Origin of the sequence: Gordonia sp. DT101 (genome assembly GCF_049844895.1) — a bacterium.
Lineage (GTDB): Bacteria > Actinomycetota > Actinomycetes > Mycobacteriales > Mycobacteriaceae > Gordonia.
This window is the reverse complement of the sequence record NZ_JBNCLX010000007.1, coordinates 56553-114223: the sequence shown is the minus strand read 5'-3', so window position 1 is coordinate 114223 and position 57671 is coordinate 56553. Positions and strand designations below refer to the sequence as shown.

General features: G+C 65.7%; 52 protein-coding genes (2 of these 52 cut by a window edge). 22 read left to right on the top strand and 30 right to left on the bottom strand.

Annotation, left to right across the window (positions count from 1 at the left end):
* Positions 1-825, bottom strand: partial view of a 4-hydroxybenzoate 3-monooxygenase gene (locus ACLQ3I_RS21625; RefSeq protein WP_425804657.1) — the 5' portion only. The gene continues 354 nt to the left of window position 1, outside the view; the window shows 825 of its 1179 coding nt (coding positions 1-825); the start codon lies at positions 823-825; its stop codon lies off the left edge, out of view.
* 130 nt (positions 826-955) lie between these two features.
* Here ACLQ3I_RS21625 and ACLQ3I_RS21620 point away from each other — a divergent pair, with 130 nt between their 5' ends.
* Entirely contained in the window at positions 956-1822 is an 867-nt protein-coding gene (locus ACLQ3I_RS21620; protein ID WP_425804655.1) for a ribokinase, read from the top strand.
* Here the strand turns inward: ACLQ3I_RS21620 and ACLQ3I_RS21615 are convergent.
* From ACLQ3I_RS21615 to ACLQ3I_RS21600, 4 genes are all read right to left on the bottom strand, one after another.
* Complete coding sequence (locus ACLQ3I_RS21615) at positions 1819-2319, bottom strand: dihydrofolate reductase family protein (protein WP_425804653.1); 501 nt, start codon at positions 2317-2319, stop codon at positions 1819-1821. The genes ACLQ3I_RS21620 and ACLQ3I_RS21615 overlap by 4 nt on opposite strands.
* Positions 2320-2407: 88 nt before the next feature.
* On the bottom strand, positions 2408-3184 hold the full coding sequence (locus ACLQ3I_RS21610; protein WP_425804651.1) for a crotonase/enoyl-CoA hydratase family protein: 777 nt from the start codon (positions 3182-3184) through the stop codon (positions 2408-2410).
* A 230-nt stretch (positions 3185-3414) separates the two neighbouring features.
* A complete protein-coding gene (locus tag ACLQ3I_RS21605; RefSeq protein ID WP_425804648.1) occupies positions 3415-5433 on the bottom strand; it encodes an OPT family oligopeptide transporter in 2019 nt (672 codons plus the stop codon).
* A gap of 155 nt (positions 5434-5588) precedes the next feature.
* The gene (locus ACLQ3I_RS21600; RefSeq protein WP_425804645.1) at positions 5589-6338 is read right to left on the bottom strand and encodes a DsbA family oxidoreductase; all 750 of its coding nucleotides are present in this window, start codon (positions 6336-6338) and stop codon (positions 5589-5591) included.
* 185 nt (positions 6339-6523) lie between these two features.
* Between ACLQ3I_RS21600 and ACLQ3I_RS21595 the strand changes: the two genes are divergently transcribed.
* Both ACLQ3I_RS21595 and ACLQ3I_RS21590 read left to right on the top strand, forming a co-directional pair.
* The gene (locus tag ACLQ3I_RS21595; RefSeq protein WP_425804678.1) at positions 6524-6955 is read left to right on the top strand and encodes a MarR family winged helix-turn-helix transcriptional regulator; all 432 of its coding nucleotides are present in this window, start codon (positions 6524-6526) and stop codon (positions 6953-6955) included.
* Between the two features lie 156 nt (positions 6956-7111).
* Complete coding sequence (locus tag ACLQ3I_RS21590) at positions 7112-7615, top strand: methylated-DNA--[protein]-cysteine S-methyltransferase (protein ID WP_425792865.1); 504 nt, start codon at positions 7112-7114, stop codon at positions 7613-7615.
* A gap of 8 nt (positions 7616-7623) precedes the next feature.
* Here ACLQ3I_RS21590 and ACLQ3I_RS21585 read toward each other — a convergent pair whose 3' ends face one another.
* A complete protein-coding gene (locus ACLQ3I_RS21585; RefSeq protein WP_425804643.1) occupies positions 7624-8880 on the bottom strand; it encodes an oxygenase MpaB family protein in 1257 nt (418 codons plus the stop codon).
* A 60-nt stretch (positions 8881-8940) separates the two neighbouring features.
* Here ACLQ3I_RS21585 and ACLQ3I_RS21580 point away from each other — a divergent pair, with 60 nt between their 5' ends.
* On the top strand, positions 8941-9810 hold the full coding sequence (locus ACLQ3I_RS21580; RefSeq protein ID WP_425804641.1) for an SDR family NAD(P)-dependent oxidoreductase: 870 nt from the start codon (positions 8941-8943) through the stop codon (positions 9808-9810).
* Between the two features lie 110 nt (positions 9811-9920).
* Here the strand turns inward: ACLQ3I_RS21580 and ACLQ3I_RS21575 are convergent, their stop codons facing one another.
* The 3 genes from ACLQ3I_RS21575 to ACLQ3I_RS21565 form a co-directional block, all read right to left on the bottom strand.
* Positions 9921-11147, bottom strand: coding sequence for a sulfotransferase family protein (locus ACLQ3I_RS21575; protein WP_425804639.1), 1227 nt, complete (start codon positions 11145-11147; stop codon positions 9921-9923).
* Positions 11148-11167: 20 nt separating this feature from the next.
* Positions 11168-12355: a DUF1214 domain-containing protein gene (locus tag ACLQ3I_RS21570; protein ID WP_425804636.1), complete on the bottom strand. Its 1188-nt coding sequence runs from the start codon at positions 12353-12355 to the stop codon at positions 11168-11170.
* A 96-nt stretch (positions 12356-12451) separates the two neighbouring features.
* Complete coding sequence (locus ACLQ3I_RS21565; protein ID WP_425792870.1) at positions 12452-13633, bottom strand: MFS transporter; 1182 nt, start codon at positions 13631-13633, stop codon at positions 12452-12454.
* A 51-nt stretch (positions 13634-13684) separates the two neighbouring features.
* Between ACLQ3I_RS21565 and ACLQ3I_RS21560 the strand changes: the two genes are divergently transcribed.
* Positions 13685-14881 (top strand): ROK family transcriptional regulator, encoded by a 1197-nt coding sequence (locus ACLQ3I_RS21560; protein ID WP_425804634.1) that lies wholly within the window; start codon positions 13685-13687, stop codon positions 14879-14881.
* A 121-nt stretch (positions 14882-15002) separates the two neighbouring features.
* Positions 15003-16226 (top strand): NAD(P)/FAD-dependent oxidoreductase, encoded by a 1224-nt coding sequence (locus tag ACLQ3I_RS21555; protein ID WP_425804631.1) that lies wholly within the window; start codon positions 15003-15005, stop codon positions 16224-16226.
* Positions 16227-16368: 142 nt separating this feature from the next.
* Here ACLQ3I_RS21555 and ACLQ3I_RS21550 read toward each other — a convergent pair whose 3' ends face one another.
* From ACLQ3I_RS21550 to ACLQ3I_RS21535, 4 genes are all read right to left on the bottom strand, one after another.
* A complete protein-coding gene (locus tag ACLQ3I_RS21550; protein ID WP_425804628.1) occupies positions 16369-17625 on the bottom strand; it encodes an MFS transporter in 1257 nt (418 codons plus the stop codon).
* Entirely contained in the window at positions 17622-18263 is a 642-nt protein-coding gene (locus tag ACLQ3I_RS21545) for a GntR family transcriptional regulator (protein ID WP_425792874.1), read from the bottom strand. Before ACLQ3I_RS21545 ends, ACLQ3I_RS21550 begins: the two co-directional genes overlap by 4 nt.
* Before the next feature lie 47 nt (positions 18264-18310).
* Complete coding sequence (locus ACLQ3I_RS21540; RefSeq protein WP_425792875.1) at positions 18311-18787, bottom strand: glutathione peroxidase; 477 nt, start codon at positions 18785-18787, stop codon at positions 18311-18313.
* 545 nt (positions 18788-19332) lie between these two features.
* Positions 19333-19497, bottom strand: coding sequence for a hypothetical protein (locus ACLQ3I_RS21535; RefSeq protein ID WP_425804625.1), 165 nt, complete (start codon positions 19495-19497; stop codon positions 19333-19335).
* Between the two features lie 118 nt (positions 19498-19615).
* On the opposite strand from ACLQ3I_RS21535, the gene ACLQ3I_RS21530 reads away from it, so the two are divergent.
* From ACLQ3I_RS21530 to helR, 6 genes are all read left to right on the top strand, one after another.
* Positions 19616-20473 carry an LLM class flavin-dependent oxidoreductase gene (locus ACLQ3I_RS21530; protein ID WP_425804622.1) on the top strand — a complete coding sequence of 286 codons (858 nt, stop codon included), beginning with the start codon at positions 19616-19618 and terminating at the stop codon, positions 20471-20473.
* Between the two features lie 132 nt (positions 20474-20605).
* Positions 20606-20860, top strand: coding sequence for an acyl carrier protein (locus tag ACLQ3I_RS21525; protein WP_425792878.1), 255 nt, complete (start codon positions 20606-20608; stop codon positions 20858-20860).
* Between the two features lie 321 nt (positions 20861-21181).
* On the top strand, positions 21182-22501 hold the full coding sequence (locus ACLQ3I_RS21520; protein ID WP_425804619.1) for a competence/damage-inducible protein A: 1320 nt from the start codon (positions 21182-21184) through the stop codon (positions 22499-22501).
* 9 nt (positions 22502-22510) lie between these two features.
* Entirely contained in the window at positions 22511-23167 is a 657-nt protein-coding gene (locus ACLQ3I_RS21515; protein WP_425792880.1) for a TetR/AcrR family transcriptional regulator, read from the top strand.
* A gap of 369 nt (positions 23168-23536) precedes the next feature.
* Positions 23537-25120: a GMC family oxidoreductase gene (locus tag ACLQ3I_RS21510; RefSeq protein WP_425792881.1), complete on the top strand. Its 1584-nt coding sequence runs from the start codon at positions 23537-23539 to the stop codon at positions 25118-25120.
* A 253-nt stretch (positions 25121-25373) separates the two neighbouring features.
* Positions 25374-27527 (top strand): RNA polymerase recycling motor ATPase HelR, encoded by a 2154-nt coding sequence (gene helR, locus ACLQ3I_RS21505; protein ID WP_425804616.1) that lies wholly within the window; start codon positions 25374-25376, stop codon positions 27525-27527.
* Between the two features lie 43 nt (positions 27528-27570).
* On the opposite strand, the gene ACLQ3I_RS21500 is transcribed toward helR, so the two are convergent.
* The 6 genes from ACLQ3I_RS21500 to ACLQ3I_RS21475 form a co-directional block, all read right to left on the bottom strand.
* A complete protein-coding gene (locus ACLQ3I_RS21500) occupies positions 27571-29310 on the bottom strand; it encodes a DUF222 domain-containing protein (RefSeq protein WP_425804614.1) in 1740 nt (579 codons plus the stop codon).
* A 116-nt stretch (positions 29311-29426) separates the two neighbouring features.
* On the bottom strand, positions 29427-30599 hold the full coding sequence (locus ACLQ3I_RS21495; protein ID WP_425804611.1) for an alpha/beta hydrolase family protein: 1173 nt from the start codon (positions 30597-30599) through the stop codon (positions 29427-29429).
* A 204-nt stretch (positions 30600-30803) separates the two neighbouring features.
* On the bottom strand, positions 30804-31802 hold the full coding sequence (locus ACLQ3I_RS21490; RefSeq protein WP_425792885.1) for a cyclase family protein: 999 nt from the start codon (positions 31800-31802) through the stop codon (positions 30804-30806).
* Positions 31792-32814: a fumarylacetoacetate hydrolase family protein gene (locus tag ACLQ3I_RS21485; RefSeq protein ID WP_425804608.1), complete on the bottom strand. Its 1023-nt coding sequence runs from the start codon at positions 32812-32814 to the stop codon at positions 31792-31794. Before ACLQ3I_RS21485 ends, ACLQ3I_RS21490 begins: the two co-directional genes overlap by 11 nt.
* A 40-nt stretch (positions 32815-32854) precedes the next feature.
* Positions 32855-33832 carry a VOC family protein gene (locus tag ACLQ3I_RS21480; RefSeq protein WP_425804605.1) on the bottom strand — a complete coding sequence of 326 codons (978 nt, stop codon included), beginning with the start codon at positions 33830-33832 and terminating at the stop codon, positions 32855-32857.
* Positions 33833-33865: 33 nt separating this feature from the next.
* Positions 33866-35077 carry an FAD-dependent oxidoreductase gene (locus ACLQ3I_RS21475; RefSeq protein ID WP_425792888.1) on the bottom strand — a complete coding sequence of 404 codons (1212 nt, stop codon included), beginning with the start codon at positions 35075-35077 and terminating at the stop codon, positions 33866-33868.
* Here ACLQ3I_RS21475 and ACLQ3I_RS21470 point away from each other — a divergent pair.
* The 3 genes from ACLQ3I_RS21470 to ACLQ3I_RS21460 all read left to right on the top strand — a co-directional run bounded on the left by ACLQ3I_RS21470 (position 35076) and on the right by ACLQ3I_RS21460 (position 37629).
* On the top strand, positions 35076-36011 hold the full coding sequence (locus ACLQ3I_RS21470; protein ID WP_425804602.1) for a LysR family transcriptional regulator: 936 nt from the start codon (positions 35076-35078) through the stop codon (positions 36009-36011). The two genes, ACLQ3I_RS21475 and ACLQ3I_RS21470, sit on opposite strands and share 2 nt — an antisense overlap.
* A gap of 104 nt (positions 36012-36115) precedes the next feature.
* The gene (locus tag ACLQ3I_RS21465) at positions 36116-36847 is read left to right on the top strand and encodes an SDR family NAD(P)-dependent oxidoreductase (protein WP_425792890.1); all 732 of its coding nucleotides are present in this window, start codon (positions 36116-36118) and stop codon (positions 36845-36847) included.
* Positions 36844-37629, top strand: a complete 786-nt coding sequence (locus ACLQ3I_RS21460) for an SDR family NAD(P)-dependent oxidoreductase (protein WP_425804599.1) — start codon at positions 36844-36846, stop codon at positions 37627-37629. The genes ACLQ3I_RS21465 and ACLQ3I_RS21460 overlap by 4 nt, the downstream gene beginning before the upstream one ends.
* Positions 37630-37735: 106 nt before the next feature.
* Here the strand turns inward: ACLQ3I_RS21460 and ACLQ3I_RS21455 are convergent, their stop codons facing one another.
* On the bottom strand, positions 37736-38362 hold the full coding sequence (locus ACLQ3I_RS21455) for a transglycosylase SLT domain-containing protein (RefSeq protein ID WP_425792892.1): 627 nt from the start codon (positions 38360-38362) through the stop codon (positions 37736-37738).
* A 544-nt stretch (positions 38363-38906) separates the two neighbouring features.
* The gene (locus ACLQ3I_RS21450; protein WP_425804596.1) at positions 38907-39704 is read right to left on the bottom strand and encodes an IclR family transcriptional regulator; all 798 of its coding nucleotides are present in this window, start codon (positions 39702-39704) and stop codon (positions 38907-38909) included.
* Between the two features lie 144 nt (positions 39705-39848).
* On the opposite strand from ACLQ3I_RS21450, the gene ACLQ3I_RS21445 reads away from it, so the two are divergent.
* From ACLQ3I_RS21445 to ACLQ3I_RS21425, 5 genes are read left to right on the top strand one after another with little or no spacing between them, the layout of a single operon-like run.
* A complete protein-coding gene (locus ACLQ3I_RS21445; RefSeq protein WP_425793457.1) occupies positions 39849-40724 on the top strand; it encodes an isocitrate lyase/PEP mutase family protein in 876 nt (291 codons plus the stop codon).
* Between the two features lie 5 nt (positions 40725-40729).
* Positions 40730-41986, top strand: coding sequence for a 3-isopropylmalate dehydratase large subunit (locus ACLQ3I_RS21440; protein WP_425804593.1), 1257 nt, complete (start codon positions 40730-40732; stop codon positions 41984-41986).
* Positions 41983-42522, top strand: a complete 540-nt coding sequence (locus ACLQ3I_RS21435) for a 3-isopropylmalate dehydratase (RefSeq protein ID WP_425804590.1) — start codon at positions 41983-41985, stop codon at positions 42520-42522. Before ACLQ3I_RS21440 ends, ACLQ3I_RS21435 begins: the two co-directional genes overlap by 4 nt.
* A complete protein-coding gene (locus ACLQ3I_RS21430; RefSeq protein WP_425804587.1) occupies positions 42519-43865 on the top strand; it encodes an MFS transporter in 1347 nt (448 codons plus the stop codon). Before ACLQ3I_RS21435 ends, ACLQ3I_RS21430 begins: the two co-directional genes overlap by 4 nt.
* A 58-nt stretch (positions 43866-43923) precedes the next feature.
* Positions 43924-45600 (top strand): class I adenylate-forming enzyme family protein, encoded by a 1677-nt coding sequence (locus tag ACLQ3I_RS21425; protein WP_425804584.1) that lies wholly within the window; start codon positions 43924-43926, stop codon positions 45598-45600.
* Between the two features lie 296 nt (positions 45601-45896).
* On the opposite strand, the gene ACLQ3I_RS21420 is transcribed toward ACLQ3I_RS21425, so the two are convergent.
* From ACLQ3I_RS21420 to ACLQ3I_RS21410, 3 genes are all read right to left on the bottom strand, one after another.
* Positions 45897-46970, bottom strand: a complete 1074-nt coding sequence (locus ACLQ3I_RS21420) for a quercetin 2,3-dioxygenase (RefSeq protein WP_425804581.1) — start codon at positions 46968-46970, stop codon at positions 45897-45899.
* Positions 46967-47947: an alpha/beta hydrolase fold domain-containing protein gene (locus ACLQ3I_RS21415; protein WP_425792899.1), complete on the bottom strand. Its 981-nt coding sequence runs from the start codon at positions 47945-47947 to the stop codon at positions 46967-46969. The genes ACLQ3I_RS21420 and ACLQ3I_RS21415 overlap by 4 nt, the downstream gene beginning before the upstream one ends.
* Before the next feature lie 109 nt (positions 47948-48056).
* A complete protein-coding gene (locus tag ACLQ3I_RS21410; protein ID WP_425792900.1) occupies positions 48057-48965 on the bottom strand; it encodes a LysR family transcriptional regulator in 909 nt (302 codons plus the stop codon).
* A gap of 143 nt (positions 48966-49108) precedes the next feature.
* Between ACLQ3I_RS21410 and ACLQ3I_RS21405 the strand changes: the two genes are divergently transcribed.
* The gene (locus ACLQ3I_RS21405; RefSeq protein ID WP_425804578.1) at positions 49109-49882 is read left to right on the top strand and encodes a class I SAM-dependent methyltransferase; all 774 of its coding nucleotides are present in this window, start codon (positions 49109-49111) and stop codon (positions 49880-49882) included.
* 16 nt (positions 49883-49898) lie between these two features.
* Here the strand turns inward: ACLQ3I_RS21405 and ACLQ3I_RS21400 are convergent, their stop codons facing one another.
* From ACLQ3I_RS21400 to ACLQ3I_RS21375, 6 genes are all read right to left on the bottom strand, one after another.
* Positions 49899-51236 (bottom strand): DUF1254 domain-containing protein, encoded by a 1338-nt coding sequence (locus ACLQ3I_RS21400; protein WP_425792902.1) that lies wholly within the window; start codon positions 51234-51236, stop codon positions 49899-49901.
* Positions 51236-52795, bottom strand: coding sequence for a class I adenylate-forming enzyme family protein (locus tag ACLQ3I_RS21395; protein ID WP_425804575.1), 1560 nt, complete (start codon positions 52793-52795; stop codon positions 51236-51238). The genes ACLQ3I_RS21400 and ACLQ3I_RS21395 overlap by 1 nt, the downstream gene beginning before the upstream one ends.
* A gap of 66 nt (positions 52796-52861) precedes the next feature.
* Positions 52862-53800 carry a ketopantoate reductase family protein gene (locus ACLQ3I_RS21390; protein ID WP_425804572.1) on the bottom strand — a complete coding sequence of 313 codons (939 nt, stop codon included), beginning with the start codon at positions 53798-53800 and terminating at the stop codon, positions 52862-52864.
* A 4-nt stretch (positions 53801-53804) separates the two neighbouring features.
* Entirely contained in the window at positions 53805-54971 is a 1167-nt protein-coding gene (locus tag ACLQ3I_RS21385) for an enolase C-terminal domain-like protein (RefSeq protein WP_425804569.1), read from the bottom strand.
* 7 nt (positions 54972-54978) lie between these two features.
* Positions 54979-56526, bottom strand: coding sequence for an AMP-binding protein (locus ACLQ3I_RS21380; RefSeq protein ID WP_425804566.1), 1548 nt, complete (start codon positions 56524-56526; stop codon positions 54979-54981).
* A 16-nt stretch (positions 56527-56542) separates the two neighbouring features.
* Positions 56543-57106, bottom strand: a complete 564-nt coding sequence (locus ACLQ3I_RS21375; protein ID WP_425792907.1) for a VOC family protein — start codon at positions 57104-57106, stop codon at positions 56543-56545.
* 87 nt (positions 57107-57193) lie between these two features.
* Here ACLQ3I_RS21375 and ACLQ3I_RS21370 point away from each other — a divergent pair, with 87 nt between their 5' ends.
* On the top strand, positions 57194-57671 hold the 5' portion of the coding sequence (locus ACLQ3I_RS21370) for a TetR/AcrR family transcriptional regulator (protein WP_425804563.1). Its footprint extends 164 nt past the window's final position; the window shows 478 of its 642 coding nt (coding positions 1-478); the start codon lies at positions 57194-57196; the stop codon falls past the right edge of the window.

Genomic DNA, 57671 nt, shown 5'->3' with positions numbered 1-57671 from the left:
TGACTGCACAAAACTCCGGAACGGCAACACTGTTCGCTCGATGACGGGCCCGTCCTTCAACCGGAATCCGTCCGACCCGGCGAGCCGGGTGTGCAATTGCTCCCAGATCCGATCATCGGACCATTCGGCGGGATTCTCGGTGGGATCGCACTGGAAGTACATGCGCTGCACGGTGTCGGTCCGTTGGCTGATCAGCGCGAAGCCCTGGGCCGAGCGGGTGTAGATGAGTTCCGGGGCGCTCGGCGGCGCCTCCACCATCACGCCGAACCACGCGAAGGGGTACTCACGGTAGTACTGATGGGCGTCGGCGACGAGGGACCGACAGATACTGCGCGAACCGTCGGCACCGACGACGAGGTCTGCCGAGATCTCATGCCGTCCGCCGTCGGCGTCGGTGTAGCGGACAGTTGGGGTGTCGAGGACGCCGGTGACCTCGGTGTCGGTGATGCCGTACCGCAGATCGCCGCCGTCCCGCGTGCGTGCGCGATGCAGGTCGACGAACACCTGGGTCTGCGGGTAGAGCCAGCACGACGCGCCGGCCAGCTTCTGGAAGTCGATACGGTGGCTGACCCCGCCGAATCTCAGCGAGATCCCCTCATGCTCGTGTCCCTCGGTGAGGACACGGTCAGAGACACCGGAATCGACGAGCAGTCGGACGCTGTCGCGCTCGAGGATGCCCGCACGGTGCGTGGTCTCGATCTGCTCGACCGTACGATTGTCGACGACCACGCTCTCGATCCCGGCAACGTGCAGCAGATGGGACAGCATCAGCCCCGCCGGGCCACCGCCGACGATGGCCACCTGGGTCGTGGTCGCAGTGCTCATCTGGTCTCCGCTCGTGTGATCTGTTGCGATGCCCAGAACGGTATGAGTTCGCGCTCACAAATGTCGACCCGTGGCTTTCACTGAGTGAAATTGGGTTCAGCCCGGCGACGAGATGGGGATACTCGGTGCCATGGAATCCTCGTCCCCGATCGACGTCGCGGTCGTCGGGACCTTGAACATGGACGTGATCGTGCGGGTCGGTCGAATGCCCCGGTCCGGCGAGACCATCCTGGGCACCTCGCTCTTCGAGCGTCCTGGCGGCAAGGGCGCCAACCAGGCCCTGGCCGCGGCAGAAGTGGCACGCACCGCGCTGATCGGCGCGGTCGGGAACGACGACGCGGCACAACGGCTGGTCGCGAACCAGCATGACGGTGGGGTCGAGATCGGCCATCTCCATCACGTCGACGGCATCAGCGGTCGGGCGATCATCGAGGTGGACGACCGGGGAGACAACCGGATCATTGTCCTGACCGGCACGAACGCGGCGCTCACACCCGGCCATGTGGAGCACGGGCTCGATGAGTTGACGCCGAAGGTCGTTCTCACACAACTCGAATCGCCGCTCGACGTCACCGCCTCCGTAGCGGCCTGGGCCACTGCGAACGACCGTCGGTTCCTCCTGAACCCGAGCCCGGTGTGCCGTCTCGACGAGCACGTCATCGGCGCCGCGGACCCGTTGATCGTCAACGAGGGAGAGGCCGCGTACTACGCCGGCGGCGACCCTGCCGACGATCCCACCGACCTCGCCCGTCGCCTGCTCGTCCACTCCCGATCGGCGGTCATCACTCTGGGCGGCGACGGAGTCATCGTCGCGACTCCCGACGGGATCCGTCGCATCGATGTCGAGCAGGTGCGGGCCGCCGACACCACCGGTGCCGGAGATCTGTTCGCGGGGACCCTGGCCGGACACCTCGCACTGGGCTCGACGGTTGCCGATGCAGCCGCGCTCGCTGCGACTGCGGCGACCGAATTCGTTGCGCAACCGCGCGATATCTAGCGACGCGCGTATCGCAACAGCACGGGCCCGGACTCGAACGGCCGCGTCTCCACCAGCTCGAGATCCAATCGCGCACCTGACGGGAAGAACGGCACTCCGCCGCCGATCGCCACCGGGTACACGACCGGACGGAACTCGTCGATACGGTCGAGCATCGACGCGGCCAGTGTTGCGCCGCCGATCTGTACCTGGCCGTCGCGGTCGGGGATCTCGCTGACGTCGTGTACCAGGTCGGCGCCGTCGACGTGCGCGAGCGTGTTCGAGACGACGAGTCGCGGTGTGTTCTGCCAGGCGTCGGCGTACTCGAGTTCGGCAGGCGACGACTCCGCTGGGGGCTCCAGCCAGTACTGCATCGTCTCCCACAGGTTGCGTCCGTAGACGTCCAGCGCGGACTCCTGTTGGACGCCCACCCAGTACGCGAACACGTCGTCCGCCGGTTCGGACCAGTCGAAGTTGCCGTCGGCGTCGACGACGTAACCGTCGGCCGAGATGTTCATGCCGTAGACAATCACTGCGCTACCTCATCCGGATGTCGTGACGTCGGTTCTCACGATTGTCGCGCGCCGGACACGAAACCGGAAGGGGTCATCGCTTCGACCAGCGCGCCACCCGCTCCTTGTGCTCGCTCGTCTGATGCGCGAGCGGCTGCATCGCCGCCGCCAGATTGAGCACCGTGTCGAGCGAGTTGGTCCGCGACTCGGCGAGTAGGCGTTTGGCCATCCGCAGCGCGTGCGGCGGATTCTTGGCGATCCGCGCCGCCAATTCCCCTGCTGCGTCCATGAGTTCACCGTCGGGCACGACGCGGCTCACCATGCCCCACTCGAGTGCCTTCGCGGCATACACGCGGTCGCCGGTGAACGTCATCTCGGCGGCCCGCTCGTAACCGATGGCCCGCTGCAGGAACCAGGACCCGCCGTCACCGGGGATGAGGCCGACCTGGACGAAACTCTCGGCGAAGAAGGCGGATTCGGCGGCGACCCGCAGGTCACACATCATCGACAGATCACAGCCCGCACCGACCGCAGGGCCGTTGACCGCGGCGATCACCGGCACCTCACAGCGCAGCATCGCCCTCGGAATCCGTTGTATCCCATTGGCATAGCCGAACCGTTGATCCGCACCCCCCAGCCCGAAGAGGCCCTCCTCGTCCGCCATCTCCTGGACATTCCCGCCGGCCGAGAAGATATGGCCCGCACCGGTGAGGATCACCGTACGAACATCGGTGTCGGCGTTCGCCTCATCCACGGCACCCTCGAATGCGGCGACCAGATCCACCCCGGTGATGGCGTTGCCGACGTCGGGAAGGTTGATCGTCCACACCGAGACACCGCCGTCGGTGCTGATGTCCAGAGGTTTGCGCACGGTCGTGCCGCCTTTCGATCGGGGTCGCTCACTGCACCTTACGACGGACGTCTGCCGCCGTCGTCCGAGTTGCCTCCCCTGGTCGCGACGTACCTTTGGACGATGACGAGCACTCGTGACCACACCGGGCCTGCGCGCTCGATCGCCGGCGAATTACGATCAGGACTCGAGATACTCGGTCGGGCGATCGAGGAGTGCGCCGCCACTTAGCGTTCGGCGACAGAGGGCTCCTACCGCGCAGAATCCTCCGCAGCGTCCGTCTCCGACTCCTTCGACGCCCAGATCTGGGTCCACTTGTACAGCCCGGCGACCACCAGGACGAACAGCACGACGCCGAGGATCTCCGAGCCGGTCTCCCACCCGTCACCGATGAACGGCAGGTTGAGCACGGCGTCGTTGCCGCTCGACGCGACGATCGCGGCGAACACCACGTTCCACAGGCTCTCACCGACGATGAGGCCGGTGGCCAGCAGCACGCCCATGCGCTTCTTGCGCTCGACATTTCGGCCGCTCCGCTCGGCCCACTTGTTGTAGGCACGACCGATGAAGGCGCCGATGGGGATGACCAGGGTGACCGACATGGGCAGGTACATTCCCATGCCGACCGCCAGCGGCGGCATCCGCAATCTGGTGGTGGTCTTGCCCAGCACCTCGTCGACCACGATGACCGCCACCCCGATCAACGCACCCACGCCGATCAGCGCCCAATCGAGATCGCCCCCGAACACACCTTCGGCGAGTGACGAGATCAGCCCGGCCTGCGGTGCAGGGAGGGCATCGTCACCCGCTCCCGGCGCCCCGACGAAACCGAACGCCGTCTGCATCAGCTGCAGCACGGGCGGGATGACCACGGAACCGAACACCACGCCGATGACCAGTGCCACCTGCTGCTTCCACGGTGTCGCGCCGACGAGCTGACCGGTCTTGAGGTCCTGCAGATTGTCGTTGGAGATCGTCGCGACGCCGAAGACGATGGCCGAGGTGAAGAGCGTGTAGGCGACCAATGCCGTGGATTGTGAATCGTCGGCCGACCCGAAGGTGACCTTGATCAGGACGGCGGCGACCAGCACCACCACGATCCCGACCCCGGAGATCGGGCTGTTCGACGATCCGATCAACCCGGCCATGTACCCGCAGACGGACGCGACGACGAGGCCGATGACAAAGACGAAGATGATGCTCACGGTGATGATTCCGGCTGCACTGCCGTGCAGCACCGTTCCACTTGCGAAGTCCCAGAGCATGAACCCGATGGGGATCAGGGCGGCCAGGATGACACCGGAGACGATGGTGACCGGGATGTCCTGTTCGGTGAGATCCACCGTCGTGCCGGCACGCCGTGCCCGCGTCGAGACAATCGCATCCTTGATCCCCCGCGCGATCGGCCCGATGATCTTGATCAGCGTCCAGATCGCCGCCACCGCAATAGCACCCGCGCCGATGAACCGCACGTCGTTGGTGAAGGCATCACTCACCACGTCTTCGATGGAACCGGTGGCCGGGACATCGCCCCAGGTCCGGATCGGCAGCAGCACACCGTAGGAGATGATCAGCCCGATCAGCATCGAGATGCCCACCGTGATACCGACCAGATGTCCGACACCGATCAGCGAGAACAGCAGTCCGGCACCGAACATCGTTCCGCCCGAACCGACCCGGATGGTCCCGGTGATCGTCCCGGCGATCAGTTTGGTCTGGGTGAGCAACGAGAAGACCGCGGAGACAACACTTCCCACCACGATCACCCGGAGGCCGCGCCGATTCTCCTCGGCACCCTGCGCGGTGTCACCGACTTTCAGGACCTCGGCCGCGGCTGCTCCCTCCGGATACGGCAGATCCGATCCCGTCACCAGGGCGCGGCGGAGTGGGATCGAATACATCACACCGAGGATGCCGCCGATGAGGCACACCGCCACGGTCGTCCAGTACGGAAAGCCCGTCCACCAACCGATCATGATGAGTCCGGGCAGGACAAAGATGATCGCGGACAGCGTTCCCGCGGCCGACGCGATCGTCTGCACGATGTTGTTCTCGACGACAGAGTGATCGGCGAAGTACCGGAGCAGGCTCATCGAGATGACGGCCGCCGGAATGGCGGTGGCGAACGTCAGCCCCACCTTCAGACCGAGGTAGACGTTGGCCGCGGTGAACACCAAGGTAATCAGACCACCGAGGACGATCCCGCGGATGGTGAGTTCTTTCAGCCCCGCGGACGGGGCCCCCTTCACGACCGAGCCTGGCGTGGACATGACGGCGACCCCTTAACCCGACCGGTTCGGCGTTGTGGACTCACACAACTGTAGGAGGGGGGTCGGTGATTCGCAGGGATTCCGTCCAGCGCCGCACGCGCCGGAATCTCTCGCGGTCCGTATTACCCGATTCGGAACCGGGTCAGACGAGACGCTCAGTGATCAGAGCGAGATCCATCGGCGGCCGAGGCGTCGGTGTCCGGAACCGCACACCCGTCCGGACCGCAGGTATCGGCCGATTCCGCCCCCACCGGGACGAGCTGATCGCCCCAGGCCAGTTGTAATGCCCGGGCGAAGGTTTCGGGCGGCTGCGCGCCCGAGACCGCGTACTTGCCGCCGAAGACGAAGAACGGCACGCCGGTCGCGCCGAGCGAAGCAGCCTCGCTCTGGTCCCGACGGACGGCATCCGCGTAGGCCTCCGGGTCGTCGACGACCGCACGCGCGCCTGCCTCGTCGAGTCCGGCACCGACCGCGATCTCGACCAATCGCTCGTGATCACCGAACAACGGCTCGTCCTCGACGAAATTCGCCTCGTACAGGGCGTCGAGCAATGCCTCCTGCCTTCCGTGGGCGAGGGCGTGATGGAGGAGGCGATGCATGTCGAAGCTGCTGCCGAAATCGCGGCCATTCGTCCGATAGCCCAGCCCGAGGTCGCCGGCCTGCGCGGCGATGCCCTGCTCGTTCGCGGCCGCCTGTTCCACCGATATCCCGTACTTCTGGGCTATGTGTTCGACGACTGGTGCGCTCGTTCCGGCCGCCAGTGTCGGATCGAGCTCGAATGAACGGTGCACCACCGTGACGCCGTCACGCTGCGGAAACTCTCCCAACGCCGCCTCGAAACGTCGCTTCCCCAGGTAGCAGAAGGGACAGTTGATGTCGGTCCAGATGTCAACCGTCACGGTCATGGCAGGCAATCCTCTCCTCCGCGGCTCCTGACCCCGGACACCCTCGCTGCAACACATCGCACGCACGCGATGTTCCGCCGCGCGGATCGGGCAGACCATCGGCAGCCCTTCCATGCATCTCGCTATTCTGTCGAGGCATGTCGGCTTTCGCCGACCGCGCCGAGGGGGAAGGTACGACTGCCACCATGGACCCGGATCCGATCACCGACCTGGAGGCCCAACTCGTCGACATCTGGCGACGTGGTCGTATCCAGATCCGTGACCGGGTGCGCGCGATCCACCCGAAACTGGATCCGACCTGTTATCCGCTCCTGGTCCTCCTCTCTCGCAACGACGCCGTCCCGATGTCGGCTCTGCTGGCGGAGCTGGGGCTGGAGAAATCGACCCTGACACGACAGATCGACTCCGTGGTACGCCTGGGTCTCGCCGAGCGTCATCCCGATCCGGACGATGCGCGGGCACGGGTGGTGGCCATGACGGACAAGGGACACGCCCGCTTCGACGACGTGGCCCTCGCTGCCCTCGCGGAGTGGCGGGCCCAGTTGTCCCGATGGGATCCCGACGACGTCCGACAGCTGGCCGACTTGCTCAGACGTCTCGCCGAGAGCACTACCTGACCACCACGCACGCGGCAGACAGTGCGAGTCACACGTGACCACCGATGTCTCCGACGAGTGCTGATGTCAGTGCCCCGCCGTACCGTGGAACCAGGCGATTAGGCAGTGCGCGATAAGGAGTGCCCGATAAGGCAGTGCGCGATAAGGGAGTGCGCGATGGACACGGTGCGACATTCGGTGATCGACACGTCGCTCGGTGACGCGACCCTCGTCGCCGACGACGACGTCCTGGTCGGCTGCTACCTCGAGATCGCGGACACGTCGGCTTTCGGCGAGCGGGTCACCGCGCACGACGATCCGGTGTTGAGCAGAGCGGTGACCCAGTTCGAGGAGTACCTCGCCGGCGACCGGACCGATTTCGATGTGCCGTTGCACGCCGACGGTGACGAATTCTCTGAACGCGTCTGGGCCCTGCTGCACGACATCCCGTACGGACAGACCACCACCTACGGGGAGCTCGCTGTGCGCCTCGGCGACAAGTTCTTGGCGCAACGCGTCGGCCGGTCCCTCGGGCAGAACCCGATCAGCGTGTTCATCCCATGCCACCGGGTCATCGGCGCCGACGGCTCGCTGACCGGATATGCCGGCGGCCTGGAGCGCAAACGCCGGCTCCTCGAACTGGAAGAGGCACCGGAGGTGCGGGCGAGCCGGTTGTTCTGACCGACTCGTCAGCCGTGTCTGCCGATCGGCAGCGAACCGATCTCTGCTCCGTCATTGCCGAAGTGACGGTAGCGGGCGCGATCGCGGGCGCGCTGTCCGCGCCATTCCAGATATCGACCCCCGATGGGCGTCGGACCGATCAGCCGGTAATTGATCGTGTTCCGGACCCATGCGGTGCCGAATGCCCACGGAAGTCGTTGTGGCAGTGTCAGATCGCGCATGCTCTCGGTCCCGAGGAAACCTTCCAGCATACTGAGGAGACGCTCGCGGGTGTAGCGGGCGGAGATGCGGTGCACGAACCGATAGTGCAACTCGTCCTGCACGTCGACGAGTGCGCGGGCGAGCTGCCCACCGGCGTCGGTCACGTCGGTCTGCGACAGCAGGATCGCGTAGCTGAGTTGATGTTGGTCGCGCTCGTCGTCGAACAACCAGTCGTCGTCCACGCCGATGAGCCATCCCACGTATTTCCAGAGATGCATCAGCGCGCGTGAATCGTCCTTGCTGATCGGCACACCGAGGGCTCGCACACCCATCATCAGCGCGCCGCTGAACAGATTCAGGGTCGATGCGAGGTCGGTCTGGTTGATCGGCAACCCCCACTCGGAGCTGTCCCATCGTCCGTTGCGTTCGAAGGCTTCGTTGACGAGCGCGTGCATCAGCCGAACGTGGACGGTGAGCTTCCACCCGGCACCGCCTCGGACCATCCCATCCCGCTGTCCTACCGCGATCGCCCAGGTCTGGGTTTCGCCGAGGCGACGCCTGGTGGTGCTCCCCGAGAGTCCACCGGTCTCCGCGAGGAGATCGACCGGCCCGCCGAAGCGATATCCACCGATCAACGAGAGCTGGAGGAGAACGTCGTCGGCGTTCTGTCCGAAGCGTCGGAAGACAGTGGCACCGTGTTCGCAGAGGTCGGGATCGACCCAATCCGGCGTGTCTTCGACCAGGGCGAAGAAGGACCGCAGGGCCTCCGGGCTCTGATCTGTGACACCCGACTCGAGTGCGGCCTGGAACTGCGCCATCGTCACGCGTGCCGCATCCTCCTTGGGCAGCCGCATCGCCCGGACCAGCGCGGCTGCGGGTTCGTCACGCATCATCAGGTGCCGGCCGAGGAGTTCGAGGTCGTCCTCGCTCGGCTCCGACAATCGCCAGTAGATCCGCAAGAGGCGTCCCATCCGGCGTCCGCGTGCGTCCGCAGAACGATGCCGCCTCGGCGGTACCAGCGCCGGCGGGGTCTGCGTCGTCGGGGTCTGCGTCGTCGATGACATGAGACTATTCTAACGATTCGTCTCACTCGGGACAATCCATCCGACCACTAGGCTCGGGCCATGGCTGACGACCGACTGACAACTCTGGCCGGGCGACGCGTCGTCGTCACCGGTGCGACCAACGGTTTGGGAATGGCGACCGCACGTGCGCTGGCACGGGCCGGCCTACGTGTGGTGCTGGCCGTGCGCGACGTGGAACTCGGCGAGCAACGGGCCCGCGAGTTCGGAGGTGAGTGCGAGGTGGCCGCCCTCGACCTCGCCGATCTGGCATCGGTGCGCGCGTTCGCCGACGACCTCGATGGACCGATCGACTACCTCATCAACAATGCCGGAGTCTTTCCCCATCAGCACCGGACGACCGCCGACGGCTTCAAGATGGGCATCGGAACCAACTTCCTCGGCCCCTTCGCCCTGACGAATCTCCTGTTGCCGCGCATCGAGCGGCAGATCGTGTCGGTGGCCTCCGACGCGCATCGTGGGGCCACACTCGATCCCGACGATCTCGATCTGTCCAGCGCCAGATGGAGCCCGCCGCGCGCCTATGCGCGGTCGAAGCTGGCGGTCATGCTCTGGGGCCTCGAACTCGATCGACGTCTCCGGGCCGAGCGTTCGCCCGTCACCGCGATGCTCACCACGCCCGGATGGGTCGCATCCAACATCTCCAACAAGCCCGGCCTGGGCGTCGCGCACAAGGTGGTGCAGAGCACGGCGTCCGCCTTCGCCAATGACGTCGACGCCGGTGCACAGACCACCCTGTACTGCCTGACCGAGCCCATCGCACCGGGCAGCTATGTCGGCGTGGATGGTCTCTGGGCGCTTCGAGGAGACCCGGTTCTCTTCGGAAGATCTTCGGCTGCCTGCGATTTCGACGTGGCGGGAAGGCTGTGGGCGAAAGCCGAGGAATTGACCGGGGCGAAGTGGCCACTATGAGTCGCTGAGCCTGCGCCGCGTATCGCTCGGGCCACATGTGTTGTCTGGCAGGTGGTCTCGATACGCGGCTCCTTCGTCGCCGCTACTCGACCAGCGGATAGCCACGCGGATCAGAGATCGAATTCCGCACGGTATCGCGCGTAGACCGCCTCGACCTCGGCGACGGTGAGGCCGAACTCTTCCAGGGTGTAGCTGTGCACGCCGTGCGCGTGCTGACCGTGCCCGGATCGATGCTGCTCCATCCGTGCGTGGATGGCGTCGGTGAGTTCGAAACCGACCGCCGCGTAGATGCGTGCCACCTGGCCCATCGGGTCCTCGACCAAATCGTCGTACCGGACGTCGAGAAACGCGCCCGGTCGCTGCGCGCGCACATCGAGCGCACGGTTCACCATCTCACCGTTGAGTGACAGCCAATGCCGGGCAACTCTTTCGGCGTCCACGTGATCGCTGAACATCGAATGGCCGTGCGCCAGCATGCTCGAGAACGACGCCGTGGTGAGCAGCGGATCGCGATGGGTCTGGACGATGAGCGCGTCGGGGAAGACGTCGAGCAGGGTGTCCAGGTGTTCGAGGTGAGCCGGCGTCTTGAGCACCCACTTCGGCCTCGGGTTCTGGAGGTGCAGGATCTGCAGCAGGATCTTGAGATACTCATACGAGCCGTGCATGTCCTGATTGCGCAGCCATCGTGCGTACGAGGGGACGTCGAGCATCGCCTCGGGCACCTGGGACAGGAGCGAGTACTCCTGCAGCAGAACATCTTCTTCGGGTCCGTCGGCCTCCACGGCGTGGATCGCGAAGAATTTCGGGTTGAGATAGCGCAGGGCCCATTCGGCCACGGTGGTCTGCGCGACGCGCACCGTGGGTCTGCCGGGCTTCTCCCGTTTACGTGGCAGGAGATGGATGACCTCCCACGACCCCACTGCGCGGATCTCCGGATCCGCCGCGATGAGCCGGTGGAGCATCGTGGTACCGCTGCGCTGCAGACCCGCGATCACGATGGGCGGTGCGATGGGCGCGGCGGTGATCTCCGGGTGGGTGCGCACCAGCGCGGCCACCCGCAACCGCGTGGTGAGGAGACCATGCAGTCGGGCACGGATGACCAGAGCACCGAAAGTGCTGAGACGGGCCTCCTCGATGATCGACGCACACAATACGTCGAGCGCTTCCTCGGTCTGGGCATCGGCCACCCAGGCCAGGCCGGTGCTGTCGGCCGCGCGCCGCCGCAAGGTGTCCGCCGACAGATCCGTGCTCTGCACGCCACGCCCGCCGAGCATCTCGCCGATCCGGTTGATCGCACGGATCGGCCTGCGCTGGAAGGGGACGAAGGTTGCGGTCATGGCGTGCCACTGATTCCAGGTCAGTCCAGGAGCGACAGCTCGGAGAGCCTCACCACGCGGGTACGCGGCTGCGGATGCGTGGCCGCGCGGATCCACCGAAAGGTCATGGCACCGCAGTCGTGGCCGGTGGTGTCGATCCAGTTCGGCAGTCCCGGGTCCCGGTGGGAGACCACGATCCGCACCGAACCGTCGGGCCGGTACTTCGCGGTGTGTTTGTTGACGTGGACCGGGTGATACCGATAGTCGAGGGACTCGAGCCAGTGGTTGTCCAGCTGGAAGTTCCAGCCGTCGCATTCCGGGATCTCGCTCTCGATCACCAGCGCCTCGTCTGGGCCCAGCCGCCAATAGCTGTGGTAGTAGATGATATTCGGATCGCCGCCGGCCTTGGTCGAGCGCTCCGGATCGAACATCGGCAGCTCGTTGGTATGCTTCTGAAAGTCCCTGGCCCAGTTGGCAAAGAGCATCGACGCGCCGGCCACCAGGAGACTCGCCTTTGCGAGACCGGCGTCGAGCGATGCGGGCGACAACGGTTCGGGTGTGGCGGCTCCGGAGAGCAACTCGATGTGCAGATCGGCGGGCACCTCGGTGGTGCGATCGGCGAAGGTCTGACGGACGATCAGCAAACCGGTGTCGGGCGTCATCGGTAACCAGTTGCCCTCGTGCCCGGTGGCGCTCAGGATCAGTTCGAATCGTCCGTCCGGGCCGATCTCGAGATCTGCCGCCTCCAGGTAGCCGGTGGTCGGCATCTGGCCGCCCTCACCGTAATTCCCCTCCTGCGTGCCGAAGCCGAGGTAGTCGACCGTGCCCCTGGTCCCGGTGATCCGATAGTCGAGCGTGCCGTCGACGGTGGCGTTCAGGTAGTAGTTGTCGGGGTTGTCCGACCCCATCTTCGCGGTCTCGTGGATCATGCGTCGCAACACCGGCGCGCGCGGATCGGCGTACTCGACGAAGGCCTCGAGCCCGGCGCGGGTGAGCCGGCTCAGGTAGCGATAGCCCTCCGCCTGCGTGAGGGGGTCGGCGGGGGCTCCCGGGAAGACGATGGCCGCGCCGGCCGACTTCAGGGTGTCACAGAATTCATTCCACGACGTGCCGTCGACGACCCGCTGCTCGGCTACACTCTCCAGGGTCCGGCCGCGCATGCGAAGGTAGGCCACCCGGGCCTTCTTGAACTGTCCCAATGCCGCCGTCGCAATCGTTCTGCCGCTCATCGCCCACCTCTCGTCATCCCGGTGATTCCATGATCGGGGAACGACACTGGGGATGTGCGGGATTCGGCGACGCACGTGGCCTGGCGGCCCGAACGACTACCCGGGGAACGCACGCTTTCCGACGAGCGCGACCCCGAGCCCCATCAGGACCAACGTCGCGCCGAACCACGAGAGTGACGATATCCCCCACGTAGACGTGAGCAGCCGTCCACCGACCACCGCGCCCAGGGCGATACCGACATTCGAGGTGGCGTTGATCCAGGCGCCGGCGATCTCCGGGGCGTCGGGCATGGCCCGCACCGCGGCCGACTGGTACATCGAGGGAACGCCTCCGAACACACCGTTCCAGAACGCCACCGCGATCACCACCACGACGAACCACTCCTGCGCGAGCCAGACGCCGAAGATCGCGACGGCGAGCAACGCGAGGACGGTCAACACCGTCGTGCGCGGATGGCGATCGATCGTCCGTCCCATCCCGGCGAGGCCGACGAGGCCGCATACGCCGCACAACAGCAGGATCGGACCCATCGACGACTCGTGGGCGCCGGCCGCCAGGAACACCACCGTGATGTAGGTATAGAGCGTGTACTGACCGACAAAGGTCAACATGTTGGACGAGACCACGATCCCGAGATCTGTTCGCGTTCCGCGCCTCTGGATCCGCCTGCCGGCCGGGGCGCCACTCACTGAAGGCAAGAGACGCGCGACCAGTACCAGCGTGATCGCTGCGACCACGGCGAGCGCGGCGAAGGCATTGCGCCAACCGACCACCGAACCCAGCGCTGTCGAGACCGGGACACCGAGCACGAACCCGGCGGTGGCACCGCCTGACACCAAGGCGAGCCCCCGCCCCACCTGCCCGCTCTCGACCAGCCGCGGCACATAACCGATGCACACGGAGAAGAACAGGGCGTGCGAGAGTCCGCCGACCACACGTCCAGCCGCGACGACTGCGAACGTCGGCGCGACGGCGATCAGAACATTGCTCACCAGGTACGCGCAGACCGTGACCAGGATCAGCGGTTTACGGGGCAGTCGGCGTGTGGCGATGGTCAGCGGCACGGAGAAGACCGCGACCATCGTCGCGTAGACCATCACCAGCAACCCGGTGGTCGACTCGCCGACGTCGAAAGCGTCTCCGATCGCCGGCAGCAGGCCGACCGGCAGCATCTCGGTGGTCACGGCGAGGCATCCGGCCAGGGCCAGCGCCAACAACGCCGGGAGGTTCTGGCGAACCCCCCGCTGCGTCGGGACCGAAGGTGCAGAGATGACCACGCGACGAATATACTCGTGCTCAGAGTTTATCTGAAATGGAAAGATGAACAGGTGACTTCACAGCCGACCGGTTCGACGCCTTCGCGGTGGTTCACCGCCGCCCGGCTGATCGACCTGGTCCGCACCCGTCCCGGCATCACCCGGGCCGCTGCCGCCCAGGAACTGGGGATCGGCAGCGGGGCCGCCACCGAACTGTTGGCGCGGATGCGACGGATGGAACTCCTCGACGAGGCACCGGCCCCTGCCCACGGGCGCGGGCGGCCGACCACCATCCTTCGACCTCATCCGAACGGTCCGCTGGTTGTCGCCGCCGAACTGACCACCACCGGCTGGCGGGTGGCGAGCGCCGACGTCACAGGCATCCCACAGGTGGAGGCGCAGGCTTCACGGCTCCGCCGCGACCCGCAGCGCGTGCTGGCCGAGATGGCGGATGCGATCCGGACGATCCACCAACGCGAGACACGGCGCGTCCGGGCGGTCTCGGTGTCGGTCGCCGGAACAATGCGCGACGACCGGCTCGTGCAGTTCACGCCCCGCGGATGGACCGACATGGATCTGTCCCGCCTCACCGACCCACTGCCGGACGAGGTCGATCTGCCGGTGCTGGTGGGCAACGACGCAACCCTCGCCGGGCTGGCCGAGGCGCGGACCGGTTCGGCGCGCGGGGTCGGGACCGCCCTCCACCTGATCATCACGGTCGGCATCGGCGGCGCCTTGATCGTGGACGGCGTACCGGCGACCGGCGCGCACGGCGGCGCCGGAGAATACGGCCACATCCCGTTCGGGGACCGGTCACAGCTGTGCCCGTGCGGGGCCCACGGCTGCTGGGACCTCACCGTGGACGGTCGGGCGCTCGCTGCCCATCGTGGCGATCCGACACCGAAGAACGCGCTCGCCTATGCCCATCGACTTCTCGACCGATACCGACGCGACGCCGACACCGATTCGCGGACGCAAGACGCCGTGCGCACCGTGGCCGCGTCCCTGGGAAGAGGTATCGCCGGTCTCGTCAATCTCCACGATCCCGACGTGGTCACCTTGGGAGGCCTCGCACTGCCACTGCGCGCAGCAGCGACCGATCAGTTCGACTCTGCCTATCGAGCCGGCCTGATGTCGTACCGAAAAGACTCTCCCCCAATGATATTGGATGGCGCCTACGGGGACGACGGGCCACTGCACGGTGCCGCGCTGTACGGCGTCGACCACATCACGACGGTCGAGGCGCTCGCCGAGTGGCACGGTCGTTGACGTGGTCCGGCCTTCAGATCATCGGGCGAACGGGCCCTACTCCGCGGCCTCCCCGGAGTAGAGTTGCCCCCACGCACGCTGACGCGGACCGATCTCGGACCAGCACAGGGAGGCGACATCAATGCCAACCATCGTGATCATCGGAGGCGGCATGGCCGGAGCCAAGGCAGCCGAGACACTGCGGGAAAAGGACTTCGACGGCAAAGTGGTGCTGTTCGGCGCCGAAGAGCGGCTCCCGTATGAGCGACCGCCATTGTCCAAGGAGTTCCTGGCGGGCAAGAAAACCCTCCACGACTTCACCGTGCACGATGGAGATTGGTATCGGGACAACAGGATCGACCTCCGCCCCGGAACCGACATCGACAAGATCGACGTCGCGGACAAGTCGGTGGGTCTTCCCGACGGCAGCACCCTTTCCTACGACAAACTCTTGCTGGCCACCGGTTCTCGATCACGTCGTCTCGACCTCCCCGGCGCCGACGCCGACGGTGTCCACTATTTGCGGACCATCGACGACGCCCAGCGGTTGAGCGATGCGATCACCCACAAGACCCGGGTCGCCATCGTCGGTGGCGGCTGGATCGGACTCGAGGTCGCGGCGAGCGCCCGCGAACGCGGCGCCGAGGTGACCGTCGCCGAGTTCGCCCCGCAGCCCCTGCTGGGTGCCCTCGGGCCAGAGGTCGCCGAGGTGTTCGCCGAACTACATCGTGAACACGGGGTGGACCTGCGAACCGGTGTCGAGGTCGCGGAGATCATCACCGAGGACGGCGCCGCCAGGGGCCTCCGATTCGCGGTCGGCGACACCGTCGATGCCGACGTGGTACTGATCGCGGCCGGTGCCGTCCCCAATCTCGAACTCGCGGAGGCAGCCGGGCTGGCGACCGCCGACGGCGGCGTGCTCGTCGGCGCCGGCCTCCAGACCAGTGATCCCGACGTGTTCGCGGTCGGCGACATCGCGAACGCCGAGCACCCGCTCCTGCACACGCGGGTGCGTACCGAACACTGGGCCAACGCGCTGAACCAGCCGGCGGTGGCGGTCGCCAACATGCTCGGCGGCAGCGAAGAGTACTCGAATCTCCCGTACTTCTTCACCGACCAGTTCGATCTGGGCATGGAGTACACCGGACTGTCGACCGGCTATGAACAAGTGGTGTTCCGCGGCGACGTCCCGGGACGGGAGTTCGTCGTGTGCTGGCTCGACGGCGACGCCCACGTGCTCGCCGGGATGCAGGTCAACGTCTGGGATCAGCTCGAAGGGATCAAGGAACTCATCACGGCCCGGACCTCAGTGGACACCGAGAAGCTCGCAAACCCGAATGTGGCGCTCGCCGAACTCATCTCGTGACACTCGGAGGCAGCATCCGAGTCCATGCCTTTCGGGTCGAATCGGGCGGGACTCAGCTCACCGCCCCGGCCACCGCGGTCCCGTCCGTCGCCGTGTCCGCACCGGCGGCCCTCGGATTCTCGTTTGCGCCGTGCAGGAATGCTCACCACCGCGAGCCGGTCGCCGGCAGGTGCTTTCGATAGCTGACGAGCACCGCCAGGGTCGAGATGACCAGCAGCACGACGAGTGCCGTCAACAGTTCGATGGTGGTGAACGGCGGCGTCAGTGCGGCGAGGATCGTCGGGACGACGAACCCCAGGTAGGCAACGGCATAGAACACCCCGGTGAGCTTGGCCAGGTCCGCGGCCGGCGCGATCCGCTGGACCTCGAGAAGACCTGAGACGAGGCCGATTCCGAAGCCGGCTCCGAAGACCACGCTGGCCACCGCACCGACGATCAGCTGATCCGTCGCCACCGCCGCCATCATCACCAGCATGCCGACGGTCAGCGTCGCGAGTGAGACCACGATCCCCCGGGCACTGGAGGACGAGTCGATCCGCTTGGCGACCGGCTGGATGAGCGCACCGGAGACCAGCGCGATCACGCTGAGCACCGTCGCGTAGGCGAGTCCCAGTCCACCGGCTGCATCCCCGAGCAGGACCGGAAGGTATCCATAGGCGAGCCCGCATGCCACGAAAAGCCATGGGCCGCAAACGACCACCACACGAAGGAATCGTCGGTGCCGAGCCGACGGCACCGCCATACGGGTCCGCAGAGGCGGGCGGACCGCGTCGGGAACGCTCGTCTCGGGCGCGCGCCGGACGAGCCAGAGGAACGGCAGCGTCACCACCACGTGGATCGCGTAGGGCAACACCTCGGGCCACGGCCCCCACTGCGCGATGCTGCCCGCCACGAGGGCACCCAACGCCGACCCCAGAGTGAAGGCGAGCGACGCGCGGCGCGCACCGGACCCGGCGTCGGCGGTCATGTCGTACGGCGCTCCGGACATCTCCTTGAGCCAGGTGGTCCCGACGGCCATCGCGGTGCCGACCGTCATACCCGAGACCAGACGGCCGAGATAGATTGGGACGGAACCGAGTTCACCGAGGGCGAGGAGCACACTCCCGGCCAGACCGAAACAGACCGCCCAGAACATCGGAATCCGCCGGCCGACATGGTCGGACACCGCACCCGCGATGATCAGCGCCGGTGCGAGCCCGGCCACATAGACACCCAGGAAGCTCGTGACCGTCCCGGCCGAATAGTGCTCGGCCTCCTTGTACAGCAGCAACATCGGACTGAACTGGTTGCCCGCCCACGAACAGACGAACACCGCCCCGAACACAAGAACCCATGGCGGGACCGTGCGGCCGGGCGCGACGTCGACGGCGGCTGAACGTGGCTGCGTTCCCAGGCTCATATCGCACCCTGATAGCGATCGAGATGGGTGTCGAGTGAGTCGGCGAATCGAGCCGCGTCACTGCGCAGGAAGCAATCCGCGAGCTCCCGATGGTCGTCGTAGGACGACATCAGATTCGCGGGGTCGACGCGGAGCAACAGATTGCGCAGGCGCTGCTGGCGACTTCGCAGCTCCTCGTAGAAGTGTTGCGCCACCGGGTTGCCGGAGGCCTCCACCATCAGCGCGTGGAAGTCGTCGTCGGCCGCGACGAATCCGGACACGTCCCCGGCGTCGACGTGGTGGCGCTGCCGTTCCAGGTTCTCCGTGAACAGGCCGGCAAAACGTTCGGCAGGACCACCGGTCGCGAACACCTGGGCTGCCGACGCCGATTCGATGCCCTTGCGCATGGCCAGGACGTCTTCGGCCTCGCGGTGCGTCATCGGCCGGACGATCGCACCCTTGCGCGAGACGAGTTCGATCAGCTGCTCGGCACTGAGCAGGAGGAACGCCTCATGGACGGGGGTCCGGCTGATCCCGAGCTCGGCGCCGATGGCTCCCTCGCTCACCAGCGCACCCCCGGGCAGGTCTCCGCTGATGATCCGAGCCTTGGTGTGGGCATACGCACGCTCGGCGGCGACGGGCCCGGTGGTCGTGGTCATGCGGGCACCTTACCCCTTGCATACAAGCTTGCATGCAAGGGGTGTTCTCAGAGCAGTCCGCCGATCGCCCCACTCAGTTTCTCGGGCTTGGTGGTCGGCGCGAACCGATCGACGACGGTGCCGTCACGGCCGATGAGGAACTTGGTGAAGTTCCAGTTGATCCGCCCACCGAGCAACCCACGCTTCTCCGAACGCAGCCACGCATAGAGCGGATGCGCTTCGGATCCGTTGACGTCGATCTTCGCGAACATCGGGAACGTGACGTCGTAGGTCAGCGAGCAGAAGTTCTTGATCTCGTCCGCATCGCCCGGTTCCTGGTGCGCGAACTGGTCACACGGAAATCCGAGCACTCGCAACCCCTGGTCGGAGTACTTGCGGTGCAGGGCCTCGAGTCCTTGGTACTGCGGTGTGAATCCACACTTCGAGGCGGTGTTGACGACGAGGAGCGGCAGCCCGGCGTATCCGGACAACGGAACCGGGTTGCCGTCGATGTCGTCAGCGGTGAAGTCATAGGCGGTGGTCATGATCTCTCTCCCCGTGGTCGCGCATCGGAAGACGCGGATGCGTCTAGGTGTAGGCGGACCGGCCCAGTATCGCATCGCAGGCCGCGACCCCCTCGGTGATGCCGCGCTGGAAAGCCCTTCCTCGCTCGGCGCCGGTGCCGTTGTCGGCCGGTCGGGCAGCGAATACATGAATGCCACGGCCTCGGTGAGATCGGCAGGCGACAGGTGGACCTCGCCGATCGGCCAACTCCATCCGGCCCCCGACCAGCAGTCGCAGGCGAACTCCAGACGCCGCACATCATCGGCCGGACCGAAGACGGTGGTGGACACCGGCTTCAACCCGACGCTTTCCTGAACACCATGACTCGATTCGTGGACGAAGGTGGTCGCGGCCCGGCTTCGCGATGATATGAGAGCAGCATCCGTCTCGGGATTGACGAACGTGGTCTTGTGACAGTTGTGGAGCCCGAGATTGATCAGTCTCTCGAGTTCGGCATAGACGACGCAGACATCACCGGTGTCGATATTCCACGAGATCCCTGCGCCCGGGTTCTGAACCATCACCGTCACAGCTTCGTCAGCGCCACTGCGCACGACACGTTCTTCGCGGCGGTCTGCTCACTGTGGCACGCAGCGAGATCGGGCTCGACGACGACCGTCCGGAACAGTGCCGCATGGGCGCTCGACTGATAGCCGAGGACAGTCGTGGTGGCGCACAACAGCACTGCCACGACAAGGGCCGAACCGCGTCATCGCTGCCTCGTTCCCGCCGGCGACCCACGCCATGATCGAGCCTGCCGGACGTCTCAACGGTAGTGAGAGCCACGACCGTCGCACTAGAGTCTGAACATGCGATTCGGCATCTGCATCTTGCCCGACCGACCTTGGCGGCACACACGTCCACTATGGCAACGTGCCGAGGAGATGGGTTTCGACCATGCATGGACCTATGACCACCTCGTGTGGGGCGGCCTGCCCGATTCACAATGGTTCTCCTGCATCCCGACGTTGACCGCCGCTGCCGGAGTCACGTCCCGCATCAGCCTCGGCGCCTTTGTGATCTCCCCGAACTTTCGGCATCCCGCGTCCCTGGCGCGTGAGGTGCAGACCGTCGCCGACATCTCCGACGGTCGACTGCTGGTCGGGCTCGGTGCGGGCGGATCACCGGACGACACGATCCTCGGACAACCCGATGTCACGACTCGCCGGCGCGTCGACCGGCTGCAAGAATTCGCCCTCCTGCTCGACCGCATGCTGACCGACGACCATGTGAGCGCGCAGGGCGAGTACTTCGCGGTCCGGGACATGCGACTCGTGGGCGGCTCCGTCCGAGATCGCGTCCCACTTGTCTTGGCCGGTAACGGCCCCCGCTCGGTCCGGTTCGCGGCAGGGCACGCAGACGGATGGGTGACAACCGGCGCAGGCGCGGATGACCTCGACGACTGGTTCGGCGGTGTGGCACGTAATTGCCGGATATTCGAGGAGACCGTGGCCGCTCGGTCCGATGGCAAGGCCGTCGACCGGTATCTCAGCGTGGACTCATCTCCCCGGAACTCATTGGAGAGCGTCGGATTGTTCGACGAAATCATCGGCCGGGCAGACGAACTCGGATTCACCGATGTGATCGTGCACTGGCCGAGAGACACCGACCCGTACCGGGCACGCCTGGAGGTGCTGGAGGCGATCGCCGAGCGGGGCCTCTCCTGACCTGACGCGTGCGCGGCCGGACAACCGGAATCCGTACGGACTCCGACCCGGTTGTGACCTGCCACACAGATCGAGTATCGTCGGCGATAAGTCAAGTGACTCACAATTCCGACGTGCTCAGGGGAGGGCAGCATGGAAGCGGAACTCACGACCAATGAACTCGTCTCGATCCTGGTAAGGCAGGCCGTCGCCGATGTGCTGGGGCTACCACCGACCGCACTCGACGCCGCCACCCCGCTGTCCGAGTACGGCCTCGACTCGATCTCGACCGTCGACCTGACCGTCCAGCTGGAGGAGGTCTTCGACATCCTCATTCCGCATCGGGACACCCGGACGCTCACCACCGTCGACGGCATCATCGACTACATCGAGAAGCTCGGCTGCTGATCCGACCGGACCCGCACAGGGGACACTGACCGTTCTCGAGATCATCGGAAAGCCGGGAACGCCGGCGTCACCGAAATCGCCGAAGAACTGGGCATACGCAAGTCGACGGCGTCGTGGGACAGAGCTGCTCGATTGCATGGAGTCGGACGCCGAGCTGAACCCGCGCACGTGACTGCGGATGGGGCAGCGTCCGTGAGGGATTGGAGCTTTGACGTCGTCTGCTGCGGCCGGGATGAGGCGGCGACCCGGATCCGGCGGCTGAGCATCTGACCCGCGGTGCTGTGGCGGCCCGCCGGCCACCGTCGCAGTAGGCTCGGTCCCGTGAGTGTTCGCGCAGGAATACTGGTGACGGGAACCGAGGTCCTGACGGGCCGCGTGACGGATCTGAACGGACCGTGGGTGTCGACCCGGTTGCTGGCGCTGGGCGTCGACGTCGCACACATCACGGTCTGCGGCGATCGCCCCGACGACCTGGCCGCCCAATTGCGTTTCCTCGCGGACCAAGAGGTCGATCTCATCGTCACCACCGGCGGACTCGGACCGACCGCCGATGATCTCACCGTCGCGACGGTCGCCGACTTCTGCGGACTCGAACTGGCCCTCGACATCGAACTCGAGGCCCACATCGCCGACATCATCCGCCGCTGGCAGCGTCGCCCCGCCGGCGAGGCGACGTCCGGACCCACCCGCGCCGGAATTCGCAAGCAAGCCCTGGTACCCGAAGGCGCACAATCGATCCCGCCGACCGGCACCGCCCCCGGGGTCGCGATCGCCGGCAGCGGCGCCCGGCCGGCGATCCTGGTACTTCCCGGTCCGCCGCGGGAGTTACAGGCGATGTGGCCCGATGCGCTGCAGACGGCACCGGTGACCGCGGCGCTGTCCGCACGAACCGAGTCGCGACAGGAGACGATCCGCGCCTACGGACTGTCCGAAGCCGAGCTCGCCGAGTCCCTGCGGGCCGCCAACGACCAGATCTCCGGATTCGACGGACTCGAGATCACCACCTGCCTGCGTCAGGGCGAGGTCGAGATGGTCACCCGTTTTGCGGCCGATCATGCGCCCGCCTACGCCGAGATGGCAGAGCTGATCAGGAACGCCCACTCACGACAGATCTTCTCGACCGACGGCACGACGATCGACGATCAGGTGGCGACCGCACTCGCCGGCCGCCGGATCGCGACCGCGGAATCCTGCACGGGCGGCATGATCGCGGCACGGCTCACCGATCGGTCCGGGTCGTCGGCGTATGTGGTCGGCGGAGTGGTGTCGTATGCGAACGAGGCAAAGACCGGTCTCCTCGACGTCCCGGCCGCACTGATCGCCGAGCACGGTGCCGTCAGCGAACCGGTCGCCTCGGCGATGGCCGAGGGCGCACTGCGCCGCCTCGACGTCGACACGGCGGTGTCGACGACCGGCGTTGCCGGCCCGGGCGGCGGAACCGAACTCAAGCCGGTCGGCATGGTCTGCTTCGGCGTCGCGATCTCCGGACAACCCACCATGACCGTCACCCGGCGGTTCCCGGGCGATCGTGCGTCGGTCCGTGCGCTCGCCACCACTGCGGCAATGCACCTGATCGCGGACGGTGTGGCCGGGAGTAAGAAGGGCGAGCAGCCCGCGCCCGACGACACCCGCGGAACATGAGGCATCATCATGTTCGTGGTGGCATCGCGGAGTGACCAGACGGCACGGACCCAGGAGCGGTTGCTGGTGACGGCCGAGCGACTGTTCGCGCTGCATGGGATCGCGTCCGTGTCGAGTCGACAGATCAGCAAGGCCGCCGGGCAGGGAAACAACTACGCGGTCGGGCATCACTTCGGTGACAAGACAGGTCTGATCCGAGCCATCCTCGAGACGCACAACGCCCGGATCGACGTGATCCGGGGCGAACGACTCGGCGATCTCGGGGAGGCCGCCGACGTTCGTGACTGGATCGAATGCCTGATCCGCCCCGAGATCGAACACCTCGTCAGTTTGGGCGCCACGTCGTATTACGCACGGTTCTGCGCCCACATGGCGGCCGATCCGCAGACCGGGTCTCTGCTGTACGAGTCCGTCGCCGTGTCGCACCCGCTCACGGAGGTGATGACAGGGTTCTACCGGGTCCTTCCGACGATTCCCAAGCGCGTCATGGATGCGCGGGTGAGCATGTCCCAGAACATGATCATCCACTCGTTGGCCGACATCGAGCGATCGATCGAGGAGTCGCCCACGGAAGCAGCGAGCGTCGCCGACAGGTGGTCTGACCACTGCGATCTCCTGATCGATGGAGCCGTCGGCCTCTGGCTCGCGCCGACGAAGAATCCCTGACGACTCACTCACCGGGCTCGTTCGGGTTGTGAACCGAGTCACAGTATCGGCTCAAAGCCTTTTATATCTCAGTCACATGACTGATCATGTTTCGGGTTGGTCGTCGCTGACTGCCGGTCGCGGAGGGGGGAACATCACCGTGCCGAGCGAGATCAACAGACGATCGGCCGAGACGAATCCGCATGGGGGGCACAAGCGGTCCTGATGCCGAACGCGGCTCGTGGATGGCCGGGATCGCCACGGGGAACGTCGAACAGCCTTTGGCACACCTCAGGCGTGGACCCGTCGCCCGCCACCACACGCGGTGGAACGGCACCTGCAATCTGTCCGCATGACGTCAGATCCTGGCGCGATCAAGGAGTTTCACCGATGACTGTGACCCGACGTTCGTTTCTCACCGGCGCAGCCGTGGCCGGTGCTGCGAGCCTTCTCCCTGCCACGGCCACCGCGGCCCCCGGCGCCGGTCGCGGCGTTCGGCTGACCCGGGAGAATCATCGGGCGATCGTCGTGGGGTCGGGATTCGGTGGCGGGGTCACCGCCCTGCGACTCACCGAGGCGGGTGTTCCGGTCCTGATGCTCGAACGCGGAAAACGATGGCCAACGGGCCCCAACTCGAACACCTTTCCGCTGGCGACCGCCCCGGACAAGCGTTTCCTGTGGCACAAGTCGACCGGCCAGATCCTCGGCACGAAGTTCGAATTCGAGCCCTATCTGGGTCTCGTCGATGCGGTCGTCGGAGACAACATGACGGCGCTGGCCCCGGCAGGCCTCGGCGGTGGATCGCTGGTCTACCAGGGGATGACGCTGCAGCCCGCCGAGCACGTGTTCAACGAGTACCTGCCCGAACAACTCGACTGGCAGACTCTGAACCGGGTGTACTACCCGCGGGTGGCCCGAATGCTGCAGATCGAGACGGCGCCCGACGCCCTGATCCGTAGCAAGAACTATCTCGCCGCACGTGTGTTCGCCCGGAACGCGCGCCGCGCGGGCCTTCCCGTTTCCAAGATCCCGATGCCGATCGATTGGAATTACGCACTCGCCGAGCTCCACGGGAAGATGAAGCCGTCCTACACCAACGGCGCCGGTGCCATGGGGGTGAACAACGGCGGCAAGCACAGCGTGGACGTCACCTACATCAAGGCGGCGGAGGCCACCGGGCTACTGACAATCGAGACGATGCATGAGGTCACCGACGTCGCTCGCGCGGCGAACGGCCACTGGCAGGTCCACGTCGACCGCACGGATCTCACCGGCAAGGTGCTCGAACGGAAGATCCTCACCACCCCGACCCTGGTCATGGCCGCGGGCAGCGTGCACACCACCCGACTGCTCGTGCGAGCTGCCGCCAACGGCGGTATCCCCGATCTGCCCGACGCCGTCGGACGCGGATGGGGCACGAATGCCGACCGGATCTACGTGTGGAACAGCCCTACTGACGCCTTCGGTACCGAGCAGGGCGGGCCGGTGGTTTACGGCTCGCTGAACTGGAAGAACGCGAGCACGGCACACACGGTCATCCAGGCAGCCATCCCGCCGATGCCCATCGACGCACACAGCACCATGATGGTCGGCTACGGCGTCAGCCGGGATCGCGGACATTTCGCCTTCGACTCGGGGCGCGGCGATGCCTTCCTGAAGTGGCCGAAGAACGGCGATTCCAAAATCCACCTCAACAGCATCGAACCCACCGCCAAACGCATCGCCGGGCCGACCGGACGACTCATCGATACCAACGCCGTGGTCAACAGCACGTGGCACAGCCTGGGCGGTGCGTGCATGGGATCTGTCTGCGATCTCGACGGCCGGGTGCACGGCCAGCGTGGCCTGTACGTCATCGACGGCGCGCTGCTGCCCGGTACCGCGGCCGCCTGCAACCCGTCGATGACCATCGCGGCGCTCGCCGAGCGCGCCCTCGACAACATCGTCGCCAAGGACGTCGGGACGACCATCTGATCGGGATCGGGCGAAAGGGGAAGGGCGGGAATCACACCTCCGCCCCTTCCAACTTATAGCGCGGCCCCGGGCTTGCCGCAAGGGCGGGGGTGCCGGGCACAATGGTTACCTCCCCACCGCCGGGGAGATGGACCACCGCCGCAGCGGGAGCAGCCGTCACCGTTGACGGCGTCGAGATGTGCACGCGCATAGGGCAATCGCCACCCGACACTTCCCCGACCGGCGGCCTCACCGACCTCCGGAGTCGCCACACATGCCGCCCAGCACCACCAGTGCGTTCGACCTGACCCGTCACCCTGCCAAAGCCAACCCGACGCTCATCGCCGACGACGAGCGGCACTTCGCCGCGATGGCCCGCAGCCTGGAGCAATCCATCGCCGACCTGTCCGCGCGCCTCGACGTCCTGCGTCGGGCACCCGGAGGTCACGGGCGCCAGGCGTTGGACCGCGACCTCGAGGTGCACCAACTCGGCAAGCGGTTGCGGACACTGCGTCGTTACAGCCTGGACCTCTGCCTCGGCCGGGTGATCATCGATGGTGACGAGCCCCAGTACATCGGCCGGATCGGCCTGACCGACGCGACCGGCCGTCAACTGCTCATCGACTGGCGCACGCCCGCCGCGGCACCGTTCTTCGCCGCGACCCACGCCGACCCGATGGATGTGGTGAGCCGGCGGCGATACCGGTGGGCGCACGGCCGGATCAGCGACTACTGGGACGAGGTGTTCTCCACCGACGGTCTCGACGGTCATGTCGTCCTCGACGACGACTCGGCATTCATCGCAGGTCTCGGCGCGAGCCGGTCACCGCGGATGCGTGACGTCCTCGGCACGATCGCCGCAGACCAGGACGCCATCATCCGCGCGAGTTCACGTGGTGCACTCGTCGTCGACGGCGGCCCAGGGACCGGGAAGACCGTCGTCGCGCTGCACCGTGCGGCCTACCTCCTCTACGCGGATCCGCGTTTCGCCGGCAACCGGGGAGGCGTGCTCGTGGTCGGACCCCACGAGCCCTATCTCGCCTATGTCGCGGATGTGCTCCCTGGCCTCGGCGAGGAGAGTGTGCAGACCTGCACCCTGCGTGATCTGTTACCCGAGGGTATGTCGGCGTCGGACGAGACGGATCGTGAGGTTGCCCGCCTCAAGGCGTCGGTGGATATGATCGCGGCGATCGAACCTGCTGTCCGGTTCTACGAGGAACCACCCACCGATCCCCTTCTGGTCGAGACGCCGTGGTCAGAGGTTTGGGTCACCACTGCCGACTGGGCGGAGGCGTTCGGGGCTCCTGAGCCGGGCACCCCGCACAACGAGGCCCGCGACGAGGTGTGGGAGTCGCTGGTCTCGATCATCCTCGACAAGCACAGCGGCGGCGGCGTGCCGGCAGCCCGACTGCGTAAGTCGTTGGCGCAGAACGATGAGCTGGTCACCGCCTTCAACCGCTCCTGGCCGATGCTCGAAGCGACCGATCTCGTCGGCGACCTGTGGTCGGTTCCGGCTTACCTGCGCATGTGTGCTCCCCACTTGTCTCCCGGCGAGGTTCGGACGCTGCAGCGCGGGATTCCGCACGCGTGGACGGTGTCGGATCTGCCTCTCCTGGACACTGCGCGCATGCGTCTGGGGGACGCGACAGCTTCGGTCCGTCGACGGCGGCGTGAGTCGGTGCTGGCCGCGGAGCGGGAGCGGATGGATCAGGTGGTGACCGATCTTCTCGACGCCCACGCCCATGACGACGGCGAGGGGGTGATGCCGATGCTGCGCGGCGCGGACATGCGCAACAGCCTCGTGGATGACACCGCCTCTCCGACAATGGATACGGATGCACTCGCCGGCCCGTTCGCCCATCTCATCGTCGACGAGGCGCAGGAGCTGACCGACGCGGAATGGCAGATGCTGCTGTCCCGCTGCCCTTCTCGAAGTCTCACCGTGGTCGGTGACCGCGCCCAGGCGCGGCACGGGTTCACCGAGAGCTGGCAGGAGCGGCTCGAACGGATCGGGGTCCGCGAGGTCACCATGGCATCCCTGTCGGTGAACTATCGGACACCGGAGGAGGTCATGGCCGTGGCCGAACCGGCCATCCGCGCGGAGCTCCCCGACGCGAATGTGCCCACGTCCATCCGTCGCAGCGGCATCCCCGTCGTCGAAGGCCCCGCGGCCGAGCGCGACGCGATTCTCGATCGATGGCTGGCCGCACACGACGAGGGAACCGTCTGTGTCATCGGCGATCCCACGTTCGTCGAGCGTCCGCGGGTGCGGTCCCTCACACCCGAACATACGAAGGGGCTCGAGTTCGACCTGGTCGTCATCATCGATCCAGAGGGGTTCGGGAGCGGCATCGAAGGTGCGGTCGATCGCTACGTCGCAATGACGCGGGCCACGCAGGAGTTGGTGATCCTGCGTGGCACGTCATGAACGACCGGACGCGCGATGCTGGCCACGTGAACCAGGTCGACAGCTACTGAACCAGGTCGAGGTCGTCGGGTGTGAGGATTTCGACTGTGATTCCGTCGTGTACGAGTCGGGTGAAGCGCATGGGTCCGGCGTATCGGTAGTGGGGTGGGGCCACTTCTTTTGGGCGCGTGGGGGTGTCACCTGAGAGTCCGTGGTTTCGCAGGTGGTGTCGGAGGGTGTCGGCGATGCGGTTGCGCCGGTTGATGCGTGGTGGGTTGGGTGGTCCGGTGCCGTTGGTGTTGCGGGTCCAGGCGGGGCGGCCGGCGTCGGGTCCGTCGGCGACGATGTGGGTGGTGAATTGTCCGGGTTTGTGTCCGACCATGCGGTTGTGGGTGGGACAGGCGGCGGCGAGGGCGTCGATGTCGGTGCGGCCGCCTTCGGCCCAGTCTTGTTCGGCGTGGTGGATGTCGGTGTGGCTGAACGGCATGTCGCAGTCGGGGTGGGTGCAGTGGGCGCCGTCGCGGGCGAAGAGCGCGAATCGTTGGGCTTGGTTGGCGAATCGTTTCGCGGTGCCCAGGTGCAGGATTTCGCGGGTGTGGTCGGCGAACACGGCCAGGTGTAGGTCGGCGTGGGCGGCGAGTTCGACGATGTCGGCGATGGGCAGGGAGGCGCCGGTGGTGGTGTGGCCGAGGCCGGCCCGTTCGCGCAGTTCCTGTTCGGTGATCGCGATGATCAGGTGTGGGGGTAGTCCGCGGTGGCTGGCGCCGAGTCCACCGCTTGTCAGGATGTAGTCGAGCAGGGCGCGTAACGCGTCGTGGTTGCGTTGTTCGGGGGTGCGGGCATCGCGGGCGGCGGCGGCGGCGAGGGTGTCGGGGTCGGCGTGTTCGCGTTGTCCGGTGGGTGATTGCTTGTCGTCGGGGTTGTTCATGCCGGGGGCGGCCCAGGCGGCGAGGACGACGTCGAACATGGCGCGGGTGGTCGGGTCCAGGGTGGCGGTCAGGCGGCTGAGTTGTTGGGCGTCTTGTTTGCTCAGTAGTAGGCGGCGTTGGCGGGCGCGGTCATGCTGGTCGGTCACGGTGCCGTCGGGGTCGAGGTGGCCCAGGATGCGGGCGCCGAGGTCGGTGAGGGTTTTTGGGGAGAAGTCGCGAGCGAAGTAGGCCAGACTGGCCTCGGCCGCCTCCACCAGATCGGGTGCCACCGCGGCCGGGATGCGTGCCATGGCGTTCACGATGGTTTGGACGTGGTCGGGTCCGATGGCGCCTTCGGCCAGGGCGGCGGCGGTCTGCGGGTGGCGTGGTGCCAGTAATTCGCCGTGCAGGTTGTACATCTGCGAGACCGCGGCCATCTGTTCTTTGCGGTGGCGCAGGTCGCCGATGCGCAGCTTTTCGGCCATGAAGTTGTGCAGTGAGCGGTAGCCGGCGGTGGTGTGGGCGTCGCGGTCGCAGACATCCATGACTCGGCGGTGTCCGATCGAACTCATCCGCCGGGCGGCACGTTCGTGTTCGACGGCCACCGCCACCAGATCGGCGGGCGAGGCGCTGGTGGTGTCGACGCCGGCGATCCGGTCGAGCAGGTGATGGAACTCGCGGTAGAGCTCCACCACATTCTCACCGGCGGGCAGATCCCCGACCGAAGCCGCGGCGGCCGTGGCCAATTCGGCCTGTCGGTCGAGCAGTTCGTCGTGACTGCGCGGATGATGTTGCTGAAACATGCCCTGCGGCAACCACTGGCCGGCCACCGCCGCCACATCCACGTCCTCGCCACCGTCATCGATGGCCACATGACCAGGGTCGGACTCGCTCATGCGGCGGACCCCCGATCCGATTCGTTCGAACAGATGTTCGAAGTCTAACCGGATTCGAGGCGCCCGCGCAAGAGCTTCAGTCAGTCAATGTTCACGCGCCGCATGCCCCCACCCGGTCACCGCTCCGCAGCGTCGAGTTCGGCAAACGTGTCGGCAACCCAATTCGCGACGAAGTCGCTCACATGACCGAGATCATCGAGGCCGATGTGTTCGGCACCGCCCTCATCCGCGGTGAAGATGCGCAATTCGCGCTTGGGGCTGTTGGTGGCCTGATCGAATGAACGTCGCGCCAAGTCGACCGGGATCTGTCGATCATTGGCGCCGTGTGCGATCAGAAAGGGGACGTCGATCTTCTCCACGACCCCGTCGAGGTGGATACCGTCGGCCATCTCTAGGAAGGCATCGAGGTCGGTCTCGCCCCAGACCCACATGACGTGATCCCAGTAGTGCGGCACCGGGCGCTCTCCCTCGCGCTCGACACGGCGGCGTTGCACCTGCCCCCAATTGTGGTTGGCACCCCAGGCGACGCACAGCGCGAGCCGCTTCTCGAATGCGGCGGCACGCGGCGCGTAATAGCCGCCGAGCGACCAGCCGACGATACCGATCCGCGAGGCGTCGATGGTGGAGTCCGCCTCCAGGAAATCGACGCACGCGGCGGCCCATTCCTCGGAGTTCACCTGCGAGGTGAGCCCCTGCTTGCGCAGTGCCTCACCCGATCCCGGGGTGTCGACCATCAGGGTCGCGATACCGCGCTCGGCCAACTCCTGGTTGTGCTCCGAGACATACATGTGCTCCTTGGTGCTGTCCAGACCGTTCCACTGGATCATCACCGGGGTGGGCCGGCCGTCGGTGGTCGCGGGCTTGGTGATGTATGCGGGGAGAGTGGTGTCGCGGAAGGGGATTGCCACACGACGTGTCAGCGGGTCGTTCAGCTCGAAGGACAGCTCCATCAGGTCCAGGCACCGCTGATAGGTCGCCTCCCGTTCCGGAGTACCGGCCTGCTGCATACGTTCCGCTGTGATCAGGTAGTTGGCGGCCCGCACATACGCCTGCCCGGCTGTGCGCGCGTGCCCCTTCTTGGCGTCGTCGTCGGCGGCGGACACCAGCTGATCGACCATCGCCGTCCATGAGTTCAGGAAGTCGACGGTGCCGACGTCCTCGTTGCCCTTGGCGATGTCGAGGAGGGGGCGGCAGGCCCGGTCGACCTCGTCGATCCGTCCGCCGCTGTTGAGCGCGCCGACCACCGCGAAGTTCCATACGTAATTCTTGCCGGTGAAATATTCGAACATCGTCTACTCCTGGGTGTGGTGGTGAAAGATTTTGCTGTGGAGGTGGTCTCGATACGCTCGCTCGTACCTCGCGGGCTACTCGACCAACGGTGGGGTGGGCCGCTCGTTCGCGGGCTACTCGACCAACGGTGGGCCGCTCGTTCGCGGCCAGTCGACCAGCGGGGGGGAGCCGCTCGACTGCGAGCTACTCGACGTGCGGCGAGCTCACCTGATGGCCATCGGGTTGATCGGCGACCCGACGGCGCCGGTGATCGGCAACGGGGGCGCCACGAGCATGAACTCGAAACGACCGTCCGCGCGGCATGCGGCGGCGAGTCCGTCGAGGTTCCACATCTCGCCGATATAGAGCCCGATATGGGGGATCACCACCTGATGCAAAGGCTGGAACGCGACGTCGAACTCGTTCGGGCGCACCTCGAATCCCCACGTATCCGTGGCGATCCCGGCGATGTCGTGCTCGCGCAACCAATCCGCGGTGGTGAACGACAGACCCGGGGCAGGCCCTCCGGCGTACTCGCCCCATCCGTCGCGCAGGGCACGGGTGAGCTGGCCGGTGCGCACGCACAGGAAGTCGGCTCGACCGACGGCCGAATCGGCTCCCTGCGCGGCGATGGTCCGGTCTAGATGCTCGGGCAGGATCGCGAAGCCGTCGGGTAGTTCCCCGTCGTCGCCGATCGCCCGCCCGACATCGAGGAGCACCCCGCGGCCGACCATGCGCTCGGCTGCGGTCTCGATGCCGGTGACCCGATCGCCTTCGGAGGTCACCACCTGACCGGATCGCCTGCCGTTCCACGCCCGACCGTGATCGAAGATGTGGCCCAGCCCATCCCACTGCGTCGAGCACTGCAGCGGCATCGCGATCACGTCGTCGGCCCCACCGAGGCCGTGCGGGAAGCCCTGTATCCCGGCCTCTGCCTCGATGCCGGTGTCGAGCATGGTGTGCACCGGATTGGTGCGTCGTCGCCACCCCTTCTGCGGACCGTCCATGTCGAACGGCAATGCAAGACTGAGTGTTTCCCCGGTTCGCACCAGACCAGCCGCCCGCAGCCGGTCGGCGGCGGTGATGTGGTTGAGGGTGCCGTGGACGTCGTCCTCACCCCACCGGCCCCAGTTGGAGTTCCGAGCCGCCGCAGCGGCGATCGCGCCCTCGGGGTCGGTTCGATCCAGAACCGTCGACGATGGCCGGGTGGTCTCAGCGGTCATGTGCCATTCCTCTTGTCGTGGTCAGCGGCTGTCCGGCGTGCTCGGCCCGACGACGTTGCTGATCTGTGGTGCGTGGTACCGGCAGCGGCACTCCCGCGGGCCGTGGCGAGCCGATGGTGTTGCGCAGAGTTCCGATGACCTCGACGGTCAGCTCCACGACGTCACCGGGCTGCAGAGGCAATGGATCGAGAGTGCCGCGGCGACCCCATAGCTCGGCCAGACACCCCCCGTTGCCGATGGTCCCGGAACCCAGCACATCACCGGGCCGGACCGCGCTGTCCCGCGAGGCAAAAGCCACCATCGCCGCAAACGACCAGCCCATGTTGGCGGTGACGTCGGAACCGATCTCCTCGCCGTTGACGCGCACGGTGCAGGCGAGGTCCAGAAACCCGTCGTCGTCGACGTGATCGGTGAACTCGTCGGCGGTCACGATGACCGGGCCGAGCGAGTTCGCGAAATCCTTGCCCTTGGCCGGACCGAGTCCGATCTCCATCTCCCGTCGCTGCAGGTCACGCGCCGACCAATCGTTCAGGATGGTGTAGCCGAAGATGAGATCGGCCGCTGCCTCGACGGTGACGTCGCTGCCCGTGGTACCGACGACCGCAGCCACCTCGAGCTCGAGGTCGAGTTGTTCGGAGCCACCCGGGGCGCTGACAACGGCGTCCGGCCCGACCACCACATACGGATTGGTGAAGTAGAAATGCGGTGCATCACACCAGGCATCAGGTACACCGCCAACCTCTTGCATGGACGCTCGAACACCTTCGACATGCTCGGCGAACGCGACGAAGTCCCGGATGGTGGGCGGCTGCAACGGTGCCTCGAACGCAACATCCGAGTGGCCGATGCGACGGCCACGCGCAACGGCGCGAGCACCTTCGGCCAATGCACCGTCGAGACCCTGCCCGATCACGTCGAGCATCTGCCTGCCCTGACCGAGGAGGTGGACGGCGTCGTCGGTGACCACCGCGGCGCTCGTGTCGCCGTCTACGGTGACGGTCGCGAATCTCATGCTGTTGTCCTCTCTCTGACGAAGTTGTCGTGAAGTCGCGTCACACCGGCGGCGCCACGAACAGTCCCTTGTCCGGATCGTTGAAGGACCGGCTCGCGACGAATTCGTTCATCGCATTCGCGGTGCCCCACTGGTCGGCAACCTCGGGCCGGGTGAAGTCGAGCAGGTGCGGATGCCACGTGTCCTCATCGAGGATCTCGAGTTCGGTGGTGTACTCCATCGTGTTCCCGTTGGGGTCCAGGAAGTAGGAGAAGGTGTTGTTGCCGGCCATGTGTCGGCCGGGGCCCCAGATCTTCTCGGTTCCGGACCGCAGCAACCGCCCGGTACCTCTCATGTACTCGTCGATGCCACGCAACTCGAACGACGCGTGGTGCAGCGCGACGTGTGGCCCGCGCGCGATGGCGAGCGAGTGGTGCATCGCGTTGGTGCGCAGAAACCACATCATCCGGCCCATCCGGGGGTGCATGAGTATGTCCGACACGCGGAATCCGAAGTGGCGTTCGTAAAAGGCGACCGTCGACTCGGGGTCCGGGGTGTTGATCACGACGTGCGACAGTTTCACCGGGATGGATTCCCCCGCTTCGATCTTGCGGTGCTCGCGGACAGCCACATCCGCGGAGATCTCGATCGTCCTGCCGTCGACGTCGAAGAAGCGGAAACCGTAACCGCCGCCTGGTGTCTGCAGCGTGCCGGGTTCACCGATCAGGTCGACACCGGAGCGTCCCAGGCGCAACGCGAGATCGTCGACGGCCTGGTCGTCGGCGGCGCCGAAGGAGATGAGGTCGAGACGCTTGTCCGCGGATCGGCGAACCCGTACCGCGTACTTCTCGGGCGATCCTTCGGCGGCCAGATAGGTGACGTCACCGTCGGTGCCGACCTCGGAAAGGCCCCAGTTCTGGGTGTAGAACTCGACCTGCTTGTCGTGGTCTGGTACGGCGATGCCGATGTGACGCAGATGGGTGAACGCGTACTGCGAGGGTGCGTCGGGGTCGGTGTCGTGAATGGTGTCCGTGGTCATGGTGAGCTCCAGATCATCAGTAGCAGAAGTAAATCAGGCGGGGATGGTGAGCATCGCGCCGATCCGGTGCATGAGGCCGGGGACGTCGCCCTGTTCGTGGTCGAGCATCCAGCGCCCGAGCTGGACCGAGGAATCGACGACGGTCTTGGCGCGCTCGAGCCGGCGGTCGGTGAACTCCTGCCACATGACATCGTCGAGGTCGTGGTGCTTCCCGACCACGTCGGCCAGCACCGCGGCATCCTCCAATGCCTGTGCCGCACCTTGAGCCAAGGTGGGCGGACAGCTGTGCGCGGCATCGCCGATCAGCACAACCCGACCCCGATGCCATGGGCCGTCCACCACGTGGGATTCGAAGCGGGTGTAGTTGATGCGGGAGGTATCGGTCATTCCGGCGCGGATGTCGTCCCAGGGTCCGTGATAGTCGGCGGCCAACGTCCGCATGGTCTCGAGGGCCTCGTCCGGTGTCAGCGCACTGCGGTCCTGCGCATCTTCGACCAGGTAGGCGTACAAGGTGTCCTGACCCGTCGGGCAGTATCCGGCGATGTAGCAGGTGCCCCCGTAGGTCAGGTCGGTACGAGTCACCGATTCCGGCCGCGGCGCGAAGACCCGCCAGATGCCCATCCCAGTGCTCTGGGGTTCGACGTCGATCCCGATGTGGGCTCTTGTCCAGGACCGGAGACCATCGGCACCGACCACGAGGCCGTAACGGCCGTTCGTCTGGTCGTCGAATGTTGCGGTCACGCCGGTGTCGTCCTGATCGAGTGCGTGGACGCAGACCCCGAACCGCGCCTTCACTCCGAGGGACGCGGCACGCTCGAGCAGAATTCGCGCGAGTGTCGGCCGGTACATACCCATGGTCGCCGGCAGGTCCTCACCTCCGGTGCGAGCATCGGGCAGTTCCGCGAGCAGGGTTCCGTCGGGCGCCCGGAAGCCGAGCGTGTCAAAGCAGTAGCCGTGTGACCTGGCCTCGTCCCAGACACCCAGGTCACGCAAGACGCGCAAGGCATTGCCCTGCAGCGTGATCCCCGACCCCAGCGCCGACACATCGGGTTTGACGTCGACGAGGTCGACGTCGATCCCGCGCTCGGCGAGCAGGATCGCGGTCGCGGTCCCGGCGACTCCGGCGCCGATGACGAGAACGTTCAGTGGTGACATCGCTGCAACTCCTGTTGGTGTGGTGCCAACCACATTGAGGCGCCGGTCACTATTTGGGAACACCAAGTTGCCGATAAGATATATAGCCATGAGTGATAGTGGTGTGCACGCAGGGACGACGCGGCAACTGCGCAATCTGGACCTGAACCTGCTGGTCGCATTGGAGGCACTGCTCGATGAGCGCAACGTCTCGCGAGCCGCGGAACGTCTGGGCGTGAGCCAGCCGAGCGCGAGTGCCGCCCTGGGACGACTGCGCAGGCACTTCGACGATCCGCTGCTGAGGCGATCCGGAAATCGCTACGAGCTCACGCCGCTGGCAGCTCATCTGAGACCGCTTGCCGTCAGTGCGATCCAATCCGTGCAGCGCGTGTTCGACGCCGCCCCGACCTTCGATCCCGAAACCGCCGACCGCACGTTCACGCTGGTGGTGACCGACTACGGTGCGCTGCGGGTGGGCGAACCGCTCGCTCGCCTCTTGCACGAACGAGCACCAGGCGTGCAGTTACGTCTCGAGCAGAACACGCCCTACGCGGTCGATCACGCCGACGACACGCTCCGCGCCGTCGACGGCATCGTGATGCCACACGGATTCATCACCGGCATGCCCGCGATCGATTTCCCGACCGACGACTGGGTCTGCGTCTGTTCGGCGGACAATGCCGAGATCGGGGACCAGCTGACCCTCGACGACCTGAGGCGGTCGCCGTGGGTGGTGACCTTTCACGGCCCGACCGCATTCACTCCGGCCTTGCGTCAACTCCAGATCCTCGGCGTCGAACCGAGGATCGACGTCGTCGTCGAATCCTTTCTGGCCGTGCCGTTTCTGGTCACCGGCACCCGACGAGTCGCCCTTCTGCAGAAGTCGCTTGCCGAACGCCTTCGACCGATCGACGGCGTGCGGGTGATGCCGTGCCCCGGCGATATCGCTCCGCTGAAGGAAGCGCTGTGGTGGCATCCGATTCACACTGCGGATCCGGCCCATGCGTGGTTGCGGGGTGTGGTCGAAGAAGTAGCGGGGCGCTGACACGTCGCACTGCCCATAGACCGCCTCGATACCGCCTATCAGGTATCAAGCCTTCCCCGACGTCGGCGATTGCAGCGATCCTGAGTGCCGATCAGGAGGACTCGATGACAGATCTGACAGGCCGGACCATCGTGGTGACGGGTGCCGGTGGCGGCATCGGCGCGGCGATCGGCCGGCGGATCGCCGCCGCGGGTGCGCGAGTCGTCGGACTCGACTCTGCCCGGAGCGATGGTGTGCGTGCCTTCGACGTCACCGATCCGAACCTCTGGGCCACCCTGTCCGACGAGCTCGGGACCGATGGGGTCCATGGACTGGTCAACTGCGCGGGCATCACTCGCCGTGCACGCTTGGACGCCGTGACGGTCGACGACATGAGCGCCGCGTACTCGGTGAACGTGATCGGTCCCATGCTGGCGATCCAGGCGCTGTCGCCGCTGATGCCGCCGGGCTCCTCCATCGTCAACATCGGCTCGATCGCCGCCCTCACCGCTCATTATCCGGTCGCGTACACGACGAGCAAGTGGGCGCTGCGGGGACTCACGCATACTTCAGCACTTGCCCTCGGCGAGAAGGGAATTCGCGTGAACATCGTGCATCCCGGCTTCATCGACACCTCGATGACCGCATCCGCACCGACCGAGTTCCGTACATCGTCGATCGCCGAGACCGATCTCGGCCGGGCGGGTACCCCCGACGAGGTCGCGGGAACCGTCGAGTATCTCCTGGGGGATGCCGCCACGTATACCACCGGTGCCGAGATCACGGTGGACGGCGGCGCGACGTCGCACGGCGGCGTCAAGTCGATCTCCGATGCCCTCCTGCGTTCCGCGCGATGACAGCGTCGCGCGGACGTCTGGGCGGCAAGGTCGCGGTGATCACCGGAACCGCAAGCGGGCAAGGCCGCGAGGCCGCACAGCGATTCGCGGCCGAGGGCGCGACCGTGTATCGATGCGACATCGACAGCGTGCGCGGCGCCGCGACCGTCGACCTGGTGACCGCCGCGGGCGGGACGATGGTCGGTACGCACCCGGTCGATCTGACCGATGAGGACGCGGTCTCCCGCTGGATCACCGGTATCGGCGAGATGACCGGGCGCATCGACATCCTTTATGCGAACGCCGGATTCGCCACCTTCGCCCCGATCGAGCAGATCACCATCGAGGAGTGGCATCTCGTGATGTCGCACGAGGTGGATCTGGTGTTCCTGCCGGTCAAGCACGCGTGGAAGTATCTGTCCGCCAGTAGATCCGGCTCGATCATTCTCGTCGGCTCGACGGCCGGGGTCACAGGATCGGTCACCAACACCCGTCTGGCACACACCGCGTCGAAGGGCGCCGTGGTCGCGATGACGAAACAGATTGCGGCCGAGGGTGCGCCGGTCGGCATCCGTGCCAATTGCATCAGCCCGGGAATGATCCGCACAGCTCAATCGGAGGCAACGCTTCTCGACGATCGCCACCCGATGCACCAGATAGCTTCGGCCATCCCGCTCGGACGGATCGGCACCCCTGCCGACGTCGTCAACTATGCGGTCTTCCTCGCGTCAGACGAATCCGGGTATGTCACCGGAACGAATCTCATGATCGACGGCGGCTGGTCGGCGGTGCTCCCACACTGATCCCGGCCGTTGACGGACACCTTCCGAAACGACTCTGGCCGCACCCCATGTTCCGAGAGGAACAGAAGGTGCGGCCAGTCAGTCGAGGACTGTCGCGCGGCTCGGGTCAGTACGCCGAGTTGACGTTGTCCATTGATCCGTAGGTCTGCGCTGCGTAGTTGCAGGCGGCGACGATGTTCGAGACCGGGTCCCACACGTCGAACTTGGTGCCCTGCACGTGGTAGGTGGCGAAGGTCGGATCGATCATCTGCAGCAGCCCCTTGGACGGGATGCCTGCGGCGGCATTCGAGTCGTACAGGTTGATGGCCTGCGGATTGCCGGTCGACTCGCGCATGATATTCCGCATGATCCCGTCATAGCTGGCCGGAATGTTGTTCTTGGCCAGGATGTCGAGGGACTGGCGGACCCAGCCGTCGAGGTTGTTCGCGTACACAGGCGCGGGCGCCGGGGCAGGGGCAGGCGCCGGCTTCGGTGCCACCACAGGTGCCGGAGCAGGCGTCGGCGCTGGCTTGGGCTTGGTCGCCGTGCTGGTGTCGGCCACCGCTTCGATGCGCTTGTCCGACGCGGCTGCGGCGGCATGGTGCTGCTTCTCTGCCTGAGCGGGCTCGGCGTTGCTGATCGAGCCGACGGTGACCACCGCGGTGACCGCGAGGGTGGCAGCGCCAACCGCGTGAGCGAAGCGCTTACGGGACATGCTGCGGGCATGCTTCAACGATGTGGAGATGACGAACATGAGATTGGATTCCTGATGCGTTGTGCGGCCGGTCTGTCGGCCGACAGCGGACAACCTCCGACGCGCGAGAGCGCACCGGCAACGTGGATGCCGCTGTGAATGGACTTGTTCTGACTGCGGGACGATGCCGTCCCGGACGCATGACGCACCGACCCATCCGGATTCAGGGTCTGGCCCGAGCTTCGCTCAGACGGCCACGGTGGCGGTCTTGGCCCCGATAGCCGACGCGAGGCCGCGGGTTGCGCATGCGGGCTTGATCCGCATAGCTACTCGACTTTCTCGTGCTGCACAGACTCAACGTCTGTTGTCGTGGCAGATCACAGATTGATATACAAACCTGAGAAAAGCCCAAATACGGACACCGAGAAGACGCCTCATGCGCACCACCGGCCCGTGACACCCTGTGCCAAAACCCTATGTGCGCTGGTCTTTCATCGATTCAGAGGCGCGTGAGCCGTCTCACAAATCCTGTCAAGAGAAAACGCCGATTCGAGGCGGATTCGTTACCAATAGCCGGCGTCCATGCTCTCGCCGATGGCCGCCGTCAGCTCTGCTGCGGCAGCGCTTGCATAACTCTGGTGACCCGTGCAGCGGCATCGAGCACGCCGTCCACTTTTTCGTCGAGCGCCGCCCCCCTGAACGACTCGACTCGGCCACCGATGCTGATCGACGCCACCATCGCTCCGGCACGGCCGAAGATGGGCGCAGCCACGGCAGCCACTCCGGCCAGATAGTCAGAATCGCTGACCGAGTACCCGGCGTCCCGCACGCCGTCGAGATGCGCGGTGAGGCGATCGACGTCGGTGAGAGTCCGGTCCGTGAATGCCTGCAAACCATTGCGAATCCATTGCGCGCGAATCTCCTCCGAGTTGGCGAGCATGACGATCGGCCCGGCGGCGGCGTGGTAGGGCATCACCGATCCGATGTTGATCCCGGCGACGATGAGCGGATTGTTGCCCTCGAGCCGGTCGATGCACACAGCTCCCTGATCCGCAGGGACCATCAAATACGCGGTGTCTCCGAAGGCTTCGGCCAACTGGACCATCAATGGCCTTGCCGCCGAACGGATGTCCAGCTTGATCAATGCTGCCGACCCGACCTCGAACACCGGCATCGCAACCCGATACGCGCCCTCGCCGGTCCGATCGACCCAGCCGGCGTGGATCAATGTCGCCATCAGGCGATGGACCGTGGTCTTGTTCATGCCACTGGCCGCGGTCAGTTCGTTCAGCGTCCACACCGGGCGGTCGGCACCAAAGTGCTCGAGCAGCGCGCAGGCCTTCAGAACAGCTCCTACGACTTCCCTGCCGGCGTGTGATTCGGGCTCGATTGGCGAGGCCACTGACGGTGCTCACTTCCGTTGGACGCAGATCGGTGTCGACATCATACGAACAGAGTCGGAACCGAATGGGTTGACATGTGACCCATGCCACCTTACCGTCCATATCGAGATGCGAAACGCATTCCGCATTACGAAACGGAGACGATCACGTTGGACACTCCAACTCTCAAGGACCTCACCTCGCGCGGCATCGTCTATGCACCCGGAGTGTGGGACGGGCTGACCGCCCGTCTCGCCGACCAGGCAGGATTCAGCGCCCTCTGCGCATCTGGATTTGCCATCTCCGCGGCGTTGGGCCTCCCCGACGCCGAGCTCTATACGATGTCCGAGAACCTGCAGGCCGTCCGGACCATCGGGGAAGCGTCACAGTTGCCCCTGGTCGCGGACATCGACACCGGGTACGGCAACGCGGTCAATGCGGCGCGGACCGCCGGAAAGTTCGTCGATGCGGGAGTACAGGGAATGTTCATGGAGGACCAGGTCTCCCCCAAGTCATGCCCGATCTGTGTCGGCGACCCCGTCGATCTCATCAGCGTCACCGAAGCGACCGGCAAGATCCGAGCGGTCCGCGACTCGATCCCGGATCACGTCCTACTCATCGCCCGTACGGACGCCCGCGGCGACGATGCCATTCGGCGTGCACAAGCGTATGTGGACGCGGGAGCGGACATGATCATGCCGGTCACCAAGACGTTCGAGACCATCGACGAATGGGAGCGCTGCCACAACGAGGTGGGCGTGCCGCTCATGGCCACGCTCACCGCATCGACCTGGACCGAACGCGACTTCACGCCCGAGGTCCTCGACCGGATCGGTGTCCGCCTCGCCCTGCTCCCGACCCAGGTGCTGATGGCGGCCACCGGTGCGGCGCGAGAAGCACTCCGGCGACTCGCCTCGGGCGAACCACCCGCCGAGGTGAGCAAGGACGCTCTCGCGCACCATGAGTTCGTCGAACTGATCGGTTTTCCCGAGGTGGAAGCCATGCAGCGCAAGTACCTTCCCAGCGAAGCGAGCCGGTGATCGCCATGGGCCAGACGATGACCGAGAAGATCCTCGGACGCACCACCGGAAGGGAGTCGGTCCGCGCCGGCGACAACCACGCGGTGCGCCCCGCGCGGATGATCGCCTACGACTTCCCCGGCTACACCGACGTCATGTTCCGGCAGATGCGCGATGATTTCGGCATCACGGAACTGGCCGATCCGGATCGCTACATCGTGTTCATCGACCACATGTTGACGAAGAAGAACGACAAAGAGGCCGAGGTTCATCAGGTCACCCGCGACTGGTGCGAGTTCTACGGCATCGAGCTACACGAGGGACGCGGCATCGGCCACCAGCTGACAGCCGAACTCGGACTGGCGATTCCGGGTGATTTCTTGGTGCACTTCGACGGTCACATCAGCGGGGTCGGAGCGTTCGGCGCCCTCGGATGGGGAATTCGCCGTGATCTCATCGAGGCCTGGGTCACCGGGCAGTTGTTCGTCGACATTCCGGCGACGACGCGATTCGATCTGATCGGCGAGTTCCCGCCCGGCGTGGACAGCCGCGACCTCGTTCACTCGATCATCGAATTGGTCGGCGCCGACGGGTGCGCCCATCAGGTGATGGAATTCGGTGGGCCGGGAGCGAAGTCGATGAAGATCGACCACCGGCAGGGGCTGTGCGGCATGGCGATGTTCACCGGGGCGGTGTCGGCGATCTTCGAACCCGACGAGACCTCTTTGGCATATGCGAGAAGCGTGGCACGACGTGATTTCGAGCCCGTTCATCCCGATGCCGACGCCTCCTACGCGGCACGACACACGATCGATCTCGCCACCCTGACACCTCGCGTCGTCGAACCGGGTTCGGCCCGCGTCGCGAACACCAAGACGGCGAAGGAACTCGCGGGCACGCCGATCACGAAGGCCTTCATCGGCTCGTGCGCAAGTGGTCGAATCGAGGACTTACGCGCGGCTGCAATGGTTCTCGATGGACGAACCGTGGCACCCGGGGTGGAGCTGAACGTTGTTCCGACATCTCAGCGGGTCTACGAGCAAGCCGAAGAAGAAGGGATCCTCGATGTGCTCCGCGCCTCGGGCGCGAACATCGCGGTTTCCAGCTGCGACTTCTGCTTCGGCTATCAGAAGCCCCTGCAACCCGGAGAGAACTGCATCTCGACCGGCGTGCTGAACATTTCCGGCCGTATGGGGAGCTCGGACGCCAACATCTACATGGGCTCACCGTTCACCGTCGCAGCGAGCGCGCTGCGTGGCTCGATACAGGAGTCCGTGCAATGAGCGCCTATCCACCGCCCCCGGACATCATCGAGGGAAAGGTCGCCTGGATCTTCGGCGACGACTTCGACATCGACCTCGTGGTCGGGGTCTCCAACATCAAGTCGTACGACCCCGATCATCTCCGGTCGGTGTGTATGAAGGCCTATGACCCCGGGTTTGTCGATCGAGTTCGGCAGGGCGACATCATCATCGGCGGTCGCAACTTCGGGTATGGGCATCCTCACTACCCGCCGATGGTGGCGCTCCGCAACGCAGGCATCGCGGCCATCGTCGCGGAATCGTTCTCACCCGGCTTCTGGCGCGGTGAGACATTCAACGGGATGCCGCTCGTCACGATCCCCGGCGTATCGACCGCCGTGGCGATCGACGATGCGGTGACGCTGGATTGGCGCGCCGCCACATTGCGTACGTCTGACGGCGCCGAAGTGGTCGGCACGCCGCCGAATGCCCGAACCGTCCAGGTCATCGAGGCCGGCGGCTCGTATGAGCTCCTACTCGCCGAACACTCCCGCGAACATCAAGGACAGATGCAATGACCAACGTAGAGCAACCCATTCGCACCCACGGGGGTGCCGGCGAGCCTGCCGGTGGGATGTCGCCGCAGAGATCGAAGACGATGGCCCGGCGTGCTGCCATTGCCGGCGGCGTCGGCACACTCATCGAGTACTACGACTTCGCGGTGTACGGATTCCTCGCCGTCACCATCGCGCCACTGTTCTTCCCCTCGGAATCTTCCGGTGCATCGATCCTGGCCACCCTTGCCGTCTTCGGTGTCGCCTACGTCGCACGCCCACTCGGCGGCATCTTCTTCGGACGGCTCGGGGACCGGCGCGGACGCCGGTCCGCCTTGGTCATCACTGTTGTCTGCATGGGCGTCGCGTGCGGCATCCTCGGCGTACTGCCCACGCACTCCTCCGTCGGCGTGATCGCCCCGATACTGCTGGTGATCGTGCGACTCGCACAAGGGTTCTCGGCGGGCGGCGAGGTCGGCGGCGCGGCCACCTACATCGCCGAATCCGCGCCGCCGAACCGCCGCGGATTCTTCGGTTCGTTCACACCGATCGGGTCGACTCTGGGTTTTGCCGTCGCCGCGTCGGTCGTCGGCATCGTCGCCTTCCTCACGACCGACGAGCAGATGGACGCATGGGGTTGGCGCATCCCGTTCCTGCTCGCGCTGCCCCTCGCACTGATCTGCCTCCGTGTGCGATTGAAGCTGGAGGACACCCCCGAATTCGAGGAGATGGCCGACAAGGAGGAAGTCACCAAGAGTCCGCTCCTCGATGTCCTCAGGAAGAATCCGGTCTCCGTTCTCCAAGTCGTGGGCGTGGCGATCGCGATGAACGGCTCGGGCTACATCGGATTGACGTACTTCAGTGTCTATCTCATCAACGATCTCGGCTTCTCGAAGGATGCTGTCTACTGGACATCCGCGATCAGCATTGCCTTGGCATGCGCCACGTTCCCTCTCAGTGGGATGTTGACGGACAGGTTCGGGCGCAAACCCGTTCTGGCAGGGGGCTATATCGCCTATCTCGTGATAGCGGTGCCGGCGTTCATGATCTTGGGCGCCACGGCCAGCGTCGTCGTCGTCGGGTTGGTGTACTTCGTGTACATGGTCCTCAACGGTGTCGTCCAGGTACCGGCGTTTCCGATGTTCACCGAACTGTTTCCGCGCACGGTCCGATACACCGGCGTGTCATTGGGATTCAACATCGGAACCATCGCCGCAGGCGGGACCGCGCCCTATGTGGCTGCTCAGCTGGTCGAATCCACCGGAAGCGGTATGTCCCCGGCCTACTGGGTGATCGGCGTGTGCATCATCGGACTCCTGACCGTTCTGACGATCCGCGAAACCGGCAAGACCGCACTCCCGACGTGACCCCGGACGACCGAAGTCTGAGGCACCGGTACACCTGCCGGGCAACCTGGAGAAGAAGATGAGCAGTGACATGACACCGGACCATGAGCCACCGTGGTTCGCTCTCTACCCGAAGGAACTGTCTCCCGGTCTCGAGCCGCGTTTCGCCACTCTCACCGAGGCGTGGGAGTGGCGCGTGGGCGAGGAACCCGACGCGGCGGCTCTGGTGTATTTCGATGCGGTCCTCAGTGTCCGAGAGACCGACGCGCTCGCCGATGCGCTGGCCGCCGTGTTGTCCGAACGCGGAGTGTGCCACGGCGACCGGGTAGGCATCCACCTGCAGAACATCCCCCAGTACGCGCTCATCCTGATCGCGCTCTGGAAACTGGGTGGGGTCGCATTGTTGCTCAATCCCATGTACCGGGGCCGCGAGCTCACCACCCTGCTCGCCGACGCCGAGCCCGTCGGGATCATCACCACCGACCGCGACGTCGAGGGTGTGCGCGAGAGCGCCGCCGGGACACCGGTTCGGTGGGTGTTGGGTACGGCCGAGTCGGATGTTCAATCACGCAACGATCCACGGGTTTTCCGGCCGGGGATGGCCGATACCGCACGCTCCGACAATGATTTGATGACGTTGATCGGCGAGCGGATCGGAAGCCGCCCACCGAGGGTCGCAGTGAGCGGCGACGATCTGGCGTTCCTCGCCTACACGTCCGGCACGACCGGACCACCGAAGGGTGCGATGAACTCGCATGCCAATGTGCTCGCGGCGACGACGAGTTTTGCCGGAATCGCCGGTATCAGACCCGGCGACGTCGTATTCGCACTCGCACCGCTGTTCCACATCACCGGAGCGGTCATCATCGGTTCGCTGGCATTGTCCGAGCAGACCGCGCTGGTGTTCACCGGGCGCTTCCAGGTCGACACCGCGCTCGACGCATTCCGCGAACACTCGGTGACCTACACCATCGGCTCCATCACCGCATTCATTGCCATGATGAACACCGAGCACGCCACCGCAGCGCATTTCGCCACCATCAAGGCACTTTTCAGCGGGGGTGCTCCCGTTCCGCCCAGCACGGTCACCAGGTTCCACGAACGTTTCGGGCCATACATCCACAACGCATACGGGATGACGGAGACATCGTCGGGAGTCATCGCGGTACCTCCCGGAACCAGCGCTCCCGTCGATGAGACCAGTGGAACGCTGTCGATCGGTGTCCCGCTCCCTGGCGTCGAAGTCCAGATCGTCGACACCGACGGCCGTCCGCTGCCGCCCGGCGGACAGGGCGAACTCGTCCTCATCGGACCACAGGTGATTCGCGGATACTGGCGCAACGCGGACGCATCGGAGGCAACCATGCCTGCAGGTCGGCTCCACACCGGAGACAGCGCGATCTCTGATGCGCAGGGCTGGATCTACCTTGTCGATCGGATCAAGGACCAGATCAACGTGTCGGGTTACAAGGTGTGGCCGCGCGAGGTGGAGGACGTCCTCTACGAGCATCCCGCAGTACTCGAGGCGGCCGTGGTCGGGATCCCTGACGAGTATCAGGGCGAATCCGTCGCCGCGTACGTCTCCCTCAAGGACGGACAGACCGCCGACGGCGACGAGCTCGTGACTTTCGCACGAGATCGACTTGCGCCTTACAAAAGACCCCGAGCTGTGCAGATCATCGCGGAGCTGCCGAAGACGCAGTCCGGAAAGATTCGACGGCGGGCGCTGCGCGACACGGAGTCCACCCCGACCTGACGTCGACGACCGGGTAGGTGCGATCTGCTTCGACACGGACATGTTGCGGGCAGGTCTGATCGACAAGGGGATCCCGACCGATCAGCGTTATTGGCTGCGTGTCTGGGCCGGCCGCGGCCTGTTCTGGGTCTGGGTCTGGGGTGACCAGGCACTGCCCTTCGTACTCGACGGCTCTCCTGTCGGCGGCGTCGCCACTGCACCTGCTCATCGGGGGCCCGGTACCCTGGGTACGCACCCCGGCGCGGCGTGCGTTGACGGCCCTCGACGACACCCCTGATCGCCGGGACCGATGGTGTTCACAGATCTGTTGCGCGGGTCCGTTCCGGTGGCGGACCGACGAATTCGAGGTCGAGATCGGCGGCCGCGGCGGCGAGTTTTGCCATCATGTCGCCGGGGTTGATCAGTCCCTCGGTATGCACCACGTCGTCGGTGTTCTCACCGGTCACGTCGAAGAACTTCTCGAAGACATCCGAGGTGAGCATGCCGAGCATCTTGGTGTTGTGCGCATCGAAGGCGAAGCTGTGGATGGTCCCGGCAGGCGCATGTAGATAGTCCCCGGCGGTCAGCAATGTCTCGACACCGTTGGCGTACAACCAGACTCGGCCGGACATGACAAAGAAGTTCTCGGTGTGCTGCCGGTGGAAGTGCTGCGGTATGTACGGGAGTTTGCCACCCAGCGTCAGTACCGAGAAGTATCGGCCGCCGGTGGTGCGGCCGCGGGCACCGTAGGCATTGATGGAGTCGGGCCACGCACGACGATCCCCGGTGTGCGCGCGCAGGAAGTAGCCGTCGACGCCGTCGGGCAGGACCTCGTCCCACGCGTCACTCGCAGAGACGAGAGGCAGATCGTGCAGCAACGCGGCAGACGGTGCGAACAGTTGCTCCGGCGATTGACGCACACCGGCCGTTCCATCAGCCGAATACACCCGGGACGCCACCTCGCCTCCCGAGTTCGCCAGTGCATCAAGCGCTCCGCCGGGTGCGGACCAGAACAGGAGTTTGGTCATGTGGCCGAGCATCCGGTAGGCGACGGGGGTGCCGGGTGGGACGTGAACGGAGTCTCCCGGGGTGAGGATGCGGCTCTCGCCCGGCAGCCAGAACTGGACGCACCCGTCGAACACGTAATAGGAGCGCTGATGATCGGGCAGGCTGTGGAATCCGGCTCCCGCACCGCGCGGGCCGAGAATGAAAGCGGCATCGAATAATCCGCCAGTGTCGGCAGCGCGGGCGATGACCGTCCACAGCTGATTGTCGACCTCGTACCGCAGCCCCTCCCCACCGGCGAGACGGTAGGGAACGGCCTCTCCGGGCAGGGCATCGATGACGGGGGCGAGCTGGTGGATGGCGCTGAGGTCTGCCGGGGAGGTCATCTGTTGTCTCCTGAGTTGATGGTGGTCTGGTCGGTGCTGATGGCGAGGTGTCGAGTGAAGAAATCACCGATGTCGTCGAACCCGAAGTGGGTGCGCTCTTCGGTGCGTTCCGGCCCTCGCGCCGACAGGTGGCGGGCCGGCGCAGGTCCTTCGGAATCGAGCCGCCCATTGTCCATCACCGGCGGGGATGGGACGTCAGATCTGTTGGGGGGATTGAGGAATCCATGCTGGTAGTCATCGACCAGGTACAGGTCGACCTCGACTCCCGCCTCGGCGAGCGCCTCGTACAGGAGGAGGCTGTGCTGGTGGTCGACCAGCACGTCGCCCGTGCCATGGGAGATCTGGAACGGCGGGGCGTCGGAGGTGACGAAGTAGAGCGGGCTGGCGTCCCGCGCGGCGACAGGAAGGTCAGCCGGGTCACCACCGATCAGTCGGCCCTCGGGCGTCTCGGCCGCCGACGTGACTCCCGGCAACGGCACACCCGGCGCGACATCACCATCGACCAGAGTCGACGGCCCGTACGATTCGGCGACGGCCTGCACAGCTGCATCCCCGTCGGCAGCGTCCTCCCCGGGTAGCTCCGAGACCGCGGAGAGCAGGCCGGCCAGTGTGGCGAGGTGCCCGCCGGCCGATGCGCCCCAGACACCGATACGGGCGGGGTCGAGTCCGAGTTCCCCGGCATTCATGCGGAGATGACGAATGGCAGCACGCACATCATGGAGCTGGGCCGGGAACAACTCATCGCCGGACAACCGGTAGTCGATACTCGCCATGGCGAACCCGCGCGCACAGAAGTGGCCGCTCAGATCCGGGCACAGCGTCCGGTCGCCGGTGAACCAACCGCCGCCATGGACGAACACGATGACCGGCGCGGGTATGGACTGCGCCGGTCTGACCAGATCGAGGTGTAACTCGCCGGAGGCACGCCGTGCGTAGATCACGTCGCGATGGTGGGGGGACTCAATCGTGGGACTCACGCCGTCCAGTCTGTGAGCAGAGCCCGATCGGAGTCCACATGGAAATGTCACATGATCATTCGGGACAGCCTCATGATCGATGCGACCAGCGCCTCGCGGGGCTGCGCTGTCACTCTGCCGCAGGCGCCGGTGGTCCATCCCGATGCGCGGAGACCTCTACGGCGAGTCGTGCGAACGCATCGATCAGTTCGTCGGTCCTGGACGCCTGGTAGCAGAGGAATGTCGTCACCGGCGGAAGGTCGGCGACGGGTATGTAGCGCAGGCCGGGCCGGGCATACGTAGTGGCGGCCCCGGAGCCGCAGATGTTCACCCCGACGCCCGCGGCGCACAGTTGCAGGACCTCTTCGAAGTGCGCAGCGAGCGGGAGGATCGTCGGGCGCTTGCCTCCCGGACGCGGATCGACGAACCACTCCTGGGTCCCGCCGAGCTCGCGGATGCCGATGAAGGTCTCGTCGTCGGTCTCGGCCAGACTCAGTGACTCGCAGCCCGCGAATCGATGCCCCTCGTGAACCACCAGGACCCGATCTTCCGACCACAGCGGCGTCACCACCAGCCCATCGACGTCAGGGATCTGCGGACTGAACATCAGCGCGACGTCGACCTGCCCATCCTGCACTGCAGAGAGTGGCTCCGTCAGCCCGAGGCTGCGGATCTGCCATTCGACGTCGGGGTACCGCTCTACGACTGCTGCGAGCACTGCATTGCTGAGTTCACTCGCTGCTGCGATGCCGATCCGAAAAGTTCGTCGCGGCTCGCGCCCTTTGTCGATCCACCCGACGACATCGTCCATCGCCGCCACGGCGGTACGGGCCATCGGCAACAGTTCGGCGCCCCGTGCGGTGAGTTCGACGTGCCGGGAGGTCCGCTCGAACAACGGCTCGCCCACCCGTCTCTCGAGTTGCTGGATCTGCTGACTCAGCGATGGCGGCGAGATGTGCAGCCGCTCGGCGGCGCGAGTGAAGTGAAGCTCGTCGGCAACTGCGAGGAAGTACCGCAGGTGCGCGGCGGTGAGATCCACGATGACCTCCTACCTGGGCGGACACCGAACAGTGTGGCATACCGGCGGTCCGGCGAAAACTGCCGTCCACCTCGCGAATCCCACGATTCGGCCCTTCCGATTGGTGCAGAGTGGTTGTCACATGCACTCATCGAGGAGCGACCATGGTCAACTGGGACGGCGATCGTTATGCGGACGTCAGCGCTCTGCAGCGCATGGTCGCCGAGGCATCGATCGCCGGTCTCGAGATCGCGGGCGATGAGCGGCTCCTCGACGTCGGCTGCGGCGACGGGTTCATCACCATGCAACTGGCCGACCGGCTGCCTGCGGGATCGGTTGTCGGCGTCGACGCATCACGACTGATGATCGACAAGGCCCGCACCCGTGTCCCACCCGATGAGCTCCGTGTCCAGTTCCACGTCGACGACGTCCTGGCGCTGCCGTTCGAGCGCGACTTCGACATCGCGGTCTCCTTCAACATGCTGCACTGGGTTCACGATCAGCCCGCGGCATTGACGCAGATCGCGCGCAGCCTGGACGACGGCGGACGCGCGGTGATCCAGATCGTCTGCGCCACCGAGCGTCGCAGCATCGAAGACGTGGCGATGGACGTGGCCGCCCTGCCACGCTGGCAGCACTACTTCACCGACTTCGAGCCGCCCTACCTGCACGTCACTCCGGATCGGTTTCGCGAGTCCGCCACGTCGGCCGGATTCAACGTCTCCGACATCGAGATCACCTACCTGCGTTGGCAGTTCGAGTCGATCGATGCCTTCACCCAGTGGTTCACCGTCGGCGCCACCGACTGGACCAGCCGTCTACCCGACGACTCGGTGAAACCCTTCGCCGACGAGGTCATCGAGCGATATCAGGAATCCACCGCAGAGACGGCAGTGTTCCTGTTCGGTCAGATGCGGGTGGGGTTGGAGCTGGGCTGACGGCGCCGGCCGCGGCTCAGTCGACCCGCGTAATGGCCGGCACCTCGTAGTCACCACGCAGAACCGCAGGGTCCGGTTCGTACATCCGGAGCACCGGGCGGAACTCACCGCTGGGGGCCGGCAGCCAGTTCGCGGTGTCGTCGGGGGCCACGTTGCTGATCACGATCGTCAAGGAACCATCGGCACCGTAAGTCAGTCCCGGGGTCCGGTCGCCGATCGAGTATCGATTGAGCGGGTTGTCCACCAGATAGAAGTTGGGAACGTCATACATGGTCAACGACCAGAATGCTCCGACCGGCGGCGTGGGATTCAAAGTTATTGTGTACCTGCGGCTTCCCACCAGCTGGACGCCTCGGTCGTCGACGTAGGTCATGATGTACGCGGCCTCGTAGGGATGGTTGCCCCACAGTCCGCCCTTGGCAGCGGCTGCCCGTTCGATGATTCGAAGCCTCGGGTCGGCCATCTTGAACTGCGGGTCGTCGAGCGCACCGACCTCGAAGTAGTCGAGGTTGTAGTCGAACGCATGGTAGGTCAGCTTCCACCCGTTGACCTCGGGACTCGATCCGGACATCAACGCCTTCTGCAGATTCCGCTCACCGGCGTCGATACCCGCCACGAGCTCCGCGGCGAAGTCGTGATCCGCATCGGCATACGGCGATGCCTCGCCGGGGTCCCCGATCCCGACCTCAGCCAGGCCCCGCTCGATCTCGACGTCCCGAGGCGCGGGCGGGTAGGCCTGCGACCAGAGTCGGAGCTTCTCGAAGTACCGCAGTTCGTTGGGAACCTCGGCGGACGGCGCCGGTAGGCCCTCAGGCTCGGCGTCGCGATCGAGCGGAGTGAGAGTTGTGACGTCTTGGAGCGCATGAACAAGCGCCAGGTCATCGCCTCCTGCACAGGCCCACCGGCCGACGATCGACCCAACCGTGGTCGGGAAGTGGATCAGGGTCTCGTCGGCCTCGACGGTTCCGTCATATCCCGGAGGGACCAGCAAAAAGCCGCCCTCCGCGGTGCCGGTGGCACGATGGCCGACATAGGCAAAATTGTTCGTCCACGCATCGACGAATTGCAGAACGTAATAACGGCCGTCCGTGTCGGGAACTCGCAGTCGTACGGGCCCGACCGACAAATCGATCTGGGCCATCGAATACAGCGTGTCGTTGTTGATCGTGACGAAGGTGTCGGCTGGTCCTGCAAGAGTCCGGGCGTGACTGAAGGTGTTGAACGGCCGTGCCGGATTTGCCCCTACGCCTTCGGTCACATATCGGGTGACCTGATCTAGGTTGAATACCAGCGGGAATCCGTAGATATAGGCATTCGCGGCAACATCTGCCACCGACTGATCCGTCACCTGCATCACCCATGCTTTCCGTGCTGACCCCGCCTCGTGCCAATCGTGCCACAGTGGGCGCGCTCCCGCAGCGGCCCTTTCACAACCTTTCCGACTCCGTTGCGGGGCAGGGTCTCCACGAAATACACGTCCTTCGGACACTTGAAACCGGCAAGGTTCAGTCGGCAGTACGCAAGGAGATCGTCCGCCGTCGCCTGCGCCTCACCGGTCCCGGTGACCACGAACGCAATCGGAACCTCTCCCCAACGGGGATCGTCGCATCCCACCACCGCGACCTCGCGCACCGTGGGATGTTCGGCCATCACGCGCTCGATCTCGGCGGGGTAGACATTCTCGCCGCCGCTGATGATCATGTCCTTCGTACGTCCGACGATGCTGAGATAGCCATCGCAGTCCACCGATCCCAGGTCGCCGCTGCGATACCAGCCATCCGATGTCCACGACGCCGCTGTCGCCTCCGGGTCACGCCAGTAGCCACGAACCAGACTCTCGCCACGGATCTGCAACTCGCCGGGTTCGCCTGGGGCCGCGGGTTTTCCGTCGGTGGTGATGATCCGCACCTCCCAGCCCTGTGTGATCCGACCGGCGGTGGCCAGCGTAGGGCTGTCCGTCCGATGGTCCTCGGGGCGGAGCACGGTGAGAAATCCCTGTAGCTCGGTACTGCCGTAGATCTGGCGGAACCGTCGACAGATCGTCGCCTGCGCCCGGATCAGGAGCGCGGGTGTGATCGGTGCCGCACCGTACTGGACCTCGATGAGACTCGACATGTCGGCGCCCCGCCTGCGGCCTTCGAGTGCATCGACGAGGATCTCGAGCACCGCGGGTGCCGCCGTGAAGAAATTGATCCGCTGGTCCGCGACCGCATCGATGACCCGATCGACATCGAACTCTCGATGAACCGTGAGGCTCCCGCCCGTGAGGAAGCACTGCATCGCCTGGGCGAAGCCGGCGAGGTGGAACAGCGGCATCATCGCCAGATGGCATCGTCCGGGACGTTGATCTCCGATCTCGATCGCAAAGCCGGCAAGACTGCGGATGAGAGACCCGTGATCCAACGGGATGACCTTGGGATTGCCTGTCGTTCCGCTGCTGTGCATGAGCACCGCGGTCTCTGCCGCCGCGAGTCGCTGAACCGGTCGGGGACCTGGATCGCCGACGAGGTCGGTGACGGGAACCCATCCGTCCTCACGGTTTCCGTCGACGACGGCCAGCATGTCGCCGATCGTCACCAGCCCGGTGGAGACCGGGTCGGCAAGCACCGCCCGCGGACGGCAGACGTCGAGAATCCGGGTGATCTCGGGTGCCGGCATCCGCCAGTTGAGCAGCAGCGGGATCGCTCCGAGACGCATCAGTGCCAGCACATTCGACAGATACTCCACACTGTTGTGCGCGATCACCCCGACAATGTCACCCGAGCGAACGCCGAGTGCGAACCACCCGCCCGCGCGGTCTTCGATTCGTGCGTGAAACTCGCGGAAGGTCAGGCATTGCCGATCATCCCGCACCGCCACGATGTCGGCATCACAGGTGGCGCGCCATTCGATCACATGTAACCAGGTGTGCACAGGGTCTCCTTCAGATACCGCGATGACGACGAGCGCGCCGAAGGCCGGGCATCATCGGCGTCGATCTCATCCGTTGTGCCAAGCGAGCTCTCGCGTCCGGACCAGTCTCGTGAGTGTCTCGTTCACCGGCGCGTCAAGCGCCACCCTGGCTGCCTGCACCGGGATCGCACCGTTGATGAAGCCGATCTCGCTGACCCTGCCGGATTCGACGTCGAGAAGCGCCGACGGTTTCGCCGCAGGCATCGCGTCGCCGAACTCCTGGACGTGGGCCACTGGGTCCTCGACCCTGATGGCAATTCCGAGTGCCCGTGCGGTCTCCCAGGCCTCGCGCGCGGCAGACCGACTGACAGGTCCACATTCCGGATGCGTCATCACCTCACCGACGGTCAGGCCGGTCAATGCGCACGGAGCACTGTAAGCCACGTTGCAGATGAGCTTCTCCCACTGCATTGCCACAATGTCCGGCACGGATTCGGTCGCGAAACCCGCCGCCCGCCAGGCATCTACCACGGGATCAAGCCGATCACGGGGTAGTCCGGCGTATGCACCCAGTCGAACGGCCTTCATCGCGTTGTGATGGACTTGCCCCGGCGCGGGGCGTGATGCGCCGAACCCACTGGCGATTCCGACCGCCAGGCGATCGGCACCGACCACGCCGGCGATCTCGTCGGCGGACCCGAGCCCGTTCTGGATCGTGACGACCACGGTATGCGGTCCGATCGCCCCGACCACGGTTCTCGCGGCGCCACCGACGTCGGCCGCCTTGACCGCGAGGACCACCATGTCGACCGGACCGACGTCGAGCGTCGTCGATGCCGACCTCACCCGTACCGTGTCCTCGCTGTCGGGTCCCGTCAGGGTCAGTCCCGATCGCGCGATGGCGGCCATGTGCTCGGCCGAACGATCCAGCATGTGGACATCGTGACCACCGGCCGCCAGACGCGCAGCATAGACCGATCCCATCGCGCCGCATCCGACGATCAGGATGGAGAGTTTCTCCGCCACAGCGTCATCCCACCAATCTCGTGATCGATCCGGACAGTTCCGCCTTCGCCTCGAGGCCGAAACCCGGATGGTCGGCAGGCGTGACGGTCCCGTCCTCGATTGCGCAATCTGCGCTGTATCCGCCGAAAGGCTGGAACACACCGGGATACGCCTCGCACCCACCGAGTCCCAATCCGCCGACGATGTGCAGATTGATCAGATGGCCACCGTGTGGAACGGCATGCGCGCGATCGACGCCCGCCGAATCCATCAGGTCCAGCATGGCCCGGTACTCGGTCAACCCGTAGCTCAGACCGGCGTCCATCTGCAGGATGTCGCAGTCCGGTCGGATACCGCCGAAGCGCAGGAGGTTTGCCACATCCTGCCGGGAGAAGAGATTCTCACCGGTGGCGAGCACACCGTCGTACGCGGCGGCCAGTTCGGCGGTTGCCCCGTAGTCGAGCGGATCGACCGGCTCTTCGAACCACCGTAATCGGTAGGGCTCCAGCGCCTTTGCATACGCGGCGGCGGCCTCGCGGCCGAATCGGCCATTTGCGTCCACCGCAACGGCGGCGCCCGATCCGACGATCGACACTGCCTCGTCGATTCGCCTCAGGTCCTCGTCCAGCGTCAGCCCACCGACCTTGATCTTGACCGCCCGGTATCCGCTCTCCAGGTAGCCCGAGATCTCCGCACGCAGTGCTGCGATGTCGTCGCCGGGCCGGTAGTAGCCGCCGGCCGCGTACACCGGGGCCGCCCGCCTGGTGGGTGTCCGGCCGTCCGCGCGCGCGATGGTGGCATATGCGGGCTCGTCGGCGAGTTTGCCGAGCAGATCCCAGCAGGCCAGTTCGATTGCCGCCGCAGCGCAGGCGCGATCGCCGTGGCCACCGGGCTTTTCATCGGCCAGCGCGCTCCGCAGCACACGTTCGGGATCGAGAATCCCGGTGTCGGGGTCGAGCAGTTCATCAGAGGGTGCGTCGAGCACCCGCGGAATCATCCGGTCACGGAGAAGCCCGCTTTGCGCAAACCGCCCGATCGAGTTGAAGGCCACCCCGTATACCGGCACGCCGTGCCGCATCACGTCGGTGATGACGGCCACGAGCGAGACGGTGTGGCGGTTGAAGTTGACGACGGCGTTGGCGACCGAGCCCTCCAGGGGCACCGTTACCTCGCGGATTTCGACGATGCGCATCTCGTCCTCACGCGATCGATCGGCTGTGCTGTGACCAATAGACCTTACGCAGTTCGCGTTTGAGTAGCTTCCCGCTCGGGTTGCGGGGCAGTTCATCGCTCAGGTCGATCGAGGTCGGGCATTTGTAGTGCGCAAGTCGATCCCGACAGAACAACGTCAGTTCTCCCGGATCCAACGGCTCCCGCGCGACGACGACGGCTTTCACGGTTTCGCCCCACTTCTCGTCCGGCACCCCGATCACCGCCGCCTCCAGCACCTGCGGATGTTCGAGCAAGACATTCTCGACCTCGATCGGATAGATGTTCTCGCCACCGGACACGATCATGTCCTTGATGCGGTCGCAGAGGAAGAGGTACCCGTCCTCGTCGAGGTAGCCGGCGTCACCCGTGCGGAACCAGCCGTCCGGGGTGAGCACCTTGACGAGTTCATCGGGCTGATTGCGGTACCCGCTCATGATCAGGGCGCTGCGCGTCCGCACCTCGCCGGTCACACCGGGCGGGCATACCGAGCCGTCGATCGGATCGGCGACGACGAGTTCGACCCCCTGCACCGCCCGACCCGCCGCCGCCAGTCTCCGACCGCCGGCGCGATGATCGTCGGCCGTGAGAAATGTGATGGGGCCGCAGGTTTCGGTCATCCCATAGCTCTGCACCAGCTCACATCCGAAGATTGCCATCGCATCGCGCGCCGTGGCAGGTGCCATCGGCGAGCCCCCGTAGATCAGGGTCCGCAGGCTCGGATACTCCCTACCCTGCGCGTCCGGGTGCGAGATCAGCATGTGAACGACGGCCGGCACCGTCAGAGCATGGTCCACACCGCCACCGGCGAGCACGTCGAGCACCGTCGACGGCTTGATGTCGGTGGTGTAGAGCGCTTCCGCACCGATACCGAGGCAATAGAAGAGCCAGCCCGTTCCCGAGACATGGAACAGCGGAGCCGGAATCATCACCGTGTCACCAGGTTTGATGTCCCAGGGCGCCGATGATGCGATGTTGGCCGCGATGGCGCGATTCGGGAGTTCGACTCCCTTCGCCCGGCCCGAGGTCCCCGACGTGTACACGATCATCGCCACGTCATCGGATTCCGGCGCCATCTCGGGTTCGGACGCCCGCAGCCCTTCTACCCAGTCGTCGTAGGCGATCGGGGCGGCCTCTCCGACGATCACCCGCGTCACACCGTCACCCGGATCATCATGTCCGAGGAGCGGCAGGAATTCCGGTTCGACGACAACCACGGAAGGTGCGGCGTCGGCCACGGTCTCGGCCATCTCTCGACGGCTCAGCCGCCAGTTGAGTGGCACCCCGGCGGCTCGGACGTACGACGCGGCGACCAGCACCTCACCCCACACCACCGCATCCTTACCCAGAAATCCAACCGTGTCACCGGCTCCGATACCGAGATCATCCAGGCCGCAGGCAATCCGGGAACTTCGCCGAAACCACGACCCGAACGTGTGCGACCGGCCGTCGACGACGCCGATCGCCGGCTGCTCTGCCGCCACATCGGCCCAGTGCCGGAGCATGGCGCCGAGCGACCGGAGGTGATGCGCATCCATGGTGGCCTATCCCGGGTCAGGCGTTGATCTGGCGACGACGCTCCGCCGCGGTCCGTGGCGCATGCTCGACATCGCGTGGGCCGAAAGCGCGCAGCCAGCAGGCGAACTCCAGGAGGATCCCGTCAGGGTCCTGGAAATAGAACGACCGCACGTAGACGCCGTCGTGCATCTCGGTGGCGATCTGGCTGGGGCTGTCGTCGTGGTTGACGATCGGCCCCACCCGGACACCCGCCGTCTTGAGCGAACGACGGTAGTCCTCGAACCGGTCGGCAGGCACATCGAACGCGATGTGGTTCAGCGAGCTCACCGCACTGATCCACTCGCCGAATCCCGGTTTCTCCTCGGGAGCGGAGATGCCCGGCACGCCGTCCTGGGCATCGACGAACCAGAAGAACGCCAGCGAATTGCCGTTGCCGGCATCGAAGAAGAAGTGCTGACCCATTCCGCCCGGCAACTCCACCGTCTTGACCAGTTCGAAACCGAGCACATTGCTGTAGAAGTCGACCGTGCGCTGCATGTCGGAGCACACCAGCGCGACGTGGTTGAAACCGCGGACGTCGAACCTCGGATTGTCTGTCATGTCGTTTCTCCTCCGTGGACAGAAAACGAATGTAACATCAGATTCGTATCCTGTGAATAGGCCGCCCTCGACTCCTGGAGCGCCCCGATGGGCCAGAATGAATCCGTGGCACCACAGCAGACCCGGCCGACCAAGCGCGGCCGCGAGACCCTCGAGGCAATCCACACGGCTGCCCGCAAGGTGATCGCAGAGAAGGGCTTCCTGAAGACGACAGTCGCCGACATCGTCGGCGAGGCCGGAAAGTCGCCTGCATCCTTCTACAACTACTACGACTCGAAAGACGCACTGCTCGAACACTGGGCACGCGAGTTCCAGGAAGAGGCCCGCACCCGAGTCGAGAGGGCGATCCACGACTCACACCCCGATCAGTACGAACAGATCGTCGCGTCGGTCCGGGCCCACTGGGAGACCTACCGCCACCGACTCGCCGAGATGGTGGGCGTCTTCCAGCTCGCGATGGTCAACGACGAGTTCGCGCGCGTGTGGGACTCCCTGTGCGGAGAACTGATCACGGTGATCGCCCGCGCAATCGGACGTGCACAGACCGACGGCTACTGCCCCGGCG

Excerpts from the sequence above, each read along its gene's own strand:
- ACLQ3I_RS21620 (WP_425804655.1), top strand. The coding sequence starts at position 956 with ATGGAATCCTCGTCCCCGATCGACGTCGCGGTCGTCGGGACCTTGAAC.
- ACLQ3I_RS21615 (WP_425804653.1), bottom strand. The coding sequence starts at position 2,319 with ATGAACATCTCGGCCGACGGTTACGTCGTCGACGCCGACGGCAACTTC.
- ACLQ3I_RS21605 (WP_425804648.1), bottom strand. The coding sequence starts at position 5,433 with ATGTCCACGCCAGGCTCGGTCGTGAAGGGGGCCCCGTCCGCGGGGCTG.
- ACLQ3I_RS21600 (WP_425804645.1), bottom strand. The coding sequence starts at position 6,338 with ATGACCGTGACGGTTGACATCTGGACCGACATCAACTGTCCCTTCTGC.
- ACLQ3I_RS21595 (WP_425804678.1), top strand. The coding sequence starts at position 6,524 with ATGGACCCGGATCCGATCACCGACCTGGAGGCCCAACTCGTCGACATC.
- ACLQ3I_RS21590 (WP_425792865.1), top strand. The coding sequence starts at position 7,112 with ATGGACACGGTGCGACATTCGGTGATCGACACGTCGCTCGGTGACGCG.
- ACLQ3I_RS21585 (WP_425804643.1), bottom strand. The coding sequence starts at position 8,880 with ATGTCATCGACGACGCAGACCCCGACGACGCAGACCCCGCCGGCGCTG.
- ACLQ3I_RS21580 (WP_425804641.1), top strand. The coding sequence starts at position 8,941 with ATGGCTGACGACCGACTGACAACTCTGGCCGGGCGACGCGTCGTCGTC.
- ACLQ3I_RS21575 (WP_425804639.1), bottom strand. The coding sequence starts at position 11,147 with ATGACCGCAACCTTCGTCCCCTTCCAGCGCAGGCCGATCCGTGCGATC.
- ACLQ3I_RS21570 (WP_425804636.1), bottom strand. The coding sequence starts at position 12,355 with ATGAGCGGCAGAACGATTGCGACGGCGGCATTGGGACAGTTCAAGAAG.
- ACLQ3I_RS21555 (WP_425804631.1), top strand. The coding sequence starts at position 15,003 with ATGCCAACCATCGTGATCATCGGAGGCGGCATGGCCGGAGCCAAGGCA.
- ACLQ3I_RS21550 (WP_425804628.1), bottom strand. The coding sequence starts at position 17,625 with ATGAGCCTGGGAACGCAGCCACGTTCAGCCGCCGTCGACGTCGCGCCC.
- ACLQ3I_RS21545 (WP_425792874.1), bottom strand. The coding sequence starts at position 18,263 with ATGACCACGACCACCGGGCCCGTCGCCGCCGAGCGTGCGTATGCCCAC.
- ACLQ3I_RS21540 (WP_425792875.1), bottom strand. The coding sequence starts at position 18,787 with ATGACCACCGCCTATGACTTCACCGCTGACGACATCGACGGCAACCCG.
- ACLQ3I_RS21530 (WP_425804622.1), top strand. The coding sequence starts at position 19,616 with ATGCGATTCGGCATCTGCATCTTGCCCGACCGACCTTGGCGGCACACA.
- ACLQ3I_RS21525 (WP_425792878.1), top strand. The coding sequence starts at position 20,606 with ATGGAAGCGGAACTCACGACCAATGAACTCGTCTCGATCCTGGTAAGG.
- ACLQ3I_RS21515 (WP_425792880.1), top strand. The coding sequence starts at position 22,511 with ATGTTCGTGGTGGCATCGCGGAGTGACCAGACGGCACGGACCCAGGAG.
- ACLQ3I_RS21510 (WP_425792881.1), top strand. The coding sequence starts at position 23,537 with ATGACTGTGACCCGACGTTCGTTTCTCACCGGCGCAGCCGTGGCCGGT.
- helR (WP_425804616.1), top strand. The coding sequence starts at position 25,374 with ATGCCGCCCAGCACCACCAGTGCGTTCGACCTGACCCGTCACCCTGCC.
- ACLQ3I_RS21500 (WP_425804614.1), bottom strand. The coding sequence starts at position 29,310 with ATGAGCGAGTCCGACCCTGGTCATGTGGCCATCGATGACGGTGGCGAG.
- ACLQ3I_RS21495 (WP_425804611.1), bottom strand. The coding sequence starts at position 30,599 with ATGTTCGAATATTTCACCGGCAAGAATTACGTATGGAACTTCGCGGTG.
- ACLQ3I_RS21490 (WP_425792885.1), bottom strand. The coding sequence starts at position 31,802 with ATGACCGCTGAGACCACCCGGCCATCGTCGACGGTTCTGGATCGAACC.
- ACLQ3I_RS21485 (WP_425804608.1), bottom strand. The coding sequence starts at position 32,814 with ATGAGATTCGCGACCGTCACCGTAGACGGCGACACGAGCGCCGCGGTG.
- ACLQ3I_RS21480 (WP_425804605.1), bottom strand. The coding sequence starts at position 33,832 with ATGACCACGGACACCATTCACGACACCGACCCCGACGCACCCTCGCAG.
- ACLQ3I_RS21470 (WP_425804602.1), top strand. The coding sequence starts at position 35,076 with ATGAGTGATAGTGGTGTGCACGCAGGGACGACGCGGCAACTGCGCAAT.
- ACLQ3I_RS21475 (WP_425792888.1), bottom strand. The coding sequence starts at position 35,077 with ATGGCTATATATCTTATCGGCAACTTGGTGTTCCCAAATAGTGACCGG.
- ACLQ3I_RS21465 (WP_425792890.1), top strand. The coding sequence starts at position 36,116 with ATGACAGATCTGACAGGCCGGACCATCGTGGTGACGGGTGCCGGTGGC.
- ACLQ3I_RS21460 (WP_425804599.1), top strand. The coding sequence starts at position 36,844 with ATGACAGCGTCGCGCGGACGTCTGGGCGGCAAGGTCGCGGTGATCACC.
- ACLQ3I_RS21455 (WP_425792892.1), bottom strand. The coding sequence starts at position 38,362 with ATGTTCGTCATCTCCACATCGTTGAAGCATGCCCGCAGCATGTCCCGT.
- ACLQ3I_RS21440 (WP_425804593.1), top strand. The coding sequence starts at position 40,730 with ATGGGCCAGACGATGACCGAGAAGATCCTCGGACGCACCACCGGAAGG.
- ACLQ3I_RS21435 (WP_425804590.1), top strand. The coding sequence starts at position 41,983 with ATGAGCGCCTATCCACCGCCCCCGGACATCATCGAGGGAAAGGTCGCC.
- ACLQ3I_RS21430 (WP_425804587.1), top strand. The coding sequence starts at position 42,519 with ATGACCAACGTAGAGCAACCCATTCGCACCCACGGGGGTGCCGGCGAG.
- ACLQ3I_RS21425 (WP_425804584.1), top strand. The coding sequence starts at position 43,924 with ATGAGCAGTGACATGACACCGGACCATGAGCCACCGTGGTTCGCTCTC.
- ACLQ3I_RS21420 (WP_425804581.1), bottom strand. The coding sequence starts at position 46,970 with ATGACCTCCCCGGCAGACCTCAGCGCCATCCACCAGCTCGCCCCCGTC.
- ACLQ3I_RS21405 (WP_425804578.1), top strand. The coding sequence starts at position 49,109 with ATGGTCAACTGGGACGGCGATCGTTATGCGGACGTCAGCGCTCTGCAG.
- ACLQ3I_RS21400 (WP_425792902.1), bottom strand. The coding sequence starts at position 51,236 with ATGCAGGTGACGGATCAGTCGGTGGCAGATGTTGCCGCGAATGCCTAT.
- ACLQ3I_RS21385 (WP_425804569.1), bottom strand. The coding sequence starts at position 54,971 with ATGCGCATCGTCGAAATCCGCGAGGTAACGGTGCCCCTGGAGGGCTCG.
- ACLQ3I_RS21380 (WP_425804566.1), bottom strand. The coding sequence starts at position 56,526 with ATGGATGCGCATCACCTCCGGTCGCTCGGCGCCATGCTCCGGCACTGG.
- ACLQ3I_RS21375 (WP_425792907.1), bottom strand. The coding sequence starts at position 57,106 with ATGACAGACAATCCGAGGTTCGACGTCCGCGGTTTCAACCACGTCGCG.